This is a genomic window from Pseudomonas sp. MS15a(2019) (assembly GCF_013277805.1).
GTDB lineage: Bacteria > Pseudomonadota > Gammaproteobacteria > Pseudomonadales > Pseudomonadaceae > Chryseomonas > Chryseomonas benzopyrenica.
Map to the genome: position 1 here is coordinate 1 of NZ_VBTN01000005.1, position 54,256 is coordinate 54,256.

Annotated in this window: 54 protein-coding genes (1 of these 54 cut by a window edge); 32 read left to right on the top strand and 22 right to left on the bottom strand. The window is 66.3% G+C overall.

Annotated features, from left to right (window positions below; all coding sequences use genetic code 11):
* Positions 1-46: 46 nt before the first annotated feature.
* From birA to FEZ61_RS08845, 5 genes are all read left to right on the top strand, one after another.
* A complete protein-coding gene (gene birA / locus FEZ61_RS08825) occupies positions 47-994 on the top strand; it encodes a bifunctional biotin--[acetyl-CoA-carboxylase] ligase/biotin operon repressor BirA (protein ID WP_068383691.1) in 948 nt (315 codons plus the stop codon).
* Entirely contained in the window at positions 984-1,736 is a 753-nt protein-coding gene (locus FEZ61_RS08830) for a type III pantothenate kinase (RefSeq protein ID WP_017638738.1), read from the top strand. The genes birA and FEZ61_RS08830 overlap by 11 nt, the downstream gene beginning before the upstream one ends.
* Complete coding sequence (locus FEZ61_RS08835) at positions 1,733-1,912, top strand: hypothetical protein (RefSeq protein ID WP_017638739.1); 180 nt, start codon at positions 1,733-1,735, stop codon at positions 1,910-1,912. Before FEZ61_RS08830 ends, FEZ61_RS08835 begins: the two co-directional genes overlap by 4 nt.
* 28 nt (positions 1,913-1,940) lie before the next feature.
* Positions 1,941-2,399 (top strand): DUF3301 domain-containing protein, encoded by a 459-nt coding sequence (locus FEZ61_RS08840; RefSeq protein ID WP_017638740.1) that lies wholly within the window; start codon positions 1,941-1,943, stop codon positions 2,397-2,399.
* 99 nt (positions 2,400-2,498) lie between these two features.
* Positions 2,499-3,788, top strand: a complete 1,290-nt coding sequence (locus FEZ61_RS08845; RefSeq protein WP_064308909.1) for an MFS transporter — start codon at positions 2,499-2,501, stop codon at positions 3,786-3,788.
* A 45-nt stretch (positions 3,789-3,833) separates the two neighbouring features.
* Here FEZ61_RS08845 and FEZ61_RS08850 read toward each other — a convergent pair whose 3' ends face one another.
* Both FEZ61_RS08850 and FEZ61_RS08855 read right to left on the bottom strand, forming a co-directional pair.
* Positions 3,834-4,301 (bottom strand): hypothetical protein, encoded by a 468-nt coding sequence (locus FEZ61_RS08850; RefSeq protein WP_064308910.1) that lies wholly within the window; start codon positions 4,299-4,301, stop codon positions 3,834-3,836.
* A gap of 120 nt (positions 4,302-4,421) precedes the next feature.
* Positions 4,422-5,357, bottom strand: coding sequence for an alpha/beta fold hydrolase (locus tag FEZ61_RS08855; RefSeq protein WP_064308911.1), 936 nt, complete (start codon positions 5,355-5,357; stop codon positions 4,422-4,424).
* A gap of 123 nt (positions 5,358-5,480) precedes the next feature.
* Between FEZ61_RS08855 and FEZ61_RS08860 the strand changes: the two genes are divergently transcribed.
* The 9 genes from FEZ61_RS08860 to FEZ61_RS08900 all read left to right on the top strand — a co-directional run bounded on the left by FEZ61_RS08860 (position 5,481) and on the right by FEZ61_RS08900 (position 12,545).
* The gene (locus tag FEZ61_RS08860) at positions 5,481-5,999 is read left to right on the top strand and encodes a hypothetical protein (RefSeq protein ID WP_064308912.1); all 519 of its coding nucleotides are present in this window, start codon (positions 5,481-5,483) and stop codon (positions 5,997-5,999) included.
* The gene (locus tag FEZ61_RS08865; protein ID WP_017638744.1) at positions 5,996-6,394 is read left to right on the top strand and encodes a DUF3140 domain-containing protein; all 399 of its coding nucleotides are present in this window, start codon (positions 5,996-5,998) and stop codon (positions 6,392-6,394) included. Before FEZ61_RS08860 ends, FEZ61_RS08865 begins: the two co-directional genes overlap by 4 nt.
* 143 nt (positions 6,395-6,537) lie before the next feature.
* Positions 6,538-7,428: an EamA family transporter gene (locus FEZ61_RS08870; protein ID WP_093250912.1), complete on the top strand. Its 891-nt coding sequence runs from the start codon at positions 6,538-6,540 to the stop codon at positions 7,426-7,428.
* A 56-nt stretch (positions 7,429-7,484) separates the two neighbouring features.
* Entirely contained in the window at positions 7,485-8,267 is a 783-nt protein-coding gene (locus FEZ61_RS08875) for a DeoR/GlpR family DNA-binding transcription regulator (RefSeq protein WP_064308914.1), read from the top strand.
* A 20-nt stretch (positions 8,268-8,287) separates the two neighbouring features.
* A complete protein-coding gene (locus FEZ61_RS08880) occupies positions 8,288-9,421 on the top strand; it encodes an MFS transporter (protein WP_173148298.1) in 1,134 nt (377 codons plus the stop codon).
* A gap of 67 nt (positions 9,422-9,488) precedes the next feature.
* Positions 9,489-11,537, top strand: coding sequence for an AsmA family protein (locus tag FEZ61_RS08885; RefSeq protein ID WP_173148300.1), 2,049 nt, complete (start codon positions 9,489-9,491; stop codon positions 11,535-11,537).
* Between the two features lie 138 nt (positions 11,538-11,675).
* The gene (locus FEZ61_RS08890) at positions 11,676-11,912 is read left to right on the top strand and encodes a hypothetical protein (protein ID WP_017638749.1); all 237 of its coding nucleotides are present in this window, start codon (positions 11,676-11,678) and stop codon (positions 11,910-11,912) included.
* Positions 11,909-12,130: a YgdI/YgdR family lipoprotein gene (locus FEZ61_RS08895; protein ID WP_017638750.1), complete on the top strand. Its 222-nt coding sequence runs from the start codon at positions 11,909-11,911 to the stop codon at positions 12,128-12,130. The genes FEZ61_RS08890 and FEZ61_RS08895 overlap by 4 nt, the downstream gene beginning before the upstream one ends.
* 13 nt (positions 12,131-12,143) lie before the next feature.
* A complete protein-coding gene (locus FEZ61_RS08900) occupies positions 12,144-12,545 on the top strand; it encodes a Rho termination factor N-terminal domain-containing protein (protein WP_064308917.1) in 402 nt (133 codons plus the stop codon).
* Between the two features lie 55 nt (positions 12,546-12,600).
* Here the strand turns inward: FEZ61_RS08900 and FEZ61_RS08905 are convergent, their stop codons facing one another.
* The 4 genes from FEZ61_RS08905 to FEZ61_RS08920 all read right to left on the bottom strand — a co-directional run bounded on the left by FEZ61_RS08905 (position 12,601) and on the right by FEZ61_RS08920 (position 17,116).
* A complete protein-coding gene (locus tag FEZ61_RS08905) occupies positions 12,601-13,794 on the bottom strand; it encodes a class I SAM-dependent rRNA methyltransferase (RefSeq protein WP_064308918.1) in 1,194 nt (397 codons plus the stop codon).
* 67 nt (positions 13,795-13,861) lie between these two features.
* Positions 13,862-14,101, bottom strand: coding sequence for a hypothetical protein (locus FEZ61_RS08910; protein WP_093250907.1), 240 nt, complete (start codon positions 14,099-14,101; stop codon positions 13,862-13,864).
* 247 nt (positions 14,102-14,348) lie between these two features.
* On the bottom strand, positions 14,349-14,735 hold the full coding sequence (gene cueR / locus FEZ61_RS08915; protein ID WP_017638754.1) for a Cu(I)-responsive transcriptional regulator: 387 nt from the start codon (positions 14,733-14,735) through the stop codon (positions 14,349-14,351).
* Positions 14,732-17,116 carry a heavy metal translocating P-type ATPase gene (locus FEZ61_RS08920; RefSeq protein ID WP_173148302.1) on the bottom strand — a complete coding sequence of 795 codons (2,385 nt, stop codon included), beginning with the start codon at positions 17,114-17,116 and terminating at the stop codon, positions 14,732-14,734. Before FEZ61_RS08920 ends, cueR begins: the two co-directional genes overlap by 4 nt.
* A gap of 111 nt (positions 17,117-17,227) precedes the next feature.
* Here FEZ61_RS08920 and FEZ61_RS08925 point away from each other — a divergent pair, with 111 nt between their 5' ends.
* Positions 17,228-17,422 carry a cation transporter gene (locus tag FEZ61_RS08925; protein WP_093250889.1) on the top strand — a complete coding sequence of 65 codons (195 nt, stop codon included), beginning with the start codon at positions 17,228-17,230 and terminating at the stop codon, positions 17,420-17,422.
* Here the strand turns inward: FEZ61_RS08925 and FEZ61_RS08930 are convergent.
* On the bottom strand, positions 17,404-18,033 hold the full coding sequence (locus FEZ61_RS08930) for a TetR family transcriptional regulator (protein ID WP_173148304.1): 630 nt from the start codon (positions 18,031-18,033) through the stop codon (positions 17,404-17,406). The two genes, FEZ61_RS08925 and FEZ61_RS08930, sit on opposite strands and share 19 nt — an antisense overlap.
* Before the next feature lie 112 nt (positions 18,034-18,145).
* On the opposite strand from FEZ61_RS08930, the gene FEZ61_RS08935 reads away from it, so the two are divergent.
* The 3 genes from FEZ61_RS08935 (at position 18,146) to zapE (ending at position 20,908) form a co-directional block, all read left to right on the top strand.
* Positions 18,146-19,318, top strand: coding sequence for a multidrug effflux MFS transporter (locus FEZ61_RS08935; RefSeq protein ID WP_173148306.1), 1,173 nt, complete (start codon positions 18,146-18,148; stop codon positions 19,316-19,318).
* A gap of 68 nt (positions 19,319-19,386) precedes the next feature.
* A complete protein-coding gene (locus FEZ61_RS08940) occupies positions 19,387-19,773 on the top strand; it encodes an MAPEG family protein (protein ID WP_017638759.1) in 387 nt (128 codons plus the stop codon).
* A gap of 85 nt (positions 19,774-19,858) precedes the next feature.
* Entirely contained in the window at positions 19,859-20,908 is a 1,050-nt protein-coding gene (gene zapE, locus FEZ61_RS08945) for a cell division protein ZapE (RefSeq protein ID WP_173148308.1), read from the top strand.
* Here the strand turns inward: zapE and FEZ61_RS08950 are convergent.
* Positions 20,905-21,549, bottom strand: coding sequence for a hypothetical protein (locus FEZ61_RS08950; protein ID WP_173148310.1), 645 nt, complete (start codon positions 21,547-21,549; stop codon positions 20,905-20,907). The genes zapE and FEZ61_RS08950 overlap by 4 nt on opposite strands.
* Before the next feature lie 153 nt (positions 21,550-21,702).
* Between FEZ61_RS08950 and FEZ61_RS08955 the strand changes: the two genes are divergently transcribed.
* Positions 21,703-23,313, top strand: a complete 1,611-nt coding sequence (locus tag FEZ61_RS08955; RefSeq protein ID WP_173148312.1) for an inorganic phosphate transporter — start codon at positions 21,703-21,705, stop codon at positions 23,311-23,313.
* A 128-nt stretch (positions 23,314-23,441) separates the two neighbouring features.
* Here FEZ61_RS08955 and FEZ61_RS08960 read toward each other — a convergent pair whose 3' ends face one another.
* Positions 23,442-24,308: a LysR family transcriptional regulator gene (locus FEZ61_RS08960; protein WP_173148314.1), complete on the bottom strand. Its 867-nt coding sequence runs from the start codon at positions 24,306-24,308 to the stop codon at positions 23,442-23,444.
* A 139-nt stretch (positions 24,309-24,447) separates the two neighbouring features.
* Here FEZ61_RS08960 and FEZ61_RS08965 point away from each other — a divergent pair, with 139 nt between their 5' ends.
* Complete coding sequence (locus FEZ61_RS08965) at positions 24,448-24,873, top strand: VOC family protein (RefSeq protein ID WP_017640917.1); 426 nt, start codon at positions 24,448-24,450, stop codon at positions 24,871-24,873.
* Positions 24,874-24,963: 90 nt separating this feature from the next.
* Positions 24,964-26,262, top strand: a complete 1,299-nt coding sequence (locus FEZ61_RS08970) for a flavohemoglobin expression-modulating QEGLA motif protein (RefSeq protein ID WP_064308587.1) — start codon at positions 24,964-24,966, stop codon at positions 26,260-26,262.
* A gap of 72 nt (positions 26,263-26,334) precedes the next feature.
* Here FEZ61_RS08970 and FEZ61_RS08975 read toward each other — a convergent pair whose 3' ends face one another.
* Complete coding sequence (locus tag FEZ61_RS08975) at positions 26,335-28,263, bottom strand: AAA family ATPase (RefSeq protein ID WP_017640919.1); 1,929 nt, start codon at positions 28,261-28,263, stop codon at positions 26,335-26,337.
* A 196-nt stretch (positions 28,264-28,459) separates the two neighbouring features.
* Here FEZ61_RS08975 and FEZ61_RS08980 point away from each other — a divergent pair, with 196 nt between their 5' ends.
* The gene (locus FEZ61_RS08980; protein WP_064308586.1) at positions 28,460-29,233 is read left to right on the top strand and encodes an NAD-dependent deacylase; all 774 of its coding nucleotides are present in this window, start codon (positions 28,460-28,462) and stop codon (positions 29,231-29,233) included.
* A 4-nt stretch (positions 29,234-29,237) separates the two neighbouring features.
* On the opposite strand, the gene FEZ61_RS08985 is transcribed toward FEZ61_RS08980, so the two are convergent.
* Positions 29,238-30,005, bottom strand: coding sequence for a hypothetical protein (locus FEZ61_RS08985; RefSeq protein WP_064308585.1), 768 nt, complete (start codon positions 30,003-30,005; stop codon positions 29,238-29,240).
* A 152-nt stretch (positions 30,006-30,157) separates the two neighbouring features.
* Between FEZ61_RS08985 and FEZ61_RS08990 the strand changes: the two genes are divergently transcribed.
* Complete coding sequence (locus FEZ61_RS08990) at positions 30,158-30,412, top strand: hypothetical protein (protein ID WP_173148316.1); 255 nt, start codon at positions 30,158-30,160, stop codon at positions 30,410-30,412.
* Positions 30,413-30,467: 55 nt separating this feature from the next.
* Here FEZ61_RS08990 and FEZ61_RS08995 read toward each other — a convergent pair whose 3' ends face one another.
* On the bottom strand, positions 30,468-30,740 hold the full coding sequence (locus FEZ61_RS08995; protein ID WP_007162578.1) for a hypothetical protein: 273 nt from the start codon (positions 30,738-30,740) through the stop codon (positions 30,468-30,470).
* A gap of 124 nt (positions 30,741-30,864) precedes the next feature.
* Positions 30,865-31,677: an HDOD domain-containing protein gene (locus FEZ61_RS09000; protein WP_197480265.1), complete on the bottom strand. Its 813-nt coding sequence runs from the start codon at positions 31,675-31,677 to the stop codon at positions 30,865-30,867.
* Between the two features lie 341 nt (positions 31,678-32,018).
* Here FEZ61_RS09000 and FEZ61_RS09005 point away from each other — a divergent pair, with 341 nt between their 5' ends.
* Positions 32,019-33,038: a GGDEF domain-containing protein gene (locus FEZ61_RS09005; RefSeq protein WP_173148318.1), complete on the top strand. Its 1,020-nt coding sequence runs from the start codon at positions 32,019-32,021 to the stop codon at positions 33,036-33,038.
* 27 nt (positions 33,039-33,065) lie between these two features.
* On the opposite strand, the gene FEZ61_RS09010 is transcribed toward FEZ61_RS09005, so the two are convergent.
* Entirely contained in the window at positions 33,066-34,604 is a 1,539-nt protein-coding gene (locus FEZ61_RS09010) for a sensor domain-containing diguanylate cyclase (RefSeq protein ID WP_173148320.1), read from the bottom strand.
* A gap of 204 nt (positions 34,605-34,808) precedes the next feature.
* On the opposite strand from FEZ61_RS09010, the gene FEZ61_RS09015 reads away from it, so the two are divergent.
* Complete coding sequence (locus FEZ61_RS09015; protein WP_007162574.1) at positions 34,809-35,069, top strand: hypothetical protein; 261 nt, start codon at positions 34,809-34,811, stop codon at positions 35,067-35,069.
* A 21-nt stretch (positions 35,070-35,090) separates the two neighbouring features.
* Here the strand turns inward: FEZ61_RS09015 and FEZ61_RS09020 are convergent, their stop codons facing one another.
* Complete coding sequence (locus FEZ61_RS09020) at positions 35,091-36,113, bottom strand: AbrB family transcriptional regulator (RefSeq protein WP_231893082.1); 1,023 nt, start codon at positions 36,111-36,113, stop codon at positions 35,091-35,093.
* A gap of 176 nt (positions 36,114-36,289) precedes the next feature.
* Complete coding sequence (betT, locus tag FEZ61_RS09025; protein WP_085984311.1) at positions 36,290-38,254, bottom strand: choline BCCT transporter BetT; 1,965 nt, start codon at positions 38,252-38,254, stop codon at positions 36,290-36,292.
* Between the two features lie 248 nt (positions 38,255-38,502).
* Here betT and FEZ61_RS09030 point away from each other — a divergent pair, with 248 nt between their 5' ends.
* Positions 38,503-38,907 (top strand): response regulator, encoded by a 405-nt coding sequence (locus tag FEZ61_RS09030; protein ID WP_231893081.1) that lies wholly within the window; start codon positions 38,503-38,505, stop codon positions 38,905-38,907.
* A 464-nt stretch (positions 38,908-39,371) separates the two neighbouring features.
* Here the strand turns inward: FEZ61_RS09030 and FEZ61_RS09035 are convergent, their stop codons facing one another.
* The 4 genes from FEZ61_RS09035 to FEZ61_RS09050 all read right to left on the bottom strand — a co-directional run bounded on the left by FEZ61_RS09035 (position 39,372) and on the right by FEZ61_RS09050 (position 45,088).
* Positions 39,372-41,201 carry a glycoside hydrolase family 15 protein gene (locus tag FEZ61_RS09035; RefSeq protein ID WP_173148322.1) on the bottom strand — a complete coding sequence of 610 codons (1,830 nt, stop codon included), beginning with the start codon at positions 41,199-41,201 and terminating at the stop codon, positions 39,372-39,374.
* A complete protein-coding gene (locus FEZ61_RS09040) occupies positions 41,194-41,997 on the bottom strand; it encodes a glucose 1-dehydrogenase (protein ID WP_173148324.1) in 804 nt (267 codons plus the stop codon). Before FEZ61_RS09040 ends, FEZ61_RS09035 begins: the two co-directional genes overlap by 8 nt.
* A gap of 85 nt (positions 41,998-42,082) precedes the next feature.
* On the bottom strand, positions 42,083-43,729 hold the full coding sequence (locus FEZ61_RS09045) for a methyl-accepting chemotaxis protein (RefSeq protein ID WP_242455125.1): 1,647 nt from the start codon (positions 43,727-43,729) through the stop codon (positions 42,083-42,085).
* A 129-nt stretch (positions 43,730-43,858) separates the two neighbouring features.
* Positions 43,859-45,088, bottom strand: coding sequence for an MFS transporter (locus tag FEZ61_RS09050; RefSeq protein ID WP_173148326.1), 1,230 nt, complete (start codon positions 45,086-45,088; stop codon positions 43,859-43,861).
* Between the two features lie 478 nt (positions 45,089-45,566).
* Between FEZ61_RS09050 and FEZ61_RS09055 the strand changes: the two genes are divergently transcribed.
* From FEZ61_RS09055 to FEZ61_RS09070, 4 genes are all read left to right on the top strand, one after another.
* Entirely contained in the window at positions 45,567-47,012 is a 1,446-nt protein-coding gene (locus tag FEZ61_RS09055) for a cytochrome ubiquinol oxidase subunit I (protein WP_017640934.1), read from the top strand.
* A complete protein-coding gene (gene cydB, locus FEZ61_RS09060) occupies positions 47,009-48,031 on the top strand; it encodes a cytochrome d ubiquinol oxidase subunit II (RefSeq protein WP_017640935.1) in 1,023 nt (340 codons plus the stop codon). The genes FEZ61_RS09055 and cydB overlap by 4 nt, the downstream gene beginning before the upstream one ends.
* A complete protein-coding gene (locus FEZ61_RS09065; RefSeq protein WP_017640936.1) occupies positions 48,031-48,192 on the top strand; it encodes a DUF2474 domain-containing protein in 162 nt (53 codons plus the stop codon). The genes cydB and FEZ61_RS09065 overlap by 1 nt, the downstream gene beginning before the upstream one ends.
* Positions 48,193-49,204: 1,012 nt before the next feature.
* Positions 49,205-50,098, top strand: a complete 894-nt coding sequence (locus FEZ61_RS09070) for a proline iminopeptidase-family hydrolase (RefSeq protein ID WP_173148328.1) — start codon at positions 49,205-49,207, stop codon at positions 50,096-50,098.
* On the opposite strand, the gene FEZ61_RS09075 is transcribed toward FEZ61_RS09070, so the two are convergent.
* The gene (locus FEZ61_RS09075; RefSeq protein WP_064308633.1) at positions 50,095-51,471 is read right to left on the bottom strand and encodes a GTPase/DUF3482 domain-containing protein; all 1,377 of its coding nucleotides are present in this window, start codon (positions 51,469-51,471) and stop codon (positions 50,095-50,097) included. The genes FEZ61_RS09070 and FEZ61_RS09075 overlap by 4 nt on opposite strands.
* Positions 51,468-52,856: a DUF2868 domain-containing protein gene (locus tag FEZ61_RS09080; protein ID WP_017640939.1), complete on the bottom strand. Its 1,389-nt coding sequence runs from the start codon at positions 52,854-52,856 to the stop codon at positions 51,468-51,470. The genes FEZ61_RS09075 and FEZ61_RS09080 overlap by 4 nt, the downstream gene beginning before the upstream one ends.
* 81 nt (positions 52,857-52,937) lie before the next feature.
* Between FEZ61_RS09080 and FEZ61_RS09085 the strand changes: the two genes are divergently transcribed.
* Together FEZ61_RS09085 and FEZ61_RS09090 are read left to right on the top strand one after the other, a co-directional pair.
* Complete coding sequence (locus FEZ61_RS09085) at positions 52,938-53,453, top strand: dihydrofolate reductase (RefSeq protein ID WP_173148330.1); 516 nt, start codon at positions 52,938-52,940, stop codon at positions 53,451-53,453.
* A gap of 122 nt (positions 53,454-53,575) precedes the next feature.
* A protein-coding gene (locus tag FEZ61_RS09090) for a hypothetical protein (protein WP_242455126.1) crosses the window boundary here: on the top strand, positions 53,576-54,256 show its 5' portion. Its footprint extends 225 nt past the window's final position; the window shows 681 of its 906 coding nt (coding positions 1-681); it begins with the start codon at positions 53,576-53,578; its stop codon lies beyond the right edge, outside the window.

Sequence of the window (54,256 nt, forward strand, 5' to 3'; positions counted from 1 at the left end):
GGGGGTGTTGTCTTTGGGGCGGAAGAAAGTCGAACGGAGTTCGAGGATGCCGTTGCTGAAATTGCTGAGTGATGGAAAATTTCATTCCGGCGTCGAGCTTGGTGAGGCCCTGGGCGTCTCCAGGAGTGCCATCTGGAAGCGGCTGAAGACGCTGGAAGATGACCTGGGCGTCGAGGTGTTCAAGGTTCCGGGGCGGGGTTACCGCCTGGAAGAGCCCCTGTCGCTGCTCGATGCCGAACGGATCGCGGGGGAGGGTGGTTGGCCGGTAGCGGTCCTGGCTTCCATCGACTCCACCAATGCCGAGGCACAACGCCGTCTGCAACAACAGCAGCAAACGCCGTTCGCCTTGCTGGCCGAGCATCAGCAGGCCGGACGTGGCCGGCGTGGCCGCGCCTGGGTCAGTCCCTATGGCAAGAATCTCTATCTCACCGCCGTGGTCTCCAGCCAGGGCGGGATCCAGAAGCTGCAGGCCTTGAGCCTGACCATGGGCCTGGCGGTGATCCGTACCCTGCAACAGCTGGGAGTGGAGGATGCCTGGCTGAAGTGGCCCAACGACGTCCTGGTTCGTGGTCGCAAGCTGGCCGGTATCCTCATCGAATTGTCGGGTGATCCGCAGGACGTCTGCCAGGCCATCATCGGCATCGGTATCAACGTCAACATGCGCATGGCCAACGACATCGATCAGCCATGGATTTCCATGGCCGAGGTCCTGGGCGGTCTGCAGGATCGCAACCAGGTCGCCAGTCTGCTGCTGCGGGAGATCGACAGCCTGTGGCAGATTCACCGCCAATCCGGATTCGCCGCCCTGCGCGGCGAGTGGGAGCGTTATCATGGCTGGCAAGGTCGAGCGGTAACCCTGTCTTCGGGGGTTCGCTGTATTCAGGGCACAGTGGCAGGAGTTGCCGAAGATGGGGCTATCCTCATGCGCGTAGACGGGCAGACACAGGCATTCAGCGGTGGCGAATTGAGCCTGAGCCTAGATCATGATTCTTGAACTCGATTGCGGTAACAGCCTGATCAAGTGGCGACTGCTCGCCGCGGGAGCCGAAGTGGTCGACACCGGCATCGTCGACAGCGACGACGCCCTGATCGCGGCCCTGTCCCAGCCGGATGCTCCCACCCTGGCGGCCTGTCGGCTGGTCAGCGTGCGCAGCGACGAAGAGACCCAGCAGCTCAAGGAGCGGTTGACGGCGACCTTCGCCATCCCCTGTCACCAGGCCGTGCCGGTAGAGGTGTGGAATGGTGTGCGCAATGGCTATCGGGATCACCAGCGTCTGGGCATGGATCGCTGGTTGGTGATCCTGGCCGCGGTGCAACTGGCCGAGGGAAAGGCCTGCGTGGTCCTGGATCTGGGCACTGCGGTGACGGCCGATCTGGTCGACGCCCAGGGTGAGCATCAGGGCGGGTTCATCTGTCCGGGGATTCCGTTGATGCGTCGGGAACTGCAGACCCATACCCGTCGGATCCGCTACGATCCACATTGGGCCAGTGGTGAACGCTACGAGGCGCCGGGACGTACGACCATCGAGGCCGTGGAGCGTGGGTGTCTGTACATGCTCAAGGGCTTTGTCCGCACCCAGTACGAACTGGCTCAGGAGATGTTCGCCGAAGGCTGCGAGGTGTTTCTGACCGGGGGTGACGCGGAACTGGTCAAACATGTCGTTCCGGGCGCGCGGATCGTGCCCGATATGGTGTTTGCTGGATTGGCTTTGGCGTGTCCGCTCGAGAACGAATGATGCGTTGGTTGTTTCTGCTATTGGTGGTACTGAACGTTTTCTACTACATATGGCATCAACAGCAGGTGCCTTTGCTAGGTAAGGAAATCGCCCCTCTGACGCTGTACAAAGGCGAGCGTGAAAACATTCGTCTGTTGAACGAGACGGCATCTGGTGACGCTGCACGGCGTCAGTGACGGCGGTACCCTTCGATGAGGAGCGAAGATGCTGACGCTAGGTAATCTCTGCCTGTTGCTGGGCGCAGTCGGCATTGGTCTGTGGTTCTGGCACGCCCACGGCATTCGCGAGCAGGCACTGGTGCTGGCCGAGCAGGAGTGTCGTCGCCGCAAGGTCACGCTGCTCGATGGCGCCGTGGCCTTTTCCCGTTTTCGCTGGCTGGCCGATGCCAAAGGCCGCAAGCGCCTGGCGCGGTTGTTCTCCTTCGAATTCACCGTGACGGGAGAGGAGCGACTCGACGCCTCTCTGGCCCTGTTCGGCAAGACGCTGGCCAAGGTCGAGTTCGCGCCTTTCGTGGTGCCCGAGGTCGAACGCCCGGCGGCGGATTCGGTGGTGGCTTCGGCCCCTGCCTATCAGGCCAAGCCCGAGCACGGCCAGGTGGTCTATCTGGATCAATGGCGACAGCGCCAGCGTACCGAGACCAATAGGCGCCAGGAGCCGGAGTGATCCCCGGCACTATCTCCTGATATTTTTTTCCTTCCGTAGTCTGACGATCAGTTCCGGCTGATCCGTTCTGGCTTTCTGCTTCTTTTCATGTGATCCCTGATGTTCAGCCCTCTCGTTACCTTTCCTGCGCTCTATTTCGCCACCCTCCTGATGTTGGCCGGCTCCGGTCTGTTCACCACCTATATCGGTCTGCGACTGACTGAGCAGGGGGCAGGGGATTTCTGGACCGGCGCCCTGATGGCGGCCTACTACTTCGGGCTGGTGTGCGGCGGCAAGTTCGGCCATCGGCTGATCGCCAGTGTCGGCCATATCCGTTCCTATGTGGCCTGCGCCGGTGCGGCCACCGTTACCGTGCTCATTCACGCCCTGATCGACGACCTGAACGTCTGGATCGCGTTGAGATTCATCATGGGCGTGGTGATGATGAATCAGTACATGGTGATCGAGAGCTGGCTCAACGAGCAGGCGGAGAATCACCAGCGCGGCAAGGTGTTTGCCGGCTACATGGTGGCGGTGGACCTGGGGCTGGTGATCGGCCAGGCGCTGCTGGCCTGGCATCCGCAACTCGACTACAAGCCGCTGTTGCTGGTAGCCATCTGCTTCGCCTCTTGCCTGATTCCTCTGGCGATGACGCGGCGGGTGCACCCGGCCAAGCTGGTGGCGGCGCCGCTGGAGATCCGCTTCTTCTGGCAGCGGGTGCCCCAGTCACTGGTGACCATCTTTACCGCAGGCCTGCTGGTGGGGGGCTTCTATGGCCTGGCACCGGTGTTCGCCAGTCGCAGTGGCCTGGATACGGCGCAATCGAGCTTCTACGTCGGGCTGTGCATCGTCGCGGGCTTCTGCGCCCAGTGGCCGCTGGGCTGGCTGTCGGATCGACTCGACCGCTGCAAGCTGATCCGCGCCAATGCGGTGCTGCTATGCCTAGCGGCGGTACCGCTGTGGGGACTGATCACCTTGCCCTATCCCTGGTTGCTGGCTGCGGGCTTCGTCTCGGGCATGCTGCTGTTCACCCTCTATCCGCTGGCGACCGCCTTTGCCAACGACCACGTCGAGCCCGAGCGGCGGGTGGAACTGTCGGCGATGCTGCTGACCACCTATGGCGTCGGTGCCTGCATCGGGCCGCTGCTGGCCGGCGCGGCCATGGAGCATTTCGGCCCGGGCACCTTCTATGTGCTGACCTCGGCCTATGCGCTGATCCTGATCGTCTTCGTGCAGCCCCGGTTCGTCAGTGGCGAGCACCGGCTGGACGCGGCACCGCTGCATCATGTGGCCATGCCGGATTCCGTCAGTCCGATGGCAGCGGCGCTGGATCCGCGTATCGACGAGGTGCCGCAGGAAATGGTGGTGGAGGCCCCCGCCAGCATCGGACCGGGTAGCGAGAAGACCTGATAGGCGAGCCCGGCGCGAGGCCAGGCAGGAAGGAGCGGGTAGCGCTTAGGCCTGACGGGTCTGGCCGGGCTTGATCAGGCGGTCCAGGGTCTGGGCCGAGCCGTTTTCGGCCAGGGCGCCCTCCTGCAGACGATGCTGCTGATGCTCGATCAGTCGACCCACGGGACGCTGACCGCTTTCTTCGGCCACTTCGTCGCCACCGAGACGCTGTTGTTGGTCTTCGATCACCTGGCCCAGGGGACGCAGACTGGACTCTTCGGCGATCCGGCGGTCCTGCAGTTGGCGTTGCTGCTGCTTGATGACTTCACCCAGCGGACGCAGGCTGGATTCTTCGGCCAGGGTGCGTTCCTGCAGACGTTGCTGCTGTTGCTTGATCAGATGGCCTAGCGGACGCTGGCTGGATTCCTCGGCGATCTGGGTGGCAGGGCTGGTGGGGGTGAAGGAGAAGTCCTGGGCGAAGGTGTTCAGGGCCAGGGCGGTCAGGGCGAAACCGAAGGCGATACGCAGGTTCATGATGGTGTCCTCTGGGGAAACTGTGCTGGAGTGAGTTCAGTATCCCGAGCAGGACCGCTCGAAAAAAATAGACTGGCGAGATAGTGACTATCAGCGCCGTCGATGCCTTTCAAAAAACCTCTAGCCTCCCGTCGATGATTCCTGCTTTTCCGCTTCGCTCAGGTGCGTGCCACCGAACAGCTCGCGCAGAGCGGCGGCATAGGCACGTGTGCCTATCACCATGCTGTTGGAATGGGTGCCACCCGGGATCAACAGCAGCCGCTTGGGGGGTTGCGCGGCGGCATAGAGGGCCTCGCTGAAGCGGGGCGGCACATAGCGGTCGTCGCTGCCGTGAACGATGAGCACCGGGATATGGATCTCCGGGATCTTGTCCAGGGAATCGAATTTCTCCGTCATCAGCCAGCGCAGGGGAAAGCGGGTGTCGACCACCGCCGAGGCGGCATCGGCCAGGGTGGTGAAGGTGGATTCGATGATCAGACCGGCCGCGGCGGGATAGTCGCCCGTGGGATCCCCGTCGCGGGCGATGCGCCAGGCCAGATCCACCGCCACGGCGCCACCCAGGGAATGGCCATAGAGGTATCTCTTGCGCGGATCGGGCTGCAGGCTCTGCAGGTGCTTCCAGGCGACCCGGGCGTCCTGGTAGACGCTGCGTTCGGAGGGAACGTCGCCAGGACTTTCGCCAAAGCCGCGATAGTCGATGGCCAGCACCGAGTAACCCAGTTGTCGCAGGGTGGCGATGCGCCGGACCTGGGCGGTGAGATTCCAGCGGGTGCCGTGCAGATAGAGCAGGGTGGGGGCGTCCGGGCGCCGGGCGGGCCACCACCAGGCATGCAGGTAGTCGGTGCCGGTCAGACCGTCCGGGACCGGCAGATTGAACTGGCGGACGCCTTCCGGCACCCCGGTGAACCAGCTGGCATTGCCGGGCTCGATGCTGAACACCCATTGACGTTCGCGGTAGGCCAGTTCCGAGCAGCCATAGGGGACCCCGACACCCACCAGCAGGGTGACGAAGAGCAGCGGGATCAGGCGACGGCGGAGCAGGGTGGCAAGGGGCATGGGTTTCTCTGGATACCGGAAGACGCAGGGTAGGGGCGTTCGTCGCCTGGCGCGAACCCCCGTTTCGGTTGGACAGTCATCCTAGAGACAGCGACTGCAGTGACCCCACACCTGAGGTGAGCCATGAGTGCTACGGCCAAGAAGAGCGATCCCGAACTCTGGGAAAAGGTGAAGAAAGAGATTACCGAGGGCGACAAGGGCGGCAAGCCCGGCCAATGGTCGGCGCGCAAGGCGCAACTGGCGTCCCAGGAGTACCAGAAGCGCGGTGGTGAATACCAGGGCGGCAAGGGCAAGGACAATCATCTGCAACAGTGGACCGACGAGAAGTGGGACACCCGCTCCGGCAAGAAATCCGAAGAGACCGGCGAACGCTATCTGCCGGAAAAGGCCCGGGATTCCCTGAGCAAGGAAGAGTACCAGCGCACCACCGCCAAGAAGCGTCGCGACACCCGCCGCGGCAAGCAGCATTCCAAACAGCCGGCGGATGTGGCGCGCAAGACGGCGACCGCGCGTGAGTCGGGCCTGGCCGGTCTGACCAAGGACGAATTGATGAAGCGTGCCGCGCGTCGCGAGGTGCGGGGCCGGTCGCGCATGAAGAAAGACGAACTGGTGAAGGCGTTGCAAAAGGCAGGTGAAAAATGAGCACCAAGAAGGCTTCCAACGACGACAAGAAAGACGACAGGAAAGAGGTTCGCAGCGAATTCAAGCAGGTGGTCAACATGACCCCCAGCCAGCTGCGCAAATGGCTCAGCGGTGATACCAGCAAGGGTGTGGGCATGACCAAGGGCGGCAAGAAGGTCACGGCCGCCAACGATGGCAAGGCGGTCGGCCATGCCATGGGTGAGCGCATCCTGGAGCTCAAGGGCAAGCGCCAGGCCGAGCTGGAAGACGATGACTACCAGGCCATGCGCAAGGTCATCGGCTATGTGCATCGCCATCTCAAGCAGCGACCGGAGGGCGATATCGAAGACTCGCGCTGGCGCAAGTCGCTGATGAACTGGGGCCATGATCCCTTGCGCGACAAGCGCAGTGCCTGATCCCGACGAACCGCAGCCCAGGCTGCGGTTTTTCGTTGCTAGGGAGTGACTGGCCGAATTTGTGGGCAACTGTGACGCCGCAGCGCGGACGCAAAGGAGTAGGGTAGCCACCTATCTATCTGAAATCCTTCAAGGAGTTGTGAATGGCACCCCGGGATCTGTTGCTGGCATTGGTCGTCATCCTGGCCTGGGGGGTGAATTTCGTCGTCATCAAGGTTGGCCTGCATGGCGTACCGCCCATGTTGCTGGGCGCCCTGAGATTCTGTCTGGCGGCCTTTCCCGCCATTCTCTTCGTACGGCGACCCCAGGTGTCCTGGCAGCTGCTGCTGGCCTACGGCCTGACCATCTCGCTCGGCCAGTTCGCCTTCCTGTTCTCGGCCATGTACGTGGGGATGCCAGCGGGGCTGGCCTCGCTGGTATTGCAGGCCCAGGCCTTCTTTACCCTGGCCTTCGCCGCGACCTTCCTGGGGGAGAAGGTACGGCGGGCGAGTCTGGTCGGGCTGCTGGTGGCGGCCTTGGGGCTGTTGCTGATCGGTACCGAGCATGGCGTCACCATGACCCTGGCCGGTTTTCTGCTGACCCTGGCGGCGGCGGCCATGTGGGGCCTGGGCAATATCGTCACCAAGAAGATCGGCAAGGTGGACATGCTCGGCCTGGTGGTCTGGGGCAGCCTGATTCCGCCCATCCCCTTCTTCATCCTGTCGTTGCTGCTGGAAGGCCCGGAACAGATCGCCACGGCGCTGACGTCGCTGTCGGGCGGCTCGGTCTTTGCCATCGTCTACCTGGCCTTTATCGCCACCCTGGTCGGCTACGGCATCTGGAGCCGGCTGCTGTCGCGCTATCCGGCGGGCCAGGTGGCGCCCTTTTCGCTGTTGGTGCCGGTGGTGGGGCTGACTTCCGCCGCGGTGCTGCTGGGGGAGCAGATGACCATCCAACAAGCGGTAGGTGGCCTGGCTGTCATGTTCGGCCTGTTGATCAATGTCTTTGGCGGTCGCTGGCTGGATACGCGGGACAAGGCCTCAGCCTCTGCATGATGTTGCACGTTTATAAATGATTGTGCATGATCTGCTGATCCTCCTGGAGTATCAGCATGACTGCATCCATCCACCTCCCCGAAGAACGCCAGGCCGCGATCCTGGCCCTGTTGCGTGAGCAGGGCCGGGTCCTGTCGGCCGAACTGGCCGCCACCTGGGGCATTTCCGAAGACAGCGTACGTCGCGACCTGCGTGAACTGGCCCGCCAGGGCCTGTGCCGCCGGGTGTACGGTGGGGCGCTCTCGCTGCTGACACCGCCGCAGGCACTGCCGGCGCGGATCAGCCAGGACGAGACGGCCAAGCAGGCGCTGGGCCACGCCGCGGCCAGGCTGGTACAACGGGGGCAATTGCTGCTGCTGGATGCCGGCTCGACCAACCTGGCCATCGCCCAGGCGCTGCCCACGGATCTTGACCTGACCGTGGCCACCAATGCGCCGGTGATCGCCACGGCGCTGCTGCAGCGCCCGGGCATCCGGGTGCTGATGATCGGCGGCCTGGCTGCGCCGCAGTCCGGCGCCTGCCTGGGCGCCCGGGCCCTGCGTGACCTGCGTGGCGTGCGCGCCGACCTGGCCTTTCTCGGGACCTGCGCCCTGGCGGTGGAAACCGGGGTGACCGGCTTCGACCTGGAGGAGGCCGAGTTCAAGGCGGCCGTGGCCGAACAGAGCGCCCAGGTCGCCGTCGCGGTGACCGCCGAAAAGCTCGACAGCGTGGCCTTCTATCACGTGCTCCGGCTCGATCAGCTGAACCATCTGGTGTTGGAGCCGGGGTTGAGCGAGGAGCGCCTGCAGCCCTATCGCGATGCCGGCCTGCACCTGCATTCGCTCGCTAGCGACCGCTGATCTCTCGCCCAAGGATTCCCATGACCTCTGCCGTACTGCGTCGCCAACGCCGCGCCACCTTTACCGTCTTTCTCGCCAATGGTTGCGGGATCGGTGGCTGGGCGGCCGCCATTCCCGAACTCAAGCGCGATCTGGCGCTGGGCGACGGCCAGCTGAGTCTGGTGCTGCTGGCGGTCGCCCTGGGCGCCCTGCTGACCATGCCCTTCGCCGGGGTGCTGGTGCCGCGCCTGGGCGGTACCGGACGCCTCACCCGGCTGAGCATCCTGGCCTTCGTGCTGGTGCTGATCTGGCCTGGGGTGGCGCCGTCGCTGGGCTGGCTGCTGCCTTGCGCGCTGCTGCTCGGTGCCAGCAATGGCCTGATCGACGTGGCCATGAATGCCCATGCCAGCGATGTCGAAAGCCGCTGGAACGGCCCGCTGATGTCGTCCTTCCATGCCGCCTTCAGCCTGGGCGGATTTCTCGGTGCCGGCCTGGGGGCACTGGTGCTGCACCTGGGCGCCTCGGCGCTGGTGGTGTTGCTGGCCGCTGCCCTGGTGGCGCTGGTGCTGGCCTTGCCCGCCGCCCTGGCCCTGGACGAAGGCGATCGCAGCCCGGTGAGCCATGCCCTGCGGCTGCCGAATCGACGCGTACTGGCGCTGGGGTTGATCGCCATGGGCTGTCTGATGCTGGAAGGGGCCATGACCGACTGGAGCGCCGTCTACCTGGGCCAGGTGGGCGGCGCGAGTCCGGTGGTGGCGACCCTGGGCTATGCGGCCTTTTCGCTGACCATGCTGGTGGGGCGGCTGTTCGGCGACGGCATCCGCGCTCGCTTCGGCGGCCCCCAGGTGATCGTTGGCGGGGCCCTGCTGGCGACCCTGGGGCTGGCCCTGGCGGTAATCCTGCCGGCGCCCTGGACGGCGATCCTCGGCTTCGCGCTGGTCGGCCTGGGCCTGTCCAATGTGGTGCCCGCGGCCTTCAGCGCCGCCGGCCAGGTGGCCGAGACGCCGGCTGCGGGCATCGCCATGACCGCCACCGCCGGTTATCTCGGGTTCCTGCTCGGTCCGCCGCTGATCGGTGCCGTGGCGGGGCAGGTGGGACTGCGTGGCAGTCTGCTGTTGTTGACCCTGATCGGGGTGGCGGTGGCGCTGCTGGCGCTATGCCAGCGCAAGGCATGACGTCTATTCAGGGAACCCCGCTGCGCTGAGCAGACCCAAGAGGGAACGGAAATCCAAGGAGGCGGCCATGACGCGCCCACGCAAGATCCTCGCCTGGCTGCTGGGAATCATCCTGCTGCTGTTCGTGCTGGTGGTGGTGATCCTTGCCACCTTCGACTGGAATCGGCTCAAGCCGACCATCAACGAGCAGGTGTCGAGCGCCTTGCACCGGCCCTTCGCCATCGAGGGCAACCTGGGCGTGGTCTGGCATCGCGAGCCGGATCAGGGCGGCTGGCGCGCCTGGATTCCCTGGCCGCACATCGCCGCCGAGGACCTGACCCTGGGCAACCCGGACTGGGCCAAGGAAAAGACCTTCGTCCACCTCGACCGGGTGCAACTGCGGATCTCCCCGCTGGCACTGCTGGCCAAGCAGATCTATATCCCGCGCATCGACCTCAGCGGGCCGGTGGTCAATGCCCAGCGGCTGGCCGATGGCCGCAACAGCTGGACCTTCGAGACCGCCGAGAAGGACCCCAAGGCCGAACCCTCGGCCTGGACCGTAGATATCGGCACCATTGGCTTCGACGCCGGCCAGGTCGGCTTCGACGATGCCCAGACCGCCACCCGGCTAAGGGCGCGGATCACCTCCCTGGATGCCCCCATCGCCTACGCCGATCTGGTCGGCAAGCAGGGCACTTCGCGCCAGCGCTCCCACGTCAAGCAGACCCAGCCCTTCCAGTTCGCCCTGGCGGTGGAGGGCAGCTACAAGCAGGTACCGGTCAGTGGCCGTGGCCAGATCGGCGGCCTGCTGGCGCTGCAGGACGCCGACGTGCCTTTTCCCATCCAGCTCGATGCCCGGGCCGGCGAGACCCGCGTCCAGGTCTTTGGCACCCTGACCGATCCGCGGCGGCTGGGCGCCCTGGATCTGCACCTGGTGCTGGAAGGCAAGAGCCTGGCGCAGCTCTATCCGCTGACCGGGGTCACCCTGCCGGAGACGGCGCCCTATGCCACCGACGGCCATCTCACGGTCAAGCTCAACGATCCGGCGGGCGCCCGCTTCAGCTATGAAGACTTCAATGGCCGGGTCGGCAAGAGCGACCTGCACGGCGAGGTGCTGTTCACCGGCGGCAAGCCGCGGCCCAAGCTCAGTGGCACCCTGCGCTCCGATCAGCTGCTGTTCGAAGACCTGGCACCACTGATTGGCGCCGATACCAAGGAGCAGCAGGCGGCCAAGGGCGAGGCCAGCAAGCAGCCGGCGGACAAGGCGCTGCCGATCTCCGAATTCCGCACCGAGCGCTGGCGCGCCATGGATGCGGACGTGCGTTTCACCGGCAAGCGCATCGTGCAGAACGCGCAGCTGCCGATTACCGATCTCAACACCCACGTGCGCCTGACCGATGGCGTGCTGCTGCTCGACCCCCTGCGCTTTGGTGTGGCCGGCGGCGATCTGAACACCACGGTGCGCCTGGAAGGCGACAAGACGCCCCTGCAGGGGCGGGTCGATCTGCATGTGCGCCGGGTCAAGCTGAACCAGCTGTTCCCCACCGTGGAGACCATGAAGCGCAGCATGGGCGAACTCAATGGCGATGCCACCCTGAGTGGCACCGGCAACTCGGTGGCGGCATTGCTCGGCACCAGCAACGGCGAACTCAAGCTGCTGATGAACGACGGCCGCATCAGCCGCAGCTTGATGGAGCTCGCCGGACTCAACGTCGGCAACTATCTGGTCGACCGGCTGTTCGGCGATGACGAGGTGGAGATCAACTGCGCGGTCGCCGATCTCGATTTCAAGAAGGGCTTGGTGCAGCCCCAGGTCTTCGTGCTCGACACCGAGAATGCCCTGATCAACATCACCGGCACCATCAACCTGGCGAGCGAACGACTGGATCTGACCGTCGATCCCCACAGCAAGGGCTTGCGCATCTTCTCGCTGCGCTCACCGCTCTATGTGCGCGGCACCCTGAAGAATCCCGCGCCGGGGGTGAAGGCACTGCCCCTGGCGGCCCGTGGCGCGGCGGCGGCCTTGCTTGCCACCTTCGCGGCGCCGGCGGCCGGTCTGCTGGCGCTGGTGGCGCCCAGCAACGAGCAGGGCGCCCAGTGCAGTGCGCTGTTGCAACAGATGCGTACAGGGCGTTGAACTCCTGCGCTAGAGCCGGTTCGCGCGCCTTGACAGATGACCGTTCGGCGGCGTCTGACGGGTGGAAAAGAACCGCTCTGGTTGCCTAGGCTCTATAGAAATAACCCGAGTCGGGCAGCCTTTTCGCGGAGATCCCTCATGCGTGACGACACCGATAGCCACTACGAAATCCACTACAAACTGCTGGGCGAAAGCTATACCGACCGTATCAGCAATCTGGACGTGCCCATCACCGACGTGGTCCGTGACTTGGCCTGTCGGCACCTGGATGCGATCAACGACGAGCGCTTCCACCTGGCCGACATCGAGTCCGGTCAGGCGCTGGTGGCGCTGCACGATGTGTCCATTCATCGCGTCGCACCGGAAGCCCCATGAAGCGGCTACTAGGCGGTGGGTTGCTGGCCCTGACCCTGACGGGGCTGGCGGCCTGTTCCACCGAGACGGTAGTGACCCTGCAGGACGGTACCCAGTACATCACCGAAGATCGTCCCAACACCAAGACGGCCGACGGTTTCTATGAATTCACCGATGTGGCGGGTCGTCACGTGCGGGTGAAGGCAGCCGATGTAGCCACCATCAAGGCGGAAGACTAATCAGGAGACTGCCATGCCCCGCGGCGACAAATCCAAGTACAGCGACAAACAGGAACGTAAGGCCGAGCACATCGAGGAGAGCTACGAGAAAAAGGGCGTCTCCAAGGATGAAGCCGAAGCACGGGCCTGGGCGACGGTGAACAAGCAGTCCGGCGGTGGTGAAAAGGCAGGTTCCGGCAAGGCCAAGAGTGGTACCGCCAAAAGCGCGGACCGCAAGGATTCCGCCCGGCGGGCGGTGGCGACCAAGCAAGGCCAGTCGCCCAACAGCGGTCGCGCTTCAGCGCGGCATTCGCGCACTGGCAGCACCTCGCTAAGTGACCTGACTCGCGATGAGCTGGTGAAGAAGGCGGCTGAGCAGAACGTCCGCGGTCGGTCGCGAATGAAGAAGGACGAGTTGATTCGTGCCCTGAGCTGAGGCAAAGACACAAATAAAAAAGCCGGACAATGTCCGGCTTTTCTTTGCCTGGCGTTTAGCTGGGTAGCAGACGGCAGGTGAGGCTCTTGATGTAGCGGGTCTCCGGGATGGCCGGGTGCACCGGGTGATCCGGGCCCTGAGCGCCGCGTTCGAGGATCTGCAGGTTGCGATCCAGATGGCGGGCGCTGCCGAGCAGGATGTTTTGCAGGTCGTCTTCGGGCAGGTGCATGGAGCAGGAGGCGCTGACGAGGATGCCGTCCTTGTTCAGCAGCCGCATGGCCTGTTCGTTGAGGCGGCGATAGGCGGCCTCGCCGTTCTTCAGGTCCTTGCGCTTCTTGATGAAGGCTGGCGGGTCGGCGACGATGACGTCGAATTTCTCTTCACCGGCCTTGAGTTCCTTGAGCGCTTCGAAGACATCGCCCTCGACGCACACCAGCTTTTCCGCCAGGCCGTTGAGGGTGGCGTTGCGTTCCACGCCGTCGAGGGCAAAGCCCGAGGCGTCCACGCACATGACCTCGCTGGCACCGAAGGCCGCGGCCTGCACGCCCCAGCCGCCGATGTAGCTGAACAGGTCGAGCACCCGCTTGCCTTCGACATAGGGCGCCAGGCGCGCACGGTTCAGGCGGTGGTCATAGAACCAGCCGGTCTTCTGGCCTTCGCGGACCGGTGCCTCGAAGCGCACGCCGTTCTCTTCCAGCGCTACCCAGTCCGGTACCTCGCCGTAGGCCACTTCCACGTAGCTGGAAAGACCCTCGGCCGTGCGGGCGCTGCCATCGTTCTTCCACAGCACGCCCTGGGGCTTGAACACCTGCAGCAGGGCGGCGAGGATGGCCTCGCGCTGGCGCTCCATGGTCGCCGAGGCGATCTGCACCACCAGGATATCGTTGAAGCGATCCACCACCAGGCCGGGCAGGAAATCCGCATCGCCATAGACCAGGCGATAGCAGTGGCTGCCGAACAACCGCTCGCGCAGGCTCAGGGCGACCTTGAAGCGATGCACCAGCAGCGACTTGTCCAGCGGATAGCCGGTGTCGCGGGAGAACAGGCGGGCGCAGATTAGGTTGTTGGGCGACAGCGCCACCAAGCCCAGCGGCTTGCCGCTGGTGGTTTCCAGGATGGCCTGGTCGCCCGGTTCGAAGGCGGTGAGCGGGGTGGCGACGACGTCCACCTCGTTGCTGTACACCCAGAGGTGCCCGGCGCGCAGACGGCGGTCGGCATTGGCTTTGAGGCGCAGGCGAGGCAGGGTCATGAATCACTCCAACGAAGGGGGCAAAAGCGCGGAATTATAGCGCAAAGCCACCTGCCTGGGCCGGCCGTCAGTCCCGCTGGCTGACCTCGATATCGCTCAGTCCGGCTTCCTGGGCACGACGGGCGATGCTCGGCTGGGCATGGCGCTCCCAGGGCGCATCGACCACCACCTGGGGTTCCTCGACGTGCTTGATCAGCAACTGCAGCAGCGCTTCCTCCTCGGTGACCGGCTCGAAGCTCTCCAGCTCGTGGCTGAGTGGCTCGCCATTGAGGCGATAGCGGATCTGGTAACGGTGCAGGGTCTGCATGGGGGTACCTCGGCAGCGGGGGATAAGCGATGGACTCCGCCAGGCGGCCGCGGTTGCGTCAGAACCTGTTAACGATCTGCTGCGCGTCGGCCAAACGGCGTTGAAAACGCCCTGGAAGGCCAGCCCCGTCAGAATGCTCATTTACCACTTGTAAACCCGAGCGCGGGTCCGATCCGCTTCCTCAGGCATTTTCGTGGGGCCGCCTAGGCCTTGTTTGGCTCTAGCTCGCGGGATCGTGAACAGGTCCTCAGCCGCCGAGGGTATCGAGGATCGGGCAGTCGGGGCTGGCATCGCCGTGGCAGCAGGAAACCAGTTCGCCCAGGGTGCTGCGCAGGCGGGTCAGTTCGGCGATCTTCAGATCCAGCTCGGCGATGTGCCGCTTGGCCAGCGCCTTTACGTCGGCACTGGCACGCTGCCGGTCCTGCCAGAGACTGAGCAACTGGCGGATCTCCTCCAGGCTGAAGCCCAGTTCCCGCGAGCGGCGGACGAAAGCCAGCACCCGCAGATCTTCGGCGCCGTACTGGCGATAGCCGCTGTCGGTACGCCCGGCAGGCGCCAGGAGACCGATGCGCTCGTAGTAGCGCAGCATCTTGGCGGTGAGCCCGCTGGCCTTGGCGGCCTGGCCGATGTTCATGACAAGAGATCTCCAGACGGGCGCCAGCGGCCCAGCAGTAGGGCATTGGCCAGGACACTGACGCTGGAAAAGGCCATGGCGGCGCCGGCATAGACCGGGTCGAGCAGGCCAAAGGCCGCGAGCGGCAGGCCGATGACATTGTAGACGAAGGCCCAGAACAGATTCTGGCGGATCTTGCGCTGGGTACGCCGGGCGATGTCCAAGGCCGCTACCACCTGGCGTGGATCCTCCTGCAAGAGGGTGATGCCGGCGGCATGGCGCGCGGCGGCGGTGCCCGAGCCCATGGCGATGCCCAGCTCGGCAGCGGCCAGTGCCGGGGCGTCGTTGAGGCCGTCGCCGACCATGGCGACGCCGCCCTGGGTCGCTTGCAGGCGGGCGACCACCGCGGCCTTGTCGGCGGGCAGTACCTCGGCCTCCCACTGCGCGATGCCCAGCGCCGCGGCTACCTGGCTGGCGCTGCCGCGGTTGTCACCGGTCAGCAGCCAGCTGTCGATGCCGTCGCGGCGCAACCGGGCGATGGCCGCATTGGCCCCTGGGCGAAGCTCGTCGCCAAAGGCCAGCAGGCCCAGCACCCGCGGTTGGGCGCCGGTTTCCAACAGCCAGGACAGGGTCAGTCCCTGGTCTTCCCAGGCGCGAGCGGCGTCGGCCAGGGGGCCGGCGTCCAGCTGCCGTTCGGCCAGCAGGCGGGCATTGCCCAGCAACAGCGGCCGTCCTTGCCAACTGCCCTGGAGGCCGCGGCCGGGGAGGGCGCGGACGTCCTGGGCGGGCGGAGTGTCCAGGTCACGGTCACGACAGGCGAAAAGCACCGCTGCGGCCAGGGGGTGTTCGCTGCCGCGTTGCAGGCTGCCGGCCAGACTCAGCAACTCGGCTTCCTCGATGCCAGGCGCCGTGGCCAGGTGGCGTAGGCGCAACTGGCCGGCGGTCAGGGTGCCGGTCTTGTCGAAGACCACGGTGGTGATGCCCTGAGCGCGCTCCAGGGTTTCGGCGTCCTTGATCAGGATGCCGTGACGCGCCGCCACTCCGGTGCCGGCCATGAGCGCGGCTGGCGTCGCTAGACCCAGGGCGCAGGGGCAGGCGATGACCAACACGGCGACGGCGGCGAGCAGGCTGGGCTCCAGGGCGTGACCGACCAGCAGCCAGCCGAGCAGGGTGACCAGCGCCAGGGCCACCACCACGGGGACGAACACCCGGCTGATGCGATCCACCAGTTGCTGGATGGGCGCCTTGGTGGCCTGGGCGTCTTCCACCAGGCGGATGATGCCGGCCAGCACCGTCTCGCCACCCAGGGCGGTGACCTCGACCTGCAGATTGCCCTCGCCATTGATGGCGCCACCCACCACCTCGTCGCCGGGGCCCTTGGCGACCGGGCGGCTCTCGCCGGTGAGCAGGGCTTCATCCACCTGGCTTTCGCCTTGCAGGATGCGGCCATCGGCGGGGATGCGTTCACCTGGACGAAGCTGCAAGCGATCGCCCAGGCGCAGCCGGTTGAGGGCGACCTCCTCTTCGTTGCCGTCGGCATCCAGGCGGCGGGCGCTTTCGGGGCGCAGAGCTTCCAGAGCGCGCAAGGCCGCGCCAGTACGGCGCTTGGCACGGGTCTCCAGATATTTGCCCAGGCGCACCAGGGCGATGACCATGGCCGCCGTCTCGAAGTAGAGATGGGGGCTGCCCTTGACCAGCCAGAGATAGAGACTCAAGCCGTAGGCGGCGCTGGTGCCCAGGGCGACCAGTACGTCCATGTTGCCACTGCGGGCGCGCAGGGCATGCCAGGCGCCACGATAGAAGCGCGCGCCGATGAGGAATTGCACCGGTGTCGCCAGCAAAAATTGCAGCCAGGCGGGCGGCATCAGGTGCCAGCCGAAGGGCGTCAGCAGCATGGGCAAGATCAGCGGCGCGGCCAAGAGCAGCGCCAAGGCCAGCTCCAGGCGTTCCCAGCGCAGGCCCTGACGTACCGGGGCAGGGCGGTCGTCTTCGGCCAGGCGATCCTCGGCGCCGTAACCCGCCGCTTCTACCGCGACGATCAGGGCCTGCGTCTCGACCGCGGCCAGGGTCTTCACCCGGGCTCTTTCGCTGGCCAGATTGACCTCGGCGGTCAGCACCCCGGGCACCGTACGCAAGACCTTTTCGATACGCCCGGCGCAGTTGGCGCAGCTCATGCCGGACAGTGACAGGTCATGCTCGACCTCGGCCACCCGGTAGCCAGCCGCGCTGACCGCCTCGGCCAGCGCCGGCGCCGCGTCGATTGGCGCGCTGACACGGGCCTTTTCGCTGGCCAGGTTGACACCGGCCGTACTGACGACCGGGACCTTCTGCAGGGCGCGCTCGACCCGCCCGGCGCAGGCCGCGCAGGTCATGCCGCTGATGGAGAGTTCGAATTCGTGCATGGGCACCTCCTAAGCTCAGTGTTGACCTTGACCTCGGGTCAAGGTCAACACTGGAACCCGGTCCTGGCGCTGGCGTCAGGAGAAAGAGGTCAAGACAGACAGGAGCAGACCATGCATGTCATCAAGGTAGTCGGAATGAGTTGCGCCCACTGCGTGAGCGCGGTCGAGGCGGCGGTCCTCAAGGTCGATGCCCGGGCGCGGGTCGAGGTGGATCTGCAGGCGGGCGAGGTGCGCATCGACAGCGCCGCAGTGGCTGCGCCCTTCCGCGCGGCCATCGAGCAGGCGGGCTATACCGTCGTCGACTGAGTCCAGTCGCGCACGATGGCGCGGAAGAAGGTGGTGAACACCTGATCGGCGGCCAGCAGCGGGGCGAAGGTCTGTTCGTCGCGCAGTAGATCGGAGAGGGTGCCGAGAAACAGGCTGTGCAGCATCCGACTGGCCAGTTGCGGCGTCACGCCCGGCTGCAGGCGGTGCGCCTGGGCGGTGAAGAGGGCGTCGGTAATGCGAATGAACTGCCGCAGGAACTGCAGATCGCGTTCTTCGGCCTCGCGCAGCTCTTCGGTGGATTCGCAGCGGTGCAGCATGATCGTCATCACCCGCTGCTCGCGGCCAGGCTGGGTGAACTTCGCCATGCCTTCGATGCACAGTTTGAACAGCCGTTGCAGGCTATCTTCCTCGCCGTCCACGCGCAGGCGCTCGCTCAGTTCGTCGGCGGGGATCCTTATCTGGCTAAGCATTTCGTGGAACAGGTGGGCCTTGTTCTGGAAATGCCAGTACACTGCACCCCGGGTGACGCCGCATTCGCGGGCGATCATTTCCAAGCTGGTACGCGCCACGCCATTGGTCAGGAACAGGGCTTCCGCCGCATCGAGAATGGCTTGGCGGGTCTGTTCGGCTTCTTCTTTCGTACGACGCATGGGCGATCTGACTGGCAGTGGGTCTGCCACGCAGTCTAGCGCGCCTCGGCGCTTTTACAAACATGATTGTATGTAACTGCGCGACACTTCCGCTTCCATCGGATCAGGCTTCATGACTTTTCGCTTATTGTTGATTCTCGGGGCCCTCTCGGCCTTCGCTCCCTTCGCCATCGACATGTACCTGCCCAGCTTCCCGTCGCTGGCCCGGTCATTCGCCACCGACATCGAACACGTGCAGCTGAGTCTGGCGGTGTATTTCGCCGGCCTGGCCAGCGGTCAGCTGTTCTATGGCCCCCTGGCGGACCGCTTCGGTCGCCGCCTGCCGCTGCTGATCGGCATCGGCCTGTTCTGCCTGGCGTCGCTGGGCTGTGCCCTGGCGCCTAGCCTGCCCTGGCTGATCGCCGCGCGCTTCGTCCAGGCCCTGGGCGGTTGCGCCGGCATGGTGATCGCCCGGGCCGTGGTGCGGGATCTCTGCGAGCCGATGGCCGCGGCGCGGGCCTTCTCGCAGATCATGCTGGTGACCGGGATCGCCCCCATCATCGCGCCCTTCGCCGGCAGCCTCCTGCTCAGCACCTTTGGCTGGCAGGCGATCTTCGTCAGCCTGGCGCTGTTCGCCGCCGCCTGCGGTACCGCCGTGGCGCTCTGGTTGCCCGAGTCCTTGCCGGCGCACCATCCACGGCCGCCGCTGCGGGGGGCCTTGCGCAACTACCTGCGGCTGCTGCGTGATCGCACCTTCATCGGCCACACCCTCACCGGCGGCATCGCCATGGCCGGCATGTTCGCCTACATCTCCGGCTCGCCCTTCGTGCTGATCGAACTCTATGGCGTCGCACCTGAGCACTATGGCTGGGTCTTTGGTCTCAATGCCGCCGGCTTCATCCTGCTGGGGCAGCTCAATGCCCGCCTGGTGGTCCGCCAGGGACCGGCCTTCTGGTTGCGTCGCGCGGTGGTGGCCTATGCCGCGGCGGGGCTGGTCCTGCTGCTGGTGGGCGCCTTCCAGCCCAAGGCGCTGCCGGTGCTGATGATCCCGTTGTTCTGCGCCATCGCCCTGCTCGGTGGCATCGTGCCCAATGCCTCGGCCTGCGCCCTGGCGGGGCAGGGCGCCAATGCCGGCAGTGCCTCGGCGCTGATGGGCAGTCTGCAGTTCATCCTGGCGGCGCTGGCCTCCAGCAGCGTGGGCGCGCTGCACAACGGCACCGTGGTGCCCATGTGCGCGGTGCTGGCGCTCTGTGCGGTGGCGACCGCGCTGATGGCCCGCTGGACCCACAGATCCGCACCCGCCTGAAGCGGAGTGGATTTTTCCCGGCCAGGCAGGTCAGATAGGCGAACCCTCACACTTCCAGGGACGCCGACATGACCTTCGCCTACTGGTGCATCTTCCTCGTCTATCTCGTGCCCTATGGCGCGGCCTATTACGCCAAGTTCAAGGGCAGCGGCTTCACGCCCGAGGACAATCGGGATCCGCGCAGCTTCCTCGGCAAGCTGGAAGGCGCCCGGGCCCGGGCCAATGCCGCCCAGCAGAACGCCTTCGAGATCAATCCGCTGTTCGCCGCGGCGGTGATCGTCGCCCACGTCACCGGTGGCGCCGACCAGGGCACCATCAACTTCTGGGCCTTCCTCTTCCTGCTCAGCCGTATCGCCTACACCTGGCTGTATATCCGCGACCACGCCACCCGCCGTTCCCTGGCCTGGGCCGGTGGTTTCTTCTGCTGCCTGTGCCTGTTCATCGCCGCGGCCTGAACCTGCGGTGAGCCGACGTCATCGGTCTTGACCGGCGGCGTCGGCTCCGGCTTCATTAGCGGCCTATCTTTCCTGGCCAGCCGCCATGACTTCCGCTTCGCCCGCCCAGCAGGTGCTGGAGCATTTCGCCGATCTGGCCCAAGCCCGTGGGTACACTCTCGATAGCGCTCAACAGGCCGCCATCGAGCGCTTCGCCGTCTTGGCCGACGAACTCCTGCGCCCGCGCCTGTTTCGCCGCCAGACGCCGCGCAGCCTCTATCTCTGGGGGCCGGTGGGGCGTGGCAAGAGCTTCCTACTGGACGGCTTCTTCGCCGCCCTGCCATTCGCCGAGAAGCGACGGGTGCACTTCCATGCCTTCTTTCGCGAGCTGCACGAGCGGATGTTTCGCCAACCGCCGGGGGGCGATGCCCTGACCGCCAGCCTGGACGACTTGCTCGCCGGCTGCCGACTGCTCTGTTTCGATGAATTCCATGTGCATGACATCGGCGATGCCATGCTCATCACCCGGCTGTTCAAGGCCTTGTTCAGCCGCGGTGTGGTGCTGATCACCACCTCCAACTATCCGCCGGAGGGGTTGCTGCCCAATCCGCTCTACCACGAGCGCTTCCTGCCGGCGATCCGGTTGATCGAGACGCGCATGGACATCCTCTCGGTGGCCGGTCCCCAGGACTATCGCGGCGCCAGCCCTGCCGAGCCCGATCCCTTCGGCGCTGGCGCCTATCTCTGGCCGGGCAGCCCGGAGCAGCGTCGTCGGCTGGCGCTGCCGCCATTGGCGCAGACCAGGATCGAGGTGCCGGTAGGCCATCGCAGCCTGCCCGCCATCAGCGCCGCGGAGGGTCTGCTGCACTTCAGCTTCGCCGACCTCTGCGAAGGCCCCACGGCAGTCCTCGACTACCTGACCCTGAGCGAAAGCTGGCAGCGCTGGCTACTCGATGCGGTGCCGCCGCTACGCGACGCCAGCCCCGCCGCGCGACAGCGCTTCATCAACCTGGTGGATGTGCTCTACGACCGCCGCCTGGCGCTGTTCTTGGTCAGCGCCGCGCCGCTCGACGCGACCCTGGCCGACAGCGAGATCGCCGACATGTCGCGGACGCGTAGTCGGCTGTCACAGCTGCGGCAGATCGGCCCCGGTTAGTGCTGTTGCCGTAGCTTCGCACCGTCCAGATGCCAACGGCGCTGTCCGGCCGAGGCGCCGTCGACGTCGTTGAGCCGGCGCAGCTGATAGCTGCCGCTGAAGGTCTGGCGGGTGCCGTCGGTGAGACGTGCCTTTACCGTCACCGGGACACTGACGTAGCTCGAGCCGGCCGCGCCCTCGACCGGACCGGGCTGACCTAGGGTCACCTGCACGCTGCGGGTCCGGGCATAACCCTGGCGGAATTTCTCGTAACTGTTGCCGGGTTGGCCGTCATCTCCCCATAGCTGCCAGGCGGTGCCGTAGTCCCGCGCATCCAGCGCCCGGTAGTAACGCTGGACCACGGCCGCCGCGGCCTCGGCGCTGCTGGGCAGCGGACCGCAGCCGGGTTCCTTGGCCGCCTCGCCATCGCCGAACAGGGCGCAGCTGCGGGCGATCTCGTCCTCTATCAGGGCACAGCTGTTGGCGGCGTTGCAGGGCGGTCGCGTGGCGGGGGAGAGCGCCCGGCAGCTGGTGGCCAGGGCCTGGGCCGGCTTTTGCCCGATGTCCTGGGCGCAGCTGCGTGGCGCCCGCTCCGTGGCGGCCAGGGCACCGGTGGCCAGGGACAACAGCAGGAGAGGGCAGAGCAGCAGGCGGGGAGGCATAGACGCGATCCTTGGGCAAAGGCCCAGCCTAGCAGGCCGAGGTCGAGGTGGAAAAAAGCAGGTGACGGTCATCCGTCGTCTGGCCACTTGGCTGACGTAAAAGCGTCATGTGGCCGGCGCAGGGTAGGCAGATCCCGTGTCGGAGTTCGCCCCATGCCTTCGTCCAGTCCAGTCGCCTCCCTGTCACCGCTGTCCCATCCCCTGCACAGTTCGCGCAAGCCCGGTCCGCTGCGGATCGTGCTGTTCACCGCGCTGCTGCTGACCGGTCTGGCGGTAACCCTCGGCGGTATCCACAACGATGTCAGCGATGCCCAGTCGCCGCCCACCACCTGGCTGCCCTTCGCCGGCCTGGCACTGGCGCTGGTGATCGCCCTCGGCTTCGAATTCGTCAATGGCTTCCACGACACCGCCAACGCCGTGGCCACGGTCATCTACACCCACTCGCTGCCGCCCAATGCGGCGGTGCTCTGGTCCGGCTTCTGCAACTTCCTCGGGGTGCTGTTCTCCAGCGGTGCGGTGGCCTTCAGCGTCATCGCCCTGCTGCCGGTGGACCTGGTGGTGGAAATGGGCGCGGGCAAGGGCTTCGCCATGATCTTCGCCCTGCTGATCGCCGCCATCATCTGGAATCTCGGTACCTGGTGGCTGGGCTTGCCGGCGTCGTCCTCCCATACCCTGATCGGCTCCATCATCGGGGTCGGTCTGATGCATGCCTGGCTGGGCGGGATGGATGGCAGCAGTGGGGTGGACTGGGGCCAGGTGGCCAAGGTCGGCTATGCGCTGCTGTTCTCGCCGCTGATCGGCTTCGTCTGCGCGGCGCTGCTGCTGGTGCTGCTCAAGCGGATCGTGCGCGACCAGACACTCTATCAGGAGCCGAAAAGCGCCGAGCCGCCGCCGCCCTGGATCCGCGGCCTGCTGATCCTGACCTGCACCGGGGTGTCCTTCGCCCATGGCTCCAACGATGGCCAGAAGGGCATGGGCCTGATCATGCTGATCCTGGTCGGCGCCCTGCCGACCGCCTATGCGCTCAACCGAGCCGTGCCGGCCACCGCCACGCCAGCCTTCGCCGCCGTCGCCGAGGTCACCGCCAGCGGCCTGCGCCAGGCGGCGCCTCAGGCCGCACCGGCCGATCCCCATGGCGTGCTGCTGGAATTCGTGCGCAAGCGGCAGAGCAACCCCGAGGTGCTGCCGGCGCTGGCGGCCATCACCGACGACATCGCCCGCGAGGTGCGCCAGTACGGCGCCCTCAACAACGTGCCGGCGCAGAGCATGCCCAACGTGCGCAGCGCCATGTACCTGGCGTCGGAATCCATCCGCCTGCTGGAAAAGGAGCACCTGCCGGGGCTGGCGCCCAAGGCGCAGGAGGATCTCAAGGAATTCAAGCGGCAGATCGACCAGGCCACCCGTTTCATCCCGCTGTGGGTCAAGGTGGCGGTGGCCATCGCCCTGGGGCTGGGCACCCTGGTCGGCTGGCGGCGCATCGTCATCACCGTCGGCGAGCGCATCGGCAAGACCCACCTGACCTATGCCCAGGGCGCTTCGGCCGAACTGGTGGCCATGGGCACCATCGGCGCGGCGGACGCCTTCGGCCTGCCGGTCTCCACCACCCATGTGCTGTCGTCCGGGGTGGCCGGGACCATGGCCGCCAATGGCTCCGGACTGCAGTGGGCGACGGTGCGCAACCTGGCGCTGGCCTGGGTGCTCACCCTGCCGGTGGCCATGGCGCTGTCCGCGTCACTCTACTGGTTGCTGGTGCACCTGTTCTAAGAGCCTGTTCAAAATCTGCTGCGCGTCGGCCAAACTGTGTTGAAAATGGCTTCGGAATGCTCATTTACCACTCGTAAACTCCGCTTCCTCAGCCATTTTCGCCTTGTTTGTCTCTAGCTCGCGAGATTTTAACCAGGCTCTGACACGGCTTCGGTCAGGCAGCGGCGGAATAGCGCCACGGCCGGCAGGTCGCGCCCGGCGTGGCGGGCGATGACCTGCAGTTCGCGATGGAAGGTGAGGGCGCCGAGCGATAGCCGGCGCACCCGCGCATGCTCCAGCCAGAGGCCGGCGCAGGGCACCAGGGCCACGCCCAGGCCGTGCTCCACCATCTTGACGATGGCGTCGAGTTCGTCGAGTTCGAGCACCTGGCGCACCGTCAGGCGCTGCTCGCGTAGAAAAGCGCTGACCCGGCGCCCGCCGAAGGAGTGGCGGTCGTAGCGAATGAAGGGCTGAGTTTCCAGCAGCAGGCGCGGATCGTCACCTGTCAGCCCTGGCGGGACGATCAGCACGAAGGGTTCCTGCAACAAGGTGGTGGCGTGCAACTCCTTGGGCAGTTCGAAGGGCGGGCGGATGAGGATGGCCAGATCCAGCTCGCCGGCATCCACCTGGCTGAGCAGCGCCAGGGATACGCCCGGCACCAGCCGCGGTTCCAGACGTGGCGCCCGCTGGCGCAGCCGCACCAGGGTGCCGGGGAGCAGGCCGGTCTGGACGCTGGCGATGGCGCCGATGCGCAACTCGCCCTGGATCTCGTCCCCGGCGCCCGCCATGCGCGCATAGGTGGCGAGAATCTCTTCGGCCAGCGGCAAGGCGCGGCGTCCCGCGGCATTGAGCAGGGCGCTGCGACCATTGCGGTCGAACAGGCTCACGCCCAGATTCTGTTCCAGGGTGCGGATCTGGGCGCTGACCGCCGAGGGCGTGAGCCCCACATGCAGACCGGCCGCAGCGAAACTGCCGTGGCGCGCGACGGCGAGCAGGGTCTTGAGTTCGCGAAGCATGGCGGTTGCCTGAAGTCAGGGGAGACCACTGTAACGAGCCACAAAATTTTTGTCGCTCGGAGGCAGGAAAATGCGCTTTATGCACAGGAAAACCTGAGGCCAGAATGGCGACATTCCGCCCCAAACAGGATTTCCCGCCATGGCCTTATCGCCCTTCCACCTCGCCATCCCCGTCTACGATCTGGCCGCCGCCCGGCACTTCTACGGGGATGTCTTCGGCCTCGCCGAAGGCCGCTCCAGCGACCACTGGGTCGACTTCGACTTCTATGGCCACCAGCTGGTGATCCACGAGCACCCCAAGACCGCGTCCCAGGACGAGGCTCACACCAACGCCGTGGACGGCCACAACGTGCCGGTGCCGCACTTCGGTATCGTGCTCGGCTGGGACGAGTGGGAAGCCCTGGCCGACCGTCTGCGCGCCCGCGAGACCCAATTCGTCATTGAGCCCTATATCCGCTTCCAGGGCCAGGTCGGCGAGCAGGCCACCATGTTTCTCTTCGACCCCTGCGGCAACGCCCTGGAGTTCAAGGCCTTCAAGGACATGAGCCAGCTGTTCGCCAAATAGCGCGGCTCGGCCGGTCTGCCGTCACGAAACCTAGGCAAAAGACGCGGCAACGGCCATCCTTGAGGTCTTGCCCGTCGCCCGGTCGCCGTCATGAATGCCCGCCAGCCCTTTCTCGATCCCTATCACCAGACCATCCGCCAGCTGTCCGATCGCATCGTCGCGGCCCAGGCGCCGATCCGCATCCTCGATGCGGTGAAGTGGGACGACGGGGTGCGCCAGGGCTTCCTGGACGGCAAGGGCAAGCGCCTGCCGGCGGTGGATCGCGCCTTCTACGAAGGGCGCCCGCTGGGCTTCGACGCCGATGCGCTCAAGGGCGAATTCCAGAGCATCGAGCGGGAGGTCACCCGCCAGCTCGGCCAGTTCAATCCGGTCGGCCAGATCATGAGGCGCATGTGCCGCGAGTACCGCATGGTGATCCGCATGCTGCAGGCGCGCGGCACCCCGGACTTCGGGCTGATTTCCCAGGAGCTCTATGGCGCCGCCTCGGATGCCTTTCATGCCGGCGATCCGACCCTGGCCGACCTGGGCATGATGATGTCCAGCTACCTGGACAACATCGCCCATCGCGGCGCCCTGGAAGACGAGCCCAAGACCCTGACCGCCAAGGACGCCGTGCCCATCCTGCAGGAACGGCTGAATCGGGTCTTTGGCGAGACGGAAGGCACCATCCGGGTGTTCGAGTCCGACGGTATCGTCGCCGACGCCGCGGCTGGCGCCGACTACATCAAGGTGCGCGCCGACGCCCTGTTCAACGAGCGTGACGTGCGCGCCCTGGAGGTCCACGAGGGCCTGGTGCACGTCGGCACCACCCTCAATGGCCAGAACCAGCCGATCTGCACCTTCCTGGCCAAGGGCCCGCCGTCGTCCACCGTGACCCAGGAAGGCCTGGCGATCCTCATGGAGGTGATCGCCTTCGCCTCCTATCCGACCCGCCTGCGCAAGCTGACCAATCGCACCCGCGCCATCCACCTGGCCGAGGACGGCGCCGATTTCCTCGAGGTCTTCCGCTTCTTCCAGGAGCAGGGCTACGACCTGGAGTCGGGCTACCAGAACGCCAGCCGGGTGTTTCGCGGCTCGACGCCGACCGGGCTGCCCTTCACCAAGGACCTGTCCTATCTCAAGGGCTTCATCCTGATCTACAACTACATCCAGCTGGCGGTGCGCAAGGGCAAGCTGGAACAGATCCCGCTGCTGTTCTGCGGCAAGACCACCCTGGAGGACATGCGCATCCTGCGCCAGCTGGTGGACGAGGGCGTGGTGGTACCACCCAAGTACCTGCCGGCGCAATTTCAGGACCTCAACGCCCTGGCGGCCTGGATGTGTTTCTCCAACTTCCTCAACCACCTGAGCCTGGATCGGATAGAGGCGGATTACGCCAATATCCTCTAGGAGCCTGTTCAGGCGCTGACATGAAAAAGCCCCGGCGGACCGGGGCTTTTGCGTTTCAAGGCGTCGCGGGTATCACTCGCCCTTGAAGGCCGCCGCGATGCTGCGTTCGCCGTCACCCGCGCGCGGGTCAGTCGAACGTTCCGGCACGAAGGCCAGGGCACGGTTGAGGGCGCCGCAGGCTTCCAGGCCGCTGGCGCGGGCGATGGCTTCGGCCACGGCGCTGCCGGGAATGGTCTCGTCGCGCAGCAACTGGTCGGTGATGTCGTCCAGCGCCGGCTTGAGTTCGGTGATCAGCGCCAGGCAGCGATGATCCAGGCTGTGCAGCAACTGGTCTGCAGCGGCGATGCTGGGCGCGGCGTCGAAGTCGATGCCAGCGTCGCGCAGGGCCTGCAGGCTGAGCAGCGAGCCGCTCGGGCCCATGCCCAGGGAGGCGACCATGGACAGCGCCAGCTTGGAGGCTTCCTGCAGATCCTGGGCGGCACCCGAGGAGACCTCGTTGAAGTACAGCTGCTCGGCGCAGCGACCGGCCAGCAGCATCTGAATGCGACCTTCGAGTTCCGATTTCAGGTGCAGGCGCTTGTCTTCGGTGGGGGTGATCAAGGTCACGCCCAGGGCCTGGCCACGGGGCAGCAGGGTGACCTTTTCCACCCGACCGACATTGAGCACGGCGGCGACCAGGGCATGACCGGCTTCGTGCACGGCGATGCGGGTACGCTCGGCCGAACCCAGCGGGGTGACACCGACCGGTTGCTCGCCGATGCGGCAGGTCTCGATGGCCTCGACGAAGTGGGCCATGGTCACGGCGCTGGCGTTCTCGCGGGCGGCCAGCAGGGCGGCGTGGTTGCTGATGTAGGCGATGGCCGCCGGGGTCAGGCCCACGGTGCCGCGGGAGAGGGCGGCCAGATCCAGTTCGCCCTGGCAGGGCAGCTTGCCGGCATAGAGTTCGAACAGTGCGCGACGGTCTTCCAGGCTCGGCAACGGCACGGCGATGGTGCGGTCGAAGCGGCCTTCGCGGCGCAGCGCCGGATCCAGGGAGTCGGCGAAGTTGGTGGCGCCCAGGACCAGTACGCCGCTGGTGCCATCGAAGCCGTCCAGCTCGGTAAGGAACTGGTTGATGATGCGGTTGGCTTCGGCATCGCTGGAGCGCGACTGCTCGGCGCGGCGGCCGATGCCGTCGATCTCGTCGATGAAGATGATGCAGGGCGCCTTCTTGCGCGCGGTGCGGAACAGCGACTTGACCTTCTGGATGCCGACGCCGAAGAACATCGAGGAGAAATCACTGCCGGTCACCTGGATGAAGTGGGCGTTGCACTCGGTGGCCAGGGCCTTGGCCAGCTGGGTCTTGCCGGTGCCGGGTTCGCCGGTCAGCAGCACGCCCTTGGGCGGACGGGCACCCAGGGCGGCGAAGGCCTTGGGATTGCGCAGACAGGTGGTGACGTCTTCCAGGGCGCGCTTGGCTTCGGCGGCGCCGACCACATCCTTGAAGGAGATGCCGGTGCCCTTGCGGTGCAGCTTGAAGGGGCTGGCGAAGCGCAGCGCCAGGGGCACGGCCAGCAACAGCAGGAGCAGATAGCCCGGCAGGTTGAACAGCAGGGCATCCAGCCAGGGGTGGCGCTGGCCGGACTCGCTCCAGGTGGCGATCGGAAACAGCGGCTCGGCCTGGGTGGCGTAATCGGCCAGCAACCGGTCGGTCAGGCGACCGCCATTATCGGTCACCGCGTAGTGCTCGCCGCGGGTGGTGTCGACGTAGAGGGTACGGTCACCGATCACGGCGCCACTGATGACGCCGGCGCGCAGATCGGCCAGCAGCACGGAGAAATCGCGGGGCTCCTGGGTCCAGTGTTCGGGGGCCTGCTGCACACTGGCGAGCATGGCCGTGGCGGTCGGAGCCGGAGTGGAAGGCTTGAGCCACCACCAGCAGGCCAGGCTGACCAGGGTGACGAGGGCGAGAACGCCGGCGATCAGCAGGCGCGGATACTTGGAAACGACGGACTTCTTCATTCACATACCGTTGGGGTAGGAGCGACATCGGACGCGGACTCCCGGATTATCGGCCTGTAGCGCCAGGGTTGAACCTCAGTTCCCTGGAAAACGATGAGTGGACTCCCCATCCGTCGAGTATCGTCACACTTTCGCCCTTTTCCGCGGTCCGCAAGACCCTGTTGTTTTGCCGCAGATGTCAGGAGCCAACGCCTTCATGCCCGATCCCATCGATTGCCGAGACGGCCTCGCCGCCTTACCGCCGGTACTGCTCGATCGCCTGCGCCAGGCCGACGAGGTGCTGGTGCTGACCGGTGCCGGCGTGTCGGCGGAAAGCGGTATCGCCACCTTTCGCGAAGCCCTGACCGGCTTGTGGGCGCGCTTCGATCCGGCGCAACTGGCGACGGCCGCAGCCTTCGTCGAGGACCCGGTCCGGGTCTGGAGCTGGTACGAGTGGCGCCGTGTCCAGGTGCTGGCGGCCCAGCCCAATCCCGCGCATCGCGCCCTGGCGGACTGGGGTAGCCGGCACGGGCGGCTGGGCCTGGTCACCCAGAATGTCGACGACCTGCACGAGCGCGCGGGCAGTGGCGACGTGATTCATCTGCATGGCAGCCTGCATGCGCCGCGCTGCTTCGAATGCGCGCGGCCCTTGGCAGCGCCGGCGTTACCGGAAGCCGAGGATCAGCTCGTGGCGCCACCACGTTGTGCCTACTGTGGCGGTCTGGCCCGGCCTGGGGTGGTCTGGTTTGGCGAGTCCCTGCCCGAGGCGGCCCTGGCCAACGCCTGGGCGCTGGCCGAGCGTTGCGACCTCTGCCTGGTGGTCGGCACGTCGGGACTGGTGCAGCCGGCGGCCAGTCTGCCGGAAGTAGCGCGCCAGCAGGGCGCCACGGTGGTGCGCATTGATCCGCAGCCGGCAGCGGATTTCAGTGGCGACTGGCAACTGCTGGGCGCCGCCGGGGTGATCCTGCCGGCGCTGTTGGAGCGTCTCTAGAGACCTAGTGCAACGCCTGACCGCCGGTCCCCAGGGCATCCAGGGTGCGTTTGAGCGCGGTGTAGGCCTGGCGCTGGTCGTCGTCTTCGGTGAGCAGGCCATCGAACAGAGTGGCGACCAGGGCCGGATCCTGGGCGACGAAGCGATCGATGAGGACGTCGTTGTCCTGGCGCCCGGCGGTGATCAGCAGCACGGCGAGCTGGGCGACATAGCGTGCGGCCAGCGGATAGGCCTTGAGGAAGACCTTGAAGGGCGCATCGGCCAGACCCGGCGCGAAGCCCTTGGCCAGCCCCTGCTGGGCCGCGGCGATGGCCTGGCGGACGGCGTCCTGCCAGTTGCCGGCGGTCACCGCCCCTGCCGGCAGGGCGCGGCGCATCTGGCCCAGCAGGCTGTTGAGGAAGATGCGGCGATTGGCCTGGTAGTCGTCATCGGTATCGAGCAGTTCGCGGCGGATACGGGTCAGGACGCGATCATCCTCGGCATCGGCGGTCACCGCCTGCTTGAAGGCCAGGGTCAACTCGCGATCCAGCAGACCGGGCTTGCGGCCCTCCAGTTCGGCCTGCAGCAGCGGGCCGCTGGAGTCGGCGAAGAAGAAGCGTTCGGCATGGGGCGCCAGGCGCTCGCGCAGGCGCGGCCAGAGCTCCGCCGCGAACAGTTGCTCGGCCGTGCCGCCGGAGACGATGACGCGGTGCTGCGGCGCCTCGGCCAGATAGTCGAACAGCGCAGGGCTATCGAGCGCGGTGCAATCGACGATGAGGTAACGGTGCTTCACGGCAACTCCTGAATACGACGGCCGGACCTTTCGAGGCGCGGCGGGATGGCCGTTAGTCTATAGGAAGGTGGGAACGCTTGGCCCGGCCTTTGGCCTAATCAGGCAGGGTGCAGCCCGCGACACCCTTCCTTTCGCGGCCGGAGGACACCAAGATGCGCAAGACCCCGCTGATCCTCGCCCTGAGCGCTACCCTGGCCCTGGTGGCCGGTCCCAGTCTGGCCGCCAGCAGCAGCAACGACGCCGGAGTGACCGGCAACGGCATCGGCGCGCCAGGCAGCTCCAACACCAGCAACAGAGACAGCGCCGACGACACGTCCAGCGCCAAGCCGTCCACCCAGAAGAAGGCCGACAAGACGCCTGCCACCAAGGCCCAGGGCAGTCAGCAGAAGCGCGTGCTCAACGATTGATGGACAAACGAAAGGCGCCTCGCGGGGCGCCTTTGTTCGATCGCTCGATGCGACCTCAGGAGGCGCGGGTGTAACGCACCTGCCAGTCGAGTCGCTCATGGGTCGCCCGCTCGATACGGGCGCGGCTGTCGCAGATGAAGGCTTCCAGCAGGGAGTTGTCCAACAGGTCGACCCGGGCGATGCGTCGTTGCAAGAGGGCCGTGCCGTTGGGTGCATAGACCTCGACGTTGAAGGTCGCGGGATCCTGAGCGGTCATGGCGCACAGCATCGGTTGAAAAGCGCCCTTGATAATGGTGTTCGCATCCGTGAACTTCAGCGGCTCGGCCATCGCAATCACTCCTGTCAGCTATAACGCTTCGACCGATTCTTGCGGTGCCCGTTCGATTTTCGCCATGACCGACTGGCAGATTTGTGATGCAGGCGGTGGCCTTGCCTGCGCACGGGACAGCCGGTCAGTTAATCAGGGTACCAAAGGCCTTGTCCGCCTCTATGACCTCGGGCAACTCGCCCAGCAGGTGATCCAGATCCACGCCTTCCAGCAGGGGATTGGCCAGGGCGGCCTTGGCCTGGTCATTGATACCGCCATGGCGGCGCAGGACAAAGGACACCAGCCGGGCCTGAGCGACCATCCGCGCCTGGGTGGAATCCTCGGGTGCATCCTGGGGATGCAGCTGGTAGGCGATGGCATGCTGGATCACCACCGGCAGTTGCCAGCGGCGGGCCAGCTCCGCGCCCACCTCGGGGTAGCCGAAGCCGATGGCCTGGTCGGCCGGCACCGGCGCGCGTTGCTCGGCGTCGATGCGCGCGGCGATGTCGGGCGCCGCCGTCTTGATCAGCAACTCGCCGATGCTGTGCAGCATGCCGCAGGTAAAGGCGGTCTCGGGATCGGCGCCGGCCTGGCGGGCGAGAACGCGGCAGATGCTGGCCACATCGAAACTGTGCTGCCAGAAATCCCGCGGATCGAAGCTGGGATTGTGGCGGAAGGCCGCGGTCACTGCCGAGGCCAGCACCAGGGTGCGCAGAGCGTCGAAACCCAGACGGATGGCCGCGCCTTCGATGCTGGTGGAGGGACGGACGCCACGAAAGCGCACCGAATTGGCCAGGCGCAGGACCTTGGCCGACAGCACCGGATCCAGGGCCAGATTGCGGGCCACGTCCTCGATACTGCTGTCCGGATCGTCGAATTGCTGGATCAGCTCCTGAGCCACCTTGGGAATGCTGGGAAGGGTATGCAGGTGATCGAACAGAGCATCGATTTCCATGATGGCGCCTGGTTTGTTCTATACCGGTAGTGGAAGCTGATAAAGCCTTGGAAGCATGAACGACGGCCTGGGCACTGCCAAGCCTAGTCGAAACTCCCGAAGCGAAGAGCTTAGCGGGACGGGCGCGCCGGTCCGCAGAGTGAGCTGACCGATGGCGTCATTTCGCCGCCGTCCGTTTGGTCAGTCTGCTCGCAGGCGTGGTCCTATGCGGTCTCGTCACCAGCAGTGCGCTGTTCAGACGTCTATTGTCTTGCTTGAGTCCGCTTCCCGCCGACGACGGGCCACGAATGGGATAGCATCCGGTGATATCGGTTGGCCACTAAATTTGGCGTTCGAGTTGTGCAATGACTTATCAGACTCATATCCGCCAGATGCTGCAGTTGCCCAATGTGCTGGCGCAGAGCACCGGCATCCTGGGCTGGTTGATCAGTGTGCTGATCAACCCCTTTCTGACCGCCGGGGTGCCGGTGTGGGGCTGGCTGGCCTTTGCCGGCATGATCGGCTCTTGCCTGGCGATGACCACTGCGCGCCGCTTTGCCGTCTGGCGCCTGTTCGCCCTGGTGTTCGTGCTGTTCGAGGCCCTGGCCTTCCGCTTTCAGATCCTCGGCATGGGCGAGGCTGGCCATGCCTGGATGATCCCCACGGCCATCGTCATCATCCTCGGCTCGACCATTCTCTTTTCCCATGTGCTCGATTACGGCATCGCCGCCGGTGCGGTCTGGCTGCTGCTCTTCTATGGCGAGCTGGACACCGTCACGGCAGCGGCCCTGCCGCTGTTCGCGGTGATGCTGGGCGCCAGCCTGGCGCTGGGGCTGCTGCTCAACGCCACCTTCGTGCGTATCGTCGCCACCACCCTGGAGCTCAAGGAGCGCTATCGCCTGCAGGCGGAAACCGATGCCCTCACCGGGATCAGCAACCGCCGTGCGCTCATGCTGGACGCGGAGCAGGTCTGCCGTGAGGGCTCCCCGTCCTGGTATTTCGTCATGCTCGACATCGATGACTTCAAGCGGATCAACGACAGATTCGGCCACGACGTGGGCGACCAGGTGCTCAAGGAAACCGCGCTGGTCCTTGGCCGGCATTTCCCCGACGGCCATTTCGGACGCCTGGGCGGCGAGGAATTCGGGGTATTGCTCAAGCCCGAAGACGAGCGCCAGCTGGCGCAGCGGCTGCAGGCGCTGCTGGACGACATCAGAAGCAACACCCGGACCGGCAGCTGTTTTTCCTTCAGTGCCGGGGTGGCGCGCTTCGCTCCGGGCTATCAGCCCTCGGATCTGCTCAAGCAGGCCGATGGCGAGCTCTATCAGGCCAAGCGCGCCGGCAAGGACCGGGTGCATTACCGCGGCGGCATGATCTGCGGCTGAGAATGTCTGGCCGGCGCCCAGTCGGCCTTAGCCGACGTCTGCCTCTACCGGCGGATGGGAGCGATTGCGCCCTAGGTGCTTGGCCCTGTAAAGGGCGGCATCGGCGCTGGCCAGCAGGTCGGCGGGTTGGGGTGGCGGGTTCTGGCCGGGCGGCTGCACCGCGATGCCGAGACTGACGGTGATGCGACCGAAGGGGCTGGTGGCATGGGCCACCTCCAGCACCTGCAGGCGTTCCTGGACCGTGGCGGCCACGCGCTGGGCGCCGTGCTCGTCGCAATTGGGCAACAGCAGGACCATCTCCTCGCCGCCATAGCGCGCCGCCAGGTCGCCCGGGCGCCGCGCCGCCGAGGCCACCACGCCGGCCACCGCCTGCAGGCAGCGATCCCCCGCCGGATGGCCATAGTGGTCGTTGTAGGCCTTGAAGTGGTCGATGTCGATCATCAGCAGGCTGAGCGGCTGGCCATTGCGCTGCGCGCGCGCCAGCTCCACCGGCAGCAGGTTGTCGAACTGACGGCGATTGCCCAGCCCGGTGAGGCTGTCCTTGAGGGTCAGCAGGTGCAGCTCGTCGTGGGCCAGACGCAGAGCCGCCGCGCTGCGTTCGCCGGCGCGGATCTCGCGCAGCAGGCTGAAGCCGAAGATCAGCATGCCGACGATGATGAGGCCGACCACCGTCACCGATCTCAGCATGTCCTGGCGCCAGCTGGCGAGGATATCGCTCCTGGAGATACCGGCCAGGGCCACCAGGGGATAGCCTTCCAGATGCTGGAAGGCATAGAGGCGTTCACGGCCGTCGATCATGGCCCGCACCAGGGCGGTACCGTTGGGCGCCTGGGTCACGTACTGGCGAAACAGCTCGCTGTTGGCGAGCGGGGTACCGACGTGCGCGGGTACATAGGGACGGCGGACCATCAGGGTACCGTCATCCTGCGCCAGGGTGATGGCACCCCGGGCATCCAGCTTGAACCGCTCGTAGTAGTCGACGAAGTACTGCAGGCGGATGGTGGCGAGCAGGACGCCGGCAAAGCGACCGTCGCGGTCCTCCAGGCGGCGTGATACCGGAATGATCAGCTCCTGGGTGCTGCGACTCTCAATCACCGTGCCGACGTGCAGCACATCGGCGGCGTGCTGGCGGTGAAACTGGAAGTACTCGCGATCGGCGTTGCTGGCCCGGGGCGGGTCACTGCTCTTGTCGGTCACCCGCCAGCCGCCGTCGCGATCATAGATGAACAGCCCGTGCAGTTGCGGCAACAGGGCGGCCTGGCGCGCCAGCAGGCGATGCACCCGAGGGCGGTCCAGCTGGTCGAGGGGTTGATCCTCCAGCCGGTCACGGATACTGACCAGCAGCGAATCCGCTTCCTTGATGGCGTCATCGGCATGTTGGGCCGCCGCCAGGGCAATGTTGCCGACATCGCTGCGCGCACTGGCGAAGGCGTTCTGGTAATTGCGCCACACCTGCCAGGATTCCAGCGCCAGGATCACCGCGACCGCGCAGACGAGCAGCCACAGCGCCCGGCGCTGGGTGGCCGGATTGCGTGGCGGGAGGGGGGTATCGTCAGCGTCGACCATGGCGGGGCTGCTTCCTCGTCCTCGGTGTGCAGGAGACCGCTAGCCGGCCGATTCACGCCACTACACGGGGATAAAAGTCAGACAAGTCTACAGTTTCGTCGGAATCTTGCAGAGAGAACGAATCGTCGTGGCGCGCCCGTGGTCATTAGCGATACGGCCGTCGCTGGGACGGCGCCCTGTCAATGCCCGACCAGGAGGTCACAGATGTCGCAGATCGCCGAACAGATCGTTGAAGACGCCATGCAGCGCATCGAGGAGAACGAGTCGCAGCATGCTGCCGATCCCGTACGCAATTTCTCCCTGACCCTGACCGATCCCGCGGAGATCCGGGTTGGCGCGGAGATCTACTTTCTCTTCGAACAACGCCTCAAGGGCTTCTATCCGGATGCACGGGTGGTGGTCCGCGGCCATGCCGCCGAGGGCTACAACATCACCGCCCAGGTCGAGCGCCGCCGCTCGGCCTGAGCGCGCCGCCCGCATCCTCCGTCAGGTGCGGGCCAGCTTGACCAGTTGCCGGGCCAGTAGCGGTCCGGTCAGCACCACTCCGATCAGGCGCAACGCCTGCATGGCCAGTACCAGGCCGACATCGGCATGGGCATCCACGGCGATGATGGCCATGGAATCCAGTCCGCCCGGACTGGTCGCCAGGTAGGCCGTGAGAAAGTCCACGTGCATCAGCTTCGCCATCAGCAGCGCCGACAGGGCGCAGAGGGCGATCAGCAGCAGGGAGGCAAAGATCATCTTGGGCAGGGCGCGCCAGACATAGGCGACCGTGGCCCGATCGAATCTCAGTCCCACATAGCAACCCATGGCGCCATAGGCCACCGCGAGCAGCAGATGGGGCAGGGTGATGTCCAGCCAGCCATTGAGTTGCAGGAGCGTACCCAGGGCGATGGGCAGCAGCAGGGCGCCGGCGGGGAACAGGCGGCCGCCCAGCCAGCTGCCGGCCAGGGCCACTGCCAGGGTCAGCATGAGATTGAAGGCGAAATGGCCGTCCAGGCTGACCACCGCGGCCTGATGGCCGGTGCCGCTGCCCTCGGCCCCCAGCAGCCGGCCGACCAGGGCACTGATCAGCACCACGCAGACCACCCGCACGTATTGCATGGTGGCGACGATCCGTGGATCGGCGCCGTACTCCTCGGCCATGGCCACCATGGCGGCGGCCGCGCCGGGCGTGGTGCCCCAGGCGGCGGTGCTGCCAGGCAGGCCGCCGAAGCGCACCAGCAGGGCGCCAGTGAGCAGGCTGAGCAGCACGGTCAGGGCGGTGGCCAGCAGCATCACCGGCCAGTGCTCGGCAACGGTGAGCAGGACCGCGGCGGTCATGGCGTGGGCGATCAGGCAGCCCACCACGCCCTGGCCAGTCTGGAACAGCCGACGGGGCAGACGGATGGTGGCGCCGCAGACGCCGAAGGCGATGGCCACCAGCATGGGGCCGAGAAAGAGGGCCGCGGGCACCTGCAGCCAGCTGAGTCCGCCCCCGACCAGGGCGGAGCAGAGGATCAGGGCCAGCCATTGCAGCAGGGGAGGATAGGGCGAGGGTGCAGGTGGGGTGGGCAAAGCGGTCTCCGAACGGCGGGGGACCGGCGAGGCGTACCGACCCCGGGGCCGGCACGGGGCCGACCCTGGGGCGATTATACGACCTTTATGGCTTTCAATGGCCTTTCAGTCATTGAAAAAACCACTGGTTAACGCACCAGGTGCAGGAACTGCAGGTGGCGTTCGTACTGGTCGAGCATGTCGTTGAGGATCTGCTCGCGGTTGTAGCCCACCAGGTCGTAGTCCTGGCTGCCCTCGGTGAGATGCACCTCGGCGCGGTAGTAGCGACGATTCTTCAGGTGCAGGCCACCGATGCCGGCGCGGGCGAAGGAGGGGGTGAAATAGCCCTGCATGATCACCTGGTAGATGAAGGGATGCTCCTCGCCGTGGCCGATGATGAGTTGCAGGTTGGCGTTGGTGGCGTCGAACTGGGTCTCCACCACCAGACCTTTCTCCCGCGAGACCTCGACCATCTCTTCCATAGCCGGACGCACGGTGCTGTCCATGAAGCGATAGACCTCGTCCCGCGAGGGGAAGTACACCGCCTGGGACAGCCGCTGGCGCCAGCCGCCGTGCCGTGCCTTGCCGTTGGTCGCCACCGGCGCCAGGGAGTGCAGCCGCGCGCGCTGGCGCTGGGATTCCAGGTGCAGCGCCTTGTGCAGGCCCCACATCATCAGCAGTACCACCACCGAGAAGGGCAGCGAGGTCAGCACCACCGCCGATTTCAGCGCATCCATGCTGCCAGCGAACAGCAGCCCGCCGGTGACCAGGGCCACGGCCGCGCCCCAGAACACCCGCAACCACTTGGGACCGTCTTCGTTGGCTTCACCGCCCTTGGACGACAGGGTGGACAGCACCACGGTGCCCGAGTCGGCCGAGGTGACGAAGAAGACGAAACTCACCAGCACGGCGACGCTGATCACCGCGCGGCTGGCCGGATAGGTTTCCAGCACCTGGTAGAAGGCCATGGCCGGATCGGTGAGGGCGGTCTGCGCCAGACCGGTCATGCCCTGGCCAAGCACCAGTTCCAGGGCGCTGTTGCCGAAGATCGACAGCCAGGCCAGGGTGAAGCCCAGGGGGATGAACAAGACGCCAAAGACGAATTCGCGAATGGTGCGGCCGCGGGAGATACGGGCGATGAACAGCCCGACGAAGGGCGCCCAGGCGATCCACCAGGCCCAGTAGAACACCGTCCAGCCACCGAGCCAGTCGGAGGGCTCGTCATAGGCATAGAGGTCGAAGCTCTTGCCTGGCAAGGCCGAGAGGTAGTCACCGATGTTCTGGATCAGGGTGTTGAGCAGATGCTGGGTCGGACCGGCGAACAGCACGAACAGCAACAGGGCGACGGCCAGCACCATATTGATGTCGGACATGATGCGCACGCCCTTGTCGACGCCGGACACGGCCACGGCGATGGCCGCGCCCATCATCAGCACGATGAGGATCAGTTGCACCCAGTGGCTGTGGCTGATGCCGAACAGGTAGTCCAGCCCGGCATTGAGGTGCAGCACGCCGAAACCCAGGTCGGCGCCGAGGCCGAAGATGGTGGCGATGATGCCGAAGGCGTCCACGGCATGGCCGATGGGACCGTTGATGCGCTTGCCGATCAGCGGATAGAGCGCCGAACGCAGGGCCAGTGGCAGGTTGTGGCGATAGGCGAAGTAGGCCAGCGCCATGGCTACCAGGGCGAAGACCCCCCAGCCGTGCAGGCCCCAGTGCAGGAAGAGGATCTGCATGGCCTGGCGCGCCGCCGCCGGATTACCCCCTTCGCCGGCGGGGGGCTGGGCGAAGTGGGTCAGGGGTTCGGAGACGCAGAAGAAGAACAGGGTGATGCTGATGCCCGCGGCGAACAGCATGCCGGCCCAGGACAGGTAGCTGAACTCGGGTTGGTCGTGGTCGGCACCGAGCTTGATCTTGCCGTAGCCGGACAGGGCGGTGACCACCACGAACACCAGATAAAGCGACATGGCCAGCAGGTAGTACCAGCCAACTGTGTTGGCGGCCCAGGTCTGGGCCTGCAGCAGCCAGGCACCGGCCTGCTCGGGACGACCGATGACGGCCAGGGAAAACAGCAGGATCACTGCAGCCGCGCAATAGAAGGCGGGGGGATTCAGCTTTACGGTGCCGGATGAGGGCGTGGCACTCATGGGGACTCCTTGCGAACTGCCAAAGGGAGAGAATTCTTTTTTTATTGATCGTTCGATTAAAAAAGAATACCACAGGAGGCCCCTGAGGTGAACGCTTCGAGTCAGCGAAGCGCTGAAAGTTGCCGTTTAGAAACCTTGCTTATGCCGGTGGTCGACTTTGGTCGAGCCCAAGCCGAATGGTCAGAACCGTGACCCCTTGGCAAAGTCTGTAGGTTATGACTCAAGCATCTTCTCCACTCGGCTCCTATCGTCCACTACTGTTGCTGGTAGAGGACGAGCCGTTGCTGAGGGAGTTGGCCACCGAGGCGCTGGAGTCCCTGGTGGATCTGCAGGTGGTGGCCGTATCGACCGCCGATGCGGCCTTGAGCTATCTGGAACAGACCGGTGCCCGCATTGATATCCTCTTTACCGATGTGCGCATGCCGGGACGGCTGGACGGCGAGGCCCTGGCCCAGTTGGTCTCCCAGCGTTGGCCGCATATCCCGGTGATCCTCACCTCCGGCGACCGTCTGACCGTACCCCGCGGCGCCGGTCGCACCCGCTTCATGCCCAAACCCTGGCATATCGATGACATGGCCAATTGCGTCAACGAGGCGCTGGGGCAGAGTCGGGTGGCGTGAGGGGATAGAACGCAAGATATCGCGGCCATGGCGGTCCGCCGATGCGGCCATTGCTACAGGCTTACGCTTTAGTTGTAGGGGTAGTCCGCGGTCGCGATGAATTACAGATTAATGAGTTGCAGAGCAGTAGCGTGAAAAACGGTGCAGCCTTTGCCACTGACAGCTTATTAGCCTGCTGCGCCCTCACCCCAACCCTCTCCCAGGGGGAGAGGGAGTTGCCTGAGCAGGCGTTCAGCTTTATCAGCTCCATCAGGCAGCACCCGTGGGAGCGGCCGCATCGGCGGCCGCGATGGGTGCGGAGTGGTAGCACCGGTGCAGAGAGAATAGCTGGGCGAGATAACCTGCCTATCGGCAGCTTTCGGCTTTCCCATGATCGTCACGACTTTTGCTTTTGACGAGGTCGCGGCCATGGGCCGCTCCTACGGATACTTCAGGAGCGACCCAGGACCGCCATCCAGGTCAATTTACGGTTGCCACTGCGGATCCTTGCCGCTCAGCTTGCGATCCAGGAAGAAGGCGGTGCTGATCAGGGCCAGATGTGACAGGGCCTGGGGCAGGTTGCCCAGCGGGTAGCCGCGCTTGTCCAGTTCCTCGGCGTAGAGGCCCAGGGGGTTGGCATAGCCCAGCAGTTTTTCGAACTCCAGGTGGGCTTCGTCGACACGACCGGCGCGGGCCAGGCATTCGACGTACCAGAAGGAGCAGGCGACGAAGGCGCCTTCTTCGCCCTTGAGGTTGTCCGCTGGCGTATCGGCCGGGTTGTAGCGACGGATCATGCCGTCATAGGCCAGGTTGGTCTTGATGGCATCCAGGGTGGACAGCCACATGGGATCGGTGGCGCTGACGAAGCGCACCAGGGGCATCAGCAGCAGGGCGGCGTCCAGGCTCTTGCCGTGGCGGGTCGAGGTGAAGTGCCCCAATTCGGCGTTCCAGAAGTTGTCCCAGATGTCTTCCTGGATGGCGGCGCGCGCGGCGTACCAGCGTTCATAGGGCATCGGCAGCGAACGCTTGACCGACAGCCGCATGGCGCGGTCGATGGCCACCCAGCACATAAGCCGTGAATGCAGGAAATGCTCGGGATCGCCGCGCATTTCCCAGATACCGGCATCGGGTTGGTTCCAGTTCTCGCAGACGTGGTCGATCATCCGCACCACGTCCTTCCAGCCATGGTGGGAGATGGCTTCGCCATACTTGTTGGACAGGTAGATGGCGTCCATCAGCTCGCCATAGATGTCCAGCTGAATCTGCTGGTAGGCCTCGTTGCCGATGCGCACCGGACTCGAATTGGCATAGCCCGCCAGGTGGTCGAGGGTTTCCTCGGGCAGGTCCAGGCCGCCGTCCAGGCGATACATGATCTGCAGCTTTTCCGGGGCGTTGTGGCTGTTTTCCACGCACTGGCCGACCCAGTGGGTGAAATCCTTGGCTTCCTGGGTGTAGCCCAGACGCATGAAGGCGTAGACGGTAAAGGAGGCGTCGCGGATCCAGGAGGCGCGATAGTCCCAGTTGCGTTCACCGCCCAGGGCTTCGGGCAGGCTGAAGGTGGCGGCCGCGGCGATGGAGCCGTGCTTGCAGGAGGTCAGTAGCTTCAGCGCCAGGGCCGAGCGGGTGACCATCTCGCGCCAGCGGCCCTGGTAGTGACTCTTGGCCGCCCAGGAGGTCCAGTAGGAGAGGGTGTCCTCGAAGCAGAGATCGCTCTGGCCGGCGATGACCTTGTCGTCTTCCTCGCAGCCAAAGACGAAATCCAGCTGCTGCCCCTGCTCTAGTTCGAACTCGGCCAGGGCGGCGTTGCCGTCCACCTGCAGGGTGACGCTCGAGGCCAGGCGCAGGGTCGGCTGGCCCTTGGCCTCGAACAGGGCGCCGCCCTCCACCAGGCGCGCGCGGGTCTCGGCGCGGGCATAGTCGTGGGCCGGGGCGCAGACCAGGCGGAAGCGGCAGCGTCCGGCCACCACCTGCACGCGGCGGACGATGCGCGGCTTGGTGTCCTCGCTGCTGCACACCGGCATCAGGTCGGTGACCTCGGCGACGCCGTCCGCCGACAGCCAGCGGGTCTGCAGGATGTTGGTATCGGGTAGGTAGAGCTGCTGCTCGCGGGCGTCTTCCCAGACCGGGGCCAGGCTGAAGTAGCCGGCCTTTTCCGAATCGAGCAGGGCGGCGAATACCGAGGGGCTGTCCAGATTCGGCCAGCAGAAGTGGTCGATGGTGCCGTCGGTGGCGACCAGGGCGCAGGTGCGCAGGTCGCCGATGACACCGTGGGCGCCGATACTGCGGCGGGCGTGCACGGAGGAGGAATCAGCCATTGTCTTCGAATCCCGGATAGAGGCACATGCCGCCGTCGACGAACAGGGTGGTGCCGACGATGTAGTCGGCCAGGTCGCTGGCGAGGAAGACCGCCACGTTGCCCACGTCGTCGACATGGCCGACGCGCTTGTAGGGGATCAGCTTGAGCAGTTCGCGTGCCTTGGCCTCGTCACCGGTCACCTCTTCGTTGATGGCGGTGGCGATGGCGCCCGGGGCGATGCTGTTGACGCGGATGCCCTCGGCGGCGACTTCCTGGGCCAGGCTGCGCATCAGCAGGTTGACCCCGCCCTTGGAGGCGGCGTAGTTGACGTGCCCGGCCCAGGGAATGACCTCGTGCACCGAACTCATGTGGATGATCTTGCCGAGGGCGCGGGAGATGTTTTCGTCGCGGCCCTGCTGGCGGAACTGGCGGATCGCCGCCCGGGCGCAGAGGAACTGGCCGGTGAGGTTGGTGTTGATCACCGTGTTCCAGTCCTCGAGCGACAGGTCGGCGACCGGTGCGTCCTTTTGCAGGCCGGAATTGGCGACCAGGATGTCCAGGCGGCCGAAGGCTTCCAGGGTGCGGTCGAACAGCGCCTGGACCGCGGCCTCGTCGCCGACGTCACCGCCCACGGCGATGGCGCGACCACCGGCGTCCTGGATGCGCTTGGCCAATTCCTCGGCCGGTTCGGCGCTGGAATGGTAGTTGATGGCGACGGCGGCACCGGCCTTGGCCAGGGCTTCGGCGACGGCGGCACCGATCCCGGAACTGCCGCCGGTGACCAGGGCGACCTGGCCGTTGAGGGAAAGCTGCATGTCCAGACTCCTGCGCGGGAAAAGGTGTCTGACTGCTGACCGCCACGCTCGCGTCTAGGTTCAGCCCGCAGGCGTTGCCGGATGTTCAGGCCGAGGCCGTGCGGAACAGGCTCATGCGCCGCTCCAGATCCTCGGCCAGTTCCGCCAGCTGGCGACTGGCGCCGGCGATCTGCTGCGAACCGCTGGCGGTTTCCAGGGTGGCGGCATGGATGCGGTTGATGTTCTCGTTGACCTCCTCGGCTACGGCGGTCTGCTGGGCCGCGGCGGTAGCGATCTGCGCATTCATGGCGTTCACCGAGCCGACGTCCGCCTGGATGGCCGCCAGGGCCGCGACGGCGCGCTGGGTCAGCGCGGCGGTCTCGTGGGCCTGGCCGCGGCTCTCTTCCATCTGCGCCGAAGCGCGCCCGGCGCCTTCCTGCAGGGTGGCGATCATGGCGCGGATCTCGCGGGTCGATTCCTGGGTGCGGGTGGCCAGGTTGCGCACCTCGTCGGCGACCACGGCGAAGCCGCGACCCTGCTCACCGGCGCGAGCGGCCTCGATGGCGGCATTCAGCGCCAGCAGATTGGTCTGCTCGGCGATGCCGTTGATGACGGCGACGATGTTCTCGATGCTGGCGCTGTCGCTGGATACCTGTTGCACGGTGACGCTGGCCTGCTCCAGCGCCTGCACCAGCTGGCCGATGGCTTGGCCGGAACGGGTCACCAACTGATTGCCGGTGTCCACCTGGGCGCTGGCATTGCCGGTGGCCTGGGCGGCCTGGGCTGCGTAGCCGGCGACCTCGCCGATGGTGGCGGCCAGCTCGGTGACCGCCGCGGCCATGTGCTGGGCCTGGTTGGACTGCACATCGGTGTGGCGCTGGTTGGTCTGGGCGGTGCCTTGCAGCTGGGCCGCCGCCGTGGCGACCGAGCTGGCGGTATGGCGCACCTGGACGATGGTCTCGCCCAGGTGCGCGGTGGCGCTGCCCAGGGTGCCCATGACGCTGTCCGGGTGACGGGTAGCGGGGCGCTCGTCCAGCCGGCCCTCGGCCAGCCGGCGGATGGCGGCGGCCACGGCGTGGGGTTCGCCGCCCAGGGTCGCGCCCATCTGACGGATGATCAGCACGGAAACGGCCACGCTCAGCAGCAGGGCGAGGGCACAGGTCACCAGCATCAGCCAGCGGAAGCCGCCGGCGATGCCGCGGACCTCGGTCAGATGACCGCTGGCGATGGCTTCCTCGTGATCGATGAGCGCATTGATGCGCTTGAGCCACTCGACATAGGCCGGCGAGACGCGCTCCAGCAGGAACACCCGGGCGCCTTCCAGATCACCGGCCTGGCGCAGTTGCAGCAGGCGGTCGGTCAGGGACAGGGCGGTGCCTTCGATGTCCTTGATGGCCGCCAGCAGGCGCTGTTCCTCGGCGGTTGCGCCCTGGCTGACGAACAGCTGATCCATGGGCTCGGCGGACTGGCGATAGAAGGCCTTGAGCCGGTCGATGTCGGCCAGGCGACTGGCCAGGGGCGCGGCGTCGTGGATCAGCACCGTATCGCGAATGGCGATGGCGCGGTCGTGCACGCTGCCGCGGAAGTTGATGGCATAGCGCTGCTTGACGCTGGCGCCCTGGCTGACAGCGGTCAGGGTGTCGTCGATGACGCCGACGCGCTGGACGCCGACGAGGGTGATCAGCAGCATCAGCACCAGGATCAGGCCGAAGCCCAGGCCCAGGCGGGCGGCCATGGAAAGAGGGGTACGCATGCAGACCTCAACGCTTGAAAGGATGTGACATGGATCACATTTTGCGACAAAGGTTTGCGCGATAAGGTTATTCCGGAGCGAGCGGTCATCCCCTGGGTATGAGTGGCAATTCGGGTGACAGGGCTGGATTCAGCCGTCCTGGCGCGGCTCCGTCAGCCGGTCGCGCTTGGCCAGGCCCGGGAACAGCTTCATCCAGACCCCGGTGATCACCAGGGTACCGACGCCACCCAGCACCACCGCGGGCACCGTGCCGAAGAAGTGCGCAGTGACCCCCGATTCGAATTCGCCGAGCTGGTTGGAGGCACCGATGAACAGGCCGTTGACCGCACTGACCCGGCCGCGCATGGCATCCGGGGTCTCCAGCTGGACGAAAGAGCTGCGGATCACCACGCTGACCATGTCGGCGGCGCCGAGAACCACCAGGGTACCCAGCGAGAACCATAGCGAGGTGGACAGGCCGAAGGCGATGGTGGCGACGCCGAACAGCGCCACCGAGCCGAACATGATGCGACCCACGTGGCGATTGAGACTGACGTAGGCGAGCAGAAAGGACATGCCCAGGGCGCCCACGGCCGGTGCCGAGCGCAGCAGGCCCAGGCCCCAGGGGCCGGTGAGCAGGATGTCGGCGGCGAACACCGGCAGCAGGGCGGTGGCGCCGCCCAGGAGCACGGCGAACAGATCCAGGGAAATGGCGCCGAGCACGTCCGGGCGACTCCTGATGAAGCGGATGCCGGCCAGCAGGTTGTCCAGGGTCGGCTTTTCCTTCTGGCTGGGCGTCTGCCGCGCCGGCAGACTCGTGACCAGCAGGATGGCGATGCCATAGAGCACCACGGCTGGGCCATAGACCCAGGCGGCGCCCAGGGCATAGAGCAGGCCGCCCAGCGCCGGGGCGATGATGGTGGCGCCCTGCATGGCCGAGGCCGCGGCGGCGATGGCGCGCGGAAAGATCGAAGGCGGCACGATGTTGGGCAGCAGCGCCTGGGTGGTGGGCTGCTCGAAGGCGCGCGCGGTGCCCAGGCAGAAGGCCAGGATGAAGATCAGCTCGCGGGTGACCGCCTGATTCAGGCTGCCCACCAGCAGCACCAGGGCGATCAGCCCCTGGCCGGTCTGGCAGAGGGCAGCCACCCGGCGGCGGTCGTAGCGATCGGCGACATGGCCGGTGTGCAGCATGAACAGCACCCGCGGCAGGAACTCCACCAGCCCCACCAGACCGAGATCGAGCACATTGCCGGTTAGGGAATAGAGGTGCCAGCCGATGGCCACGGTCAGCATCTGGAAGCTGCCGGCGGTGCAGACGCGGGCGAACCAGAAGGCGACGAAGGGACGATGGTGACGCAGCTGCAGGGTATCGCCGGACATGGCAGGGACTCGCGGGGACAGAGGCGGCATCTTAGGCCACCTCAAGGCTGATCGTCAGACAACTTGCCGTGGTGGTTCAGCAGTTCACTTGAGGGGTGGCGAGTGATTCTTGCGGTTCGGCGCGTCCATGGGGCCAGGCGCGACGACGCGGCATGGCAGAGGTATGGCGAGGCGTGGCCACGACGTCCAGAAGCAAAAAGCGCCGTCCAATGGAGTAGGTGACTGCCGAAACACCGTCCTTGGGGTGCGACAGCCTGCCCGATGCGACATCGAACCACGTAAGCAAATGTATCCAGGAGGACTATTCTAAAGCCTGACGTTGATCCACGTCAGCTTCCGACCTGGTCCTTTGGGCTAGCAGCGGCGCCGCCTTTTTAGCGTCCCGCTAGAACCCCAGGCGACGCCGGAGGTTCGAACCTCGGTCAGCGTCATCTCGACCGGCTGCCCTCGACAGCCGGCGTGCCTGAGAGGAATAGCTATGTTCGGCCTCGAAGCCCTGGATCTCGCCCGGATCCAGTTCGCCTTCACCGTGTCCTTCCACATCGTCTTCCCGGCGCTGTCCATCGGTACCGCGAGCTTTCTCGCCGTGCTCGAAGGGCTCTGGCTGAAGACCGACAACCACGTCTACAAGGATCTGTATCACTTCTGGCTAAAGATCTTCGCGATCTTCTTCGGCATGGGCGTGGTGTCCGGTCTGGTGATGGCCTATGAGTTCGGCACCAACTGGAGCGGTTTCGCCGACTATGCCGGCGCCGTGACCGGTCCGCTGCTGACCTACGAGGTGCTCACCGCCTTCTTCATCGAAGCCGGCTTCCTCGGCGTCATGCTGTTCGGCTGGAATCGCGTGGGCCGCGGCCTGCACTTCTTCTCGACGGTCATGGTCGCCATCGGCACCCTGATGTCAACCTTCTGGATCCTGTCGTCCAACAGCTGGATGCACACCCCGAGTGGCTACGAGATCGTCGATGGTCGCATCGTCCCGGTGGACTGGCTGGCGGTGATCTTCAACCCGTCGTTCCCCTTCCGCTGGGCGCACATGACCATCGCCGCCTACCTGTCGGTGGCCTTCCTGGTCGGCGCCTCGGCGGCTTGGCACCTGCTGCGCGGCAACGACAACCCGGCGGTGCGCAAGATGTTCTCCATGGCCATGTGGATGGCGCTGCTGGTAGCGCCCATCCAGGCGTTCGTTGGCGACGCCCATGGCCTCAACACCCTGGAGCACCAGCCGGCCAAGATCGCCGCGATGGAGGGCCACTGGGAGAATCCTCCGGGCGAAGCGACTCCGCTGATCCTGTTCGGCTGGCCGGACATGGAGCGCGAGGAAACCCGCTTCAAGCTGGAGATCCCGGTGCTCGGCAGCCTGATCCTCAAGCACAGCCTCACCGAGCCGATCCCGGCGCTCAAGGACTTCCCCAAGGAAGACCGGCCGCCGGCCTATGTGGTGTTCTGGTCGTTCCGCATCATGGTCGCCCTGGGCATGCTGATGATTGCTGCCGGTCTGTGGAGCGCCTGGCTGCGCTGGCGCGGCAAGCTGTACGAGACCCGCGGCTTCCTGCGCCTGGTCACCTGCATGGGTCCGGTCGGCCTCATCGCCCTGCTGGCCGGCTGGTTCACCACCGAGGTGGGCCGCCAGCCGTGGATCGTCTACGGCCTGTTGCGCACCAAGGACGGGGTATCCAACCACAGCGTCACCCAGTTGAGCATCACCCTGGTGGCCTTCGTGGTGGTCTACTTCGCCGTGTTCGGCATCGGCACCCTCTATGCCCTGCGCATGATCGGCAAGGGTCCGCACACCGGTGAAGGCGACCTGCCCACCTCCGGCGGCCCGGGCACCGATCGTCATCCCAAGCGTCCGCTGTCCGGCGCCGATGGCGGCCTGGAAGAAGACAATCCCAATGACCAGCTGACCGGAGACCGCACATGAACGGCATCCCTGGCATCGACCTCCCGCTGATCTGGGCGATCATCATCATCTTCGGTCTCATGATGTACGTGGTCATGGACGGCTTCGACCTGGGCATCGGCATCCTCTTCCCCTTCGTCAAGGGCAAGGAAGATCGCGACGTCATGATGAACACCGTGGCGCCCATCTGGGATGGCAACGAGACCTGGCTGGTGCTCGGCGGGGCGGGGCTCTATGGCGCCTTCCCGCTGGCCTACTCGGTGATCCTGCCGGCCCTGTACCTGCCGCTGATCTTCATGCTGATCGGCCTGATCTTCCGCGGCGTGGCCTTCGAATTCCGCTTCAAGGTCCAGGAAGGCAAGGAAGCCCTGTGGGACAAGTCCTTCATCTTCGGCTCGCTGCTGGCCAGTTTCTGCCAGGGCGTGGCCCTGGGCGCCTTCATCGAAGGCTTCCCGGTGGAGAATCGCCAGTACGTCGGCGGGCCGCTGGACTGGCTGACGCCCTTCTCGATGTTCTGCGGCCTGGGCGTCATCGCCGCCTATGCGCTGCTGGGCAGCACCTGGCTGATCATGAAGACCGAGGGCCCGCTGCAGGCCACCATGCGTCGCCTGACCAAGCCGCTGCTGTTCCTGCTGCTGGCCTTTACCGCGGTGGTGAGCATCTGGACCCCGCTGAGCCAGGCGGCCATCTCCGCCCGCTGGTTCAGCATGCCCAATCTGGTCTGGTTCCTGCCGGTACCGATCCTGGTGGGCGTGGTGACCCTGGCCCTGCTGCGCGCCATCCTGCGCGAGGACTCGCACCATGCGCCCTTCCTGCTGACCCTGGCGTTGATCTTTCTCGGCTACAGCGGCCTGGGTATCAGCCTCTGGCCGAACATCATCCCGCCGGGCGTCTCCATCTGGGAGGCCTCGTCGCCGCCGCAGAGCCAGCTGTTCCTGCTCATCGGCACCCTGTTCATCATCCCCATCACCCTGATGTACACCTTCTGGGGCTACTACGTGTTCCGCGGCAAGGTCCGCGCGGGGGAGGGCTATCACTGATGGTCGGCCGCTCGCGCGAACCTAACCCCGCGGACAACAAGCCGCTCTGGCAGCGGCTGGCCTGGATGGCCGGCATCTGGGCCTGCAGCCTGGTGGCGCTCGGCGTGGTGGCCTGGGTGCTGAGATTGGTGCTGACGGCGGCGGGGCTCAAGTCGCACTGACCCTTCCATGTGTCGGTGGATGAGGCTGCGCCGTCATCCACCCTACGCAGGAGCTTGTACTTGCGTAGGAAACTTATCCCGCACACCGGATTACCCCCTCTCCTGCTTGCAGGGGAGGGTTGGGGTGGGGGCGGTTAGCTTGGTCGCCAAGCTGATTTGCGGTGTGCTCGGTAGGCTTTTGTTCCGCCCTCGCCGGGCGGGTTACTTTTTGCAGTTGCCAAAAAAGTAACCAAAAACGCTCGCCCCGACTGGCTGGTCCTGCGCCTTGCGCAGGATGCCCTCACATCAGCGCCGCTCCAGCGGGCCGGGGCCGAAGGGCCGTCCTGGCCCTCGGCCCCTTTCGCGGCATCCATGCCGCTCACCCGCTTCCGCGACACTGCCGTTCGGCCGGCCAGACGGGGCACTGGGGTGCCGGCTGATACTTCGAGTTATTCGGTCTGTGTTGGCCCGTCGTAGTACGGCTTCTTGGCACTATTGCTTAATGCCATACCGAAAAACGCGAAGAGCTGACCAGCTTTCAAAGGGACCTTCAGCCGGCACCCAGCGCCCTGTTCAGTAGGCCGAGCACAGCCGTTCTGTAGGTGGGTGAGCGGCAAGGATGCCGCGAAAGGCGTCGAGGGCCAGGACGGCCCTTCGACGACGGCCCGCCGGAAGGACGGCGGAGCGAGGGAACGCGGCGCGCAGCGCCGGGCCGGATGACCAGGGCAAGCGTTTTTGGTTACTTTTTTGGCAACTGCAAAAAGTGACCCGCCCGGCGGGGGCGGAATAAGAAGCTTCCTAATACACCGAGAATCAGCTTGGCGAGAGCCCCCCACCCCAGCCCTCCCCCGCAAGCGGGAGAGGGGGCGGTCTAGCGTGGAGGAGGCATCCGGCGTACAGGGACCATCAGCACAGGGAATCCACTGGTTCCGCGAATCAGCCAAACTCCCCAAACCTACAACTTTTCCCAGTTATCCCCTTCCCACCTACCCGCTAGCCTGACCCCGTTCCCATCCAGACGAGGAAGGCATCCATGCAGGTTCAAGAAGGCTACGCCGATTTCCAGGGCCACCAGACCTGGTACCGGGTCACCGGCGACCTGGCCAGTGGACGGTTGCCGCTGGTGGTGGCCCATGGCGGACCCGGCTGCACGCACGACTATGTGGACAGCTTCAAGGACCTGGCCGAGCACGGCTGGCCGGTGGTGCATTACGACCAACTGGGCAATGGCCGTTCCACCCACCTGCGGGGGATCGATCCGGGATTCTGGACGGTGGCGTTGTTTCTCGACGAACTGAACAACCTGCTGCGCCACCTGGGTATCGACCAGTACGTGCTGCTCGGCCAATCCTGGGGCGGGATGCTCGTCGCTGAGCATGGGGTACGGCAGCCGGCAGGGCTGCGGGGGCTGATCATCGCCAATTCGCCTGCGTCCATGGCGCTCTGGCGCGAGGCGGCGGCTGGGCTGCGGGCCGAATTGCCGCTCGAGGTGCAGGCCACCCTGGCGCGACACGAGGCCGCCGGCACGACCGACTCGCCGGAGTACCGCGCCGCCAGCCAGGTCTTCTATGACCGCCATGTCTGCCGGGTGCAGCCGCTGCCGGCCGAGGTGGCGCGGACCTTCGCCGCCATCGACGCCGATCCCACCGTCTATCACGCCATGAACGGCCCCACCGAATTCCATGTCATCGGCAGTCTCAGGGACTGGAGCGTGATCGAGCGGCTGGCGCGGATCCAGATGCCGACGCTGCTGATTTCCGGGCGCCATGACGAAGCCACACCGGCCTGCGTGGAGCCCTTCGCCCAGTTCATCCCGAACGTGCGCTGGCGCATCTTCGAGGACTCCAGCCACATGCCTCACGTGGAAGAGCGCGAGGCCTGCATGGCCCTGGTGGCGGACTTTCTCGCCGAGGTGGAGCGCGGCTAGGCGTCCGCGTCCAGGGCCGCGGCGATCTCGTCGATACGGGTCTGGCGGTCGTCGGCTTGCAGGCGCGCACGCGGATTGAGCGCCGACCATTCCGGGTGGGCCCGGGCCACCTGCACGGCGGCGGGCAGCTTGCCTTCGCGCCAGCGCTGCTCGTCAGGCGCGGCCACTTCGATGGCGCCCTGGGCGGCGTGGCCGCGAATTTCCAGCGCCGCCAATAGCTGACGCTGCCGTAGCGCCAGCAGGCGCAGCACGGCATCGTCGATGGACAGCTCCCGCCCGCCGCGCAACTTGCCGAACAGTCGTCGGCCATAGTGGCCGCCGGTCTGTGCCAGGCCGCCGGCCAGGGCGCCCAGTACCGTGGCGGCGCCCAGGGTCAGGCCACCGGCGAGCAGGTCGAGACCGACCCCCGCCGCGGCACCGGCCGCCACCCCGCCGCCCAGCCGAATGCCCAGCAGGCGCAGGGTTTCCGGATTGAACAGGTCATCGCCCCAGCGGCCGTCCAGCAGTGGCAGGTCGCTGGCATGGGCGTCGCCCGGGCGAAAGCCGAACAGCCGCAGGAGTTCTTCCACGCAGCGTTGTTCGCGGCTGCGCAGGGCATCGCGCAATTCGGCGGTCGCGTTGCTCACCTCGGCTTCGCCGGGCGCCACGCTGCGCCGGGCAGCGGCGGCGTCCACCAGCAATTCAGCGATCAGCCGCACGCCTTGCTGATGGCGCCGGCGGGCCTGTTCGGCATGGTCGGCGATCAGCCGTTGCAGCGCCGGGCGGCCGCTTTCCAGCAGGGTCGCCAGGCTTTCATAGAGACGCGCCTCGCCATCCGCCGGCGGGGCGACGCTGTCGAAGCGCACCAGGGCGTGCAGGCCGAGACGGGCCAGGGTGGCGCGCCAGTCGTCGGCGCGGTGACCGTCGGCGGCGACGAAGTTGAGCACCGGCACCAGCGGCCGCCCGCAACCAGCCAGCACCGCCAGTTCGTCGCGGTACTTGGCCAGCACCGGCTCGCGGGCGTCGATCACATAGAGCCCGGCATCGGAGGCGCGCAGCTGGCGGATCACCTTGGCCTCCTGCTCGAATCTCTGGCGGGCTTCCACGCTGTCGAGAAAGCGATCGAGCAGGGTGGCGGCGTCCAGGCGTTCGCCGGGTCTTTCCAGCTGCTCCAGGTAGTCGCGCAGGGCGATGGCGTCTTCCAGGCCGGGCGTGTCGTAGAGCTCCAGCAGGGCCTCGCCATCCACCGACAGGCGTGCGCCCTCGACATGACGGGTGGTGCTGGGGCGATGGGAGACCTCGCCGAAGTCGACGTCGCGGGTCAGGGTGCGCAGTAGCGAGGTCTTGCCGACATTGGTATGGCCGACCAGCGCCAGGCGCAGGGGGCCGCTCATGGATTCGTCTCCAGCCAGGCCAGTTCTTCGAGATCGCCCTCGCAGTGTGCCAGACGCAGGGCGTCCAGTGCCTGGCGCCAGTCGTCCAGGCGGACCGGATCGAGCTTGCCACCCAGGGGCGCGGGCAATAGCCAGACGCGGGTCGCCGTGGCGCAGCGCGACAACTCCGCCAACAGCGTCAGGGTACCGCGATCCGGCGAGCGGCGGGGATCGCAGGCGATCAGCAGGCGGCGCGCCGGATAGCGGGTCAGCTGTTCGAGCAGATGACGGCGGCCCTGGCCGTCGTCGAGCACGCCGGCGTCACGCACGCCCTCGGGCAGTGGCGGCGGCCAGGTGTGGTCGGTGAGTTCGAGACCCACCAGCAGCGCCTCGTCGCCGGTGCGGGCGAGGCCACCGGCGTCCTGCTGGGGCAGGTGGGCGGGAGCGGCGTCATTCACGCCCAGGCGTTCGCTGGTCGGCAGCAGGCGTTCGCGCAGGTGCAGATAGCCGGGGCGTTCCACGTCCAGCCGCAGGCGCCCGCGCCCGCGCCGCCAGCGCCACAGGCAGAGCAGGGTCAGCAGCAGCCGTGGCAGCAGGCCATAGACCAGCACCACGCCCAGCAGCCAGCCGGCCCAGGCCTGGCGCGCTGTGGCCAGGGGGCTGGCGGCATCGCCGCTGGCGGCGATGCTGGCCGGGTCGGGCAGGGGAAAGCCCAGCAGCTGGGGCAGGGCGCCCAGCACCTGGGTCAGCAGCACGAAGGTGTCGCTGCCGAGCAGGGTGGTCTCCCAGACGAACAGATAGCTGCGTCCGGAGAGCAGTGCCAGCAGGGTTGCCAGGGCACTGCCGAGGATCAGCAGCCAGAGGCCGTGCACCAGGCCGCCCAGGGCCCAGGGCAGCAGCCGCGCGCGACCCAGCAGCCCGACCAGTGCCGGCCCCAGGTGCAGGGCTCGGGCATCCCGCGCCAGGCGGCCGGAGAGCCACAACCAGAGTCGCGCCAGCGGTGAGGCCAGTTGCCGTCCACCGCCCAGCAGGCCAAGGGCCCAGACCAGCAGGCTGAGCAGATTGAGGCCGAGCAGACTGCCCAGCGCCCAGAACACATTGACCGGACGACTGCCGTCACCCAGGGCGCCAGCGGCGAGGCCAGCGCCGCAGAACAGCGCCACGATGCCCAGCAGCCAGGCGGCCAGCACCGCACCCTGGCGCCAGCGACGCCGCGCGGCCAGCAGGCCATCGCGCTGGCCGAGCAGCCGGGCACGGGTCACCAGGCGTGTCTCGAAGGCGCCGCCGGCCGCCCGCGCCTGGCGATTGGCTTCGGCGTCGTCCAGCGGGCCGCTGTCTTCCTCGGTCAGGCGCAGGGCTTCGGTCAGCCAGAGGTCTTCGAAGGCGGGGGAGGGGGTTGCGGTCACGCGTCGGTGCCCTTGCGGCAAAAACGCCGAGGATAGTCCCTGGCGCCCCGGCTGTTAACGCCTCTGTTATGCTCTGTCACCATGAAAACCTCTCTTCCCCTGAGCCTGATCGTCGCCGTGGCCGACAACGGCGTCATCGGCATCGACAATCGTCTCCCCTGGTACCTGCCGGCGGAGCTCAAGTATTTCAAGGCCGTGACCCTCGGCAAGCCGCTGGTCATGGGTCGCAAGACCTGGGATTCCCTGGGCCGCCCGTTGCCGGGTCGGCTGAATCTGGTGGTCTCCCGTCAGACTGATCTGGTGGCCGAAGGTGCCGAGGTGCGGACGTCGCTGGCCGCTGCGGTCGAGCGCGCCGAGGCCTGGGCCCTTGAGCACCAGGCAGCCGAGATCATGCTGATCGGCGGCGCCCAGCTGTTCGCCGACGCCCTGCCCCAGGCGCAGCGCCTCTACCTGACCCGAGTTGCCCTGGCGCCGCAAGGCGATGTCTTCTTTCCCCCATGGCAGGAGAGCGACTGGCAGCTTGTCTCGCGCCAGGAACACGCGGCCGAGGACGACCGTCCGGCCTATGCCTGCGAGGTCTGGGAGCGCCGGGCCTAGGGGCGGTCGCCTGCAGCCTTCCCGCCTAGCTCTGGTCATTGTTCCGACCTTAAGTAAAACCTAAGACGGATGTGGCATAAAGACGCTGAGGCAGGCCGCCTGGGCGGCCGGAGGGCACGACCATGAGGGCGATCGACAGCCAGACTTCGACGGCAATGGCAGGGACTCAGCCTGCCAATACGAGCGCTACCGGCAATCAGGGCGCACCCGCCGCCGATTCCGCCAGCGCGGGGGGAACCCAAGCCGGCACCGATGTCGCGGTGGACCTGTCGCCCGCCGCCCAGCTCATTGCCAGGCTGTTGCCGGGCCAGTCGAACGGTAACAGCGATCTCGACAGCTTCATGCAGATCCTCCAGCAACAGATCCGCAGCCAGGGTACCGACGCCGCCGTGCTCGGCGAGCTGCCCGAGGGGGCCAGTCCCGACCGTATCCAGTTGGCGAAGCAGGCGGCCAATCACCTGTTGGTGAGCTATTACCATGACGACAGTCGCTATGCCGACGCCTCCACCCAGGATCCTTTCGCCAACCTGGACAGCGACAGCCTGACGCGTATCGCCAGCGACGATTCGGGCACCTTCACTTCGGCTGAACGTCAGCTCGCCTATTTCGAAGGCGCGCAGCGTGGCACCGATGCGGCCAACGTGGCCTTCTCCGGGCTCTCCCCGCAGGATCAGGGTGCCGCGTCCTGGAACTGGGCTCCCGCCGCCACGGAAGACGCCGGTATCCTCGGTACGCTGAATCCCGGTATGCCGGATTGGCAACCCAATCAGTTGAGCAGCCAGCTCATCGACGGCCTGAGTCCT

What these genes read in the sequence shown, in the direction of transcription:
- birA (WP_068383691.1), top strand. Translation starts at nt 47, where the DNA reads ATGCCGTTGCTGAAATTGCTGAGTGATGGAAAATTTCATTCCGGCGTC.
- FEZ61_RS08830 (WP_017638738.1), top strand. Translation starts at nt 984, where the DNA reads ATGATTCTTGAACTCGATTGCGGTAACAGCCTGATCAAGTGGCGACTG.
- FEZ61_RS08835 (WP_017638739.1), top strand. Translation starts at nt 1,733, where the DNA reads ATGATGCGTTGGTTGTTTCTGCTATTGGTGGTACTGAACGTTTTCTAC.
- FEZ61_RS08840 (WP_017638740.1), top strand. Translation starts at nt 1,941, where the DNA reads ATGCTGACGCTAGGTAATCTCTGCCTGTTGCTGGGCGCAGTCGGCATT.
- FEZ61_RS08845 (WP_064308909.1), top strand. Translation starts at nt 2,499, where the DNA reads ATGTTCAGCCCTCTCGTTACCTTTCCTGCGCTCTATTTCGCCACCCTC.
- FEZ61_RS08850 (WP_064308910.1), bottom strand. Translation starts at nt 4,301, where the DNA reads ATGAACCTGCGTATCGCCTTCGGTTTCGCCCTGACCGCCCTGGCCCTG.
- FEZ61_RS08855 (WP_064308911.1), bottom strand. Translation starts at nt 5,357, where the DNA reads ATGCCCCTTGCCACCCTGCTCCGCCGTCGCCTGATCCCGCTGCTCTTC.
- FEZ61_RS08860 (WP_064308912.1), top strand. Translation starts at nt 5,481, where the DNA reads ATGAGTGCTACGGCCAAGAAGAGCGATCCCGAACTCTGGGAAAAGGTG.
- FEZ61_RS08865 (WP_017638744.1), top strand. Translation starts at nt 5,996, where the DNA reads ATGAGCACCAAGAAGGCTTCCAACGACGACAAGAAAGACGACAGGAAA.
- FEZ61_RS08870 (WP_093250912.1), top strand. Translation starts at nt 6,538, where the DNA reads ATGGCACCCCGGGATCTGTTGCTGGCATTGGTCGTCATCCTGGCCTGG.
- FEZ61_RS08875 (WP_064308914.1), top strand. Translation starts at nt 7,485, where the DNA reads ATGACTGCATCCATCCACCTCCCCGAAGAACGCCAGGCCGCGATCCTG.
- FEZ61_RS08880 (WP_173148298.1), top strand. Translation starts at nt 8,288, where the DNA reads ATGACCTCTGCCGTACTGCGTCGCCAACGCCGCGCCACCTTTACCGTC.
- FEZ61_RS08885 (WP_173148300.1), top strand. Translation starts at nt 9,489, where the DNA reads ATGACGCGCCCACGCAAGATCCTCGCCTGGCTGCTGGGAATCATCCTG.
- FEZ61_RS08890 (WP_017638749.1), top strand. Translation starts at nt 11,676, where the DNA reads ATGCGTGACGACACCGATAGCCACTACGAAATCCACTACAAACTGCTG.
- FEZ61_RS08895 (WP_017638750.1), top strand. Translation starts at nt 11,909, where the DNA reads ATGAAGCGGCTACTAGGCGGTGGGTTGCTGGCCCTGACCCTGACGGGG.
- FEZ61_RS08900 (WP_064308917.1), top strand. Translation starts at nt 12,144, where the DNA reads ATGCCCCGCGGCGACAAATCCAAGTACAGCGACAAACAGGAACGTAAG.
- FEZ61_RS08905 (WP_064308918.1), bottom strand. Translation starts at nt 13,794, where the DNA reads ATGACCCTGCCTCGCCTGCGCCTCAAAGCCAATGCCGACCGCCGTCTG.
- FEZ61_RS08910 (WP_093250907.1), bottom strand. Translation starts at nt 14,101, where the DNA reads ATGCAGACCCTGCACCGTTACCAGATCCGCTATCGCCTCAATGGCGAG.
- cueR (WP_017638754.1), bottom strand. Translation starts at nt 14,735, where the DNA reads ATGAACATCGGCCAGGCCGCCAAGGCCAGCGGGCTCACCGCCAAGATG.
- FEZ61_RS08920 (WP_173148302.1), bottom strand. Translation starts at nt 17,116, where the DNA reads ATGCACGAATTCGAACTCTCCATCAGCGGCATGACCTGCGCGGCCTGC.
- FEZ61_RS08925 (WP_093250889.1), top strand. Translation starts at nt 17,228, where the DNA reads ATGCATGTCATCAAGGTAGTCGGAATGAGTTGCGCCCACTGCGTGAGC.
- FEZ61_RS08930 (WP_173148304.1), bottom strand. Translation starts at nt 18,033, where the DNA reads ATGCGTCGTACGAAAGAAGAAGCCGAACAGACCCGCCAAGCCATTCTC.
- FEZ61_RS08935 (WP_173148306.1), top strand. Translation starts at nt 18,146, where the DNA reads ATGACTTTTCGCTTATTGTTGATTCTCGGGGCCCTCTCGGCCTTCGCT.
- FEZ61_RS08940 (WP_017638759.1), top strand. Translation starts at nt 19,387, where the DNA reads ATGACCTTCGCCTACTGGTGCATCTTCCTCGTCTATCTCGTGCCCTAT.
- zapE (WP_173148308.1), top strand. Translation starts at nt 19,859, where the DNA reads ATGACTTCCGCTTCGCCCGCCCAGCAGGTGCTGGAGCATTTCGCCGAT.
- FEZ61_RS08950 (WP_173148310.1), bottom strand. Translation starts at nt 21,549, where the DNA reads ATGCCTCCCCGCCTGCTGCTCTGCCCTCTCCTGCTGTTGTCCCTGGCC.
- FEZ61_RS08955 (WP_173148312.1), top strand. Translation starts at nt 21,703, where the DNA reads ATGCCTTCGTCCAGTCCAGTCGCCTCCCTGTCACCGCTGTCCCATCCC.
- FEZ61_RS08960 (WP_173148314.1), bottom strand. Translation starts at nt 24,308, where the DNA reads ATGCTTCGCGAACTCAAGACCCTGCTCGCCGTCGCGCGCCACGGCAGT.
- FEZ61_RS08965 (WP_017640917.1), top strand. Translation starts at nt 24,448, where the DNA reads ATGGCCTTATCGCCCTTCCACCTCGCCATCCCCGTCTACGATCTGGCC.
- FEZ61_RS08970 (WP_064308587.1), top strand. Translation starts at nt 24,964, where the DNA reads ATGAATGCCCGCCAGCCCTTTCTCGATCCCTATCACCAGACCATCCGC.
- FEZ61_RS08975 (WP_017640919.1), bottom strand. Translation starts at nt 28,263, where the DNA reads ATGAAGAAGTCCGTCGTTTCCAAGTATCCGCGCCTGCTGATCGCCGGC.
- FEZ61_RS08980 (WP_064308586.1), top strand. Translation starts at nt 28,460, where the DNA reads ATGCCCGATCCCATCGATTGCCGAGACGGCCTCGCCGCCTTACCGCCG.
- FEZ61_RS08990 (WP_173148316.1), top strand. Translation starts at nt 30,158, where the DNA reads ATGCGCAAGACCCCGCTGATCCTCGCCCTGAGCGCTACCCTGGCCCTG.
- FEZ61_RS08995 (WP_007162578.1), bottom strand. Translation starts at nt 30,740, where the DNA reads ATGGCCGAGCCGCTGAAGTTCACGGATGCGAACACCATTATCAAGGGC.
- FEZ61_RS09005 (WP_173148318.1), top strand. Translation starts at nt 32,019, where the DNA reads ATGACTTATCAGACTCATATCCGCCAGATGCTGCAGTTGCCCAATGTG.
- FEZ61_RS09010 (WP_173148320.1), bottom strand. Translation starts at nt 34,604, where the DNA reads ATGGTCGACGCTGACGATACCCCCCTCCCGCCACGCAATCCGGCCACC.
- FEZ61_RS09015 (WP_007162574.1), top strand. Translation starts at nt 34,809, where the DNA reads ATGTCGCAGATCGCCGAACAGATCGTTGAAGACGCCATGCAGCGCATC.
- FEZ61_RS09030 (WP_231893081.1), top strand. Translation starts at nt 38,503, where the DNA reads ATGACTCAAGCATCTTCTCCACTCGGCTCCTATCGTCCACTACTGTTG.
- FEZ61_RS09035 (WP_173148322.1), bottom strand. Translation starts at nt 41,201, where the DNA reads ATGGCTGATTCCTCCTCCGTGCACGCCCGCCGCAGTATCGGCGCCCAC.
- FEZ61_RS09040 (WP_173148324.1), bottom strand. Translation starts at nt 41,997, where the DNA reads ATGCAGCTTTCCCTCAACGGCCAGGTCGCCCTGGTCACCGGCGGCAGT.
- FEZ61_RS09045 (WP_242455125.1), bottom strand. Translation starts at nt 43,729, where the DNA reads ATGCGTACCCCTCTTTCCATGGCCGCCCGCCTGGGCCTGGGCTTCGGC.
- FEZ61_RS09050 (WP_173148326.1), bottom strand. Translation starts at nt 45,088, where the DNA reads ATGTCCGGCGATACCCTGCAGCTGCGTCACCATCGTCCCTTCGTCGCC.
- FEZ61_RS09055 (WP_017640934.1), top strand. Translation starts at nt 45,567, where the DNA reads ATGTTCGGCCTCGAAGCCCTGGATCTCGCCCGGATCCAGTTCGCCTTC.
- cydB (WP_017640935.1), top strand. Translation starts at nt 47,009, where the DNA reads ATGAACGGCATCCCTGGCATCGACCTCCCGCTGATCTGGGCGATCATC.
- FEZ61_RS09065 (WP_017640936.1), top strand. Translation starts at nt 48,031, where the DNA reads ATGGTCGGCCGCTCGCGCGAACCTAACCCCGCGGACAACAAGCCGCTC.
- FEZ61_RS09070 (WP_173148328.1), top strand. Translation starts at nt 49,205, where the DNA reads ATGCAGGTTCAAGAAGGCTACGCCGATTTCCAGGGCCACCAGACCTGG.
- FEZ61_RS09075 (WP_064308633.1), bottom strand. Translation starts at nt 51,471, where the DNA reads ATGAGCGGCCCCCTGCGCCTGGCGCTGGTCGGCCATACCAATGTCGGC.
- FEZ61_RS09085 (WP_173148330.1), top strand. Translation starts at nt 52,938, where the DNA reads ATGAAAACCTCTCTTCCCCTGAGCCTGATCGTCGCCGTGGCCGACAAC.